Below are 57671 nucleotides of genomic sequence, written 5' to 3'. Positions count from 1 at the left end.
TCAGGAGTTACCGAAAGCTTGGCACCACTACCCAGTTCAGCCTTTGATTCCACAAGGTTCGAAGGAATCAACCTGTTAAGAATTGCAAATAGAGCCTCTTCACGAACAGGTTTCTGCATGCAGTCCGCAAAACCGGCCTTTTTGTAGAACTCCGGTTGCACAGAGTCGTCGGACATGAGCAAGACCACAGGGGTTTCCATATTCGGATTTCCCGTGAGAGACTTCATGATATCAAAAGCCTCTTCACCGTTCATGACCGGCATTTCCTTGTCCAGGAAAATAATGTGGTAATGCTTGCGCTTGATTTTTTCAAGGGCTTCCATTCCATTGGAAACCTCGTCCACGGTGATGCCGGTATCCTTCAAGAAGCCCTTCACCACACGCAAGTTCATGGGCAATTCATCTGCCACAAGAATATTCACGTTGGGAGCACGGAACTTATTCTTCACCACTTCAATGGACGAAACGTAGTTCTTTCTTCGGGTAAAGAAGTCTCCAATGGGTGATTCCTTTTTCACCATTTGGGGAATGGATATTTTGAACGTCGTACCCCTTCCGAAAGTACTATCCACTTCCAGGGAACCGCACTGCAGATCCACCAAACGCTTCGTCAGGTTCAAGGCAAGGTCAACGCTTTCCACATCGCGCTGCTGTTCGATTCGTTCAGAAATATCAAACAGGTGCTCCATGGCCACTTCAGGAATGCCGTCACCTGTATCCTTCACGACGATAATCAATTCAATGGAATCACGGGGACCGTCAGCAACTCGTTCAAAAGTGACTTCAAGAGATACGTTTCCTCTTTTCGTGTACTTGATGGAATAGAACAGCAAGTTGCTTATAATCTGGCGGATTCGTTTCTCGTCGCCATAAAGTTCCATGGGAAGATTGGAATCCACCTTGAAAACAAAGTCAAGATTCTTATCCTGGGCTCGGGCGGCGAACAAGTCGTAGTCTTCATTCAACATCAAAAACGAATCATAAGTGACGGGAGCAAACTCCATTTCCCCAGATTCAATCTTTGAAAAGTCCATCACGTCGTTAACAAGAGAAAGGAGGCTGCGACCAGTGTTCTGTATGTTGCTCGCATACCCCTTCAATTCCGGCTTATCGCATTCCTTGATCAGCATTGCGTTCAAGCCGAGAATTTCATTTATGAGAACGCGGAACTCGTTACTCATACTGGAGGAAAATCTGTAATTTGTAGACTCCTCAGCACGATCTTTAGTCAAGGGACTATCTTTTCTGCCAACACTAACTTTCATATTCAGACAAGCCCTTCTTTATCTTTTCAACGTTTTCTTCGTACAAGTTCACAAAGCCCGCGTGAAGATTTGCCACTTCGTCGTACTTAAGATCCTTGCAAGCAGACTCAATACTCTGGGCCATTCGGGACAAGTCATCAGCGCCAATGGCATAGGCGACATTTCTTGTGGAATGGATTAGAACCAGATAGTTTTCCCAGTCCTCCGCCGCATACAACTTCTTGAAATTTTCAGCCTTGTTATCACGAACAAATTCCTGAAGGACTTCGCAATAGCAACGTACATCATGGGAGAAATATTCCAATCCCATTTTCACGTTCAGAACATCGTCGAATACAAACAGTTTTTCTTCGGGAGTCAAAACAGAATGGAACTCCAGTTCCTCGGTTTCGTTTTCAAATCGCTCCTGGGATTTCTTTGTAGAAGATTTTCCCGAATTCTTTCTCTGCGGGAATTCCAGCAAGTCATCACCAGTCAGGATAAGGTTCTTGGGAAGGTACCAGGCAAGAATCCTCATCAAGTCCTGTTCCTGGTACGGTTTCACGATAAAGTCCGTCAAGCCCAGCTTCAAATAGGAGTCGCTGAACTCGATAGTTTTTGCCGTCGCAATAATAACCGGAGTATCCTTGTTGGGGGAATTCTCGATTTTCTTCATTCGCTCAAAGGTTTTGATACCATCCATGACCGGCAAGGAATAGTCCAGCAAAATCAGGTCGTAATGTCGAATGGCCACAAGTTCCAGGCACTGCGTTGCGCTCACCGCCATATCCACCTGGATCTTGGACGTTTTCAAAAGACCCGCCACCACTTTCAAGTTGATGTCCACGTCATCAACCACAAGGATTCTTGCGGACGGGGCAAACAAAGTGTCGAAGGTTTCCTTTTCAATGAGAGACACATTGTAACGGACAAAGAAGTCACCCATCGGTTCCACATTCAAAACCACCTGAGGCAAGGACACCATGAAGGTAGTACTTTCCCCATAGCGGCTCTTCACCACAAGGTCGCCACCGCATGCCGTCAAGAGCATTTTAGCGATGCAGAGTTCTGCGCTGGCATTGTCCCAGTTGTCATCGACAAGTTGATCAAAGTTCAAGGACTCGCCCGTATCTCTGATAGCGATTTTCAGCACGATGCTGCTGTCGGAAGCGCCCAGGACCTTCGGGGACTTGTCGAAACCTACGGAAATCAATATGCCACCCGATTCAGTTCTCTTGACCGCATCCGTCAAAAGATTGTAGAGGGTCTGGCGAAGTCGCTTAACGTCGCCCCACAAGCTTGAAGGAAGTTCCGGATCGCATTCCAGCGACACCTGCAAGTTCTTCAGCTTGGCCTTGAGCATGACATTGTTGTAGCAGTCGGAAATCAACGTGAAAAGTTCATAGCCTTCCGACACAGACTTCGAGTTGCCTCTTTCAATAAAGGAAAAGTCGTTGGCATCGCTAATCAAGGCATGCAGATCCTGCATTGCAGAACCGATACTTTCCGAAAACACTCGCGTACTTTCATCACGAATACTCTTCATCACCACGGAGTTCATTCCAAGAATGCCATTGATCGAAGCCAGCATCTCATGGTTCATCTTCTTCTGGATAACACGCTTTGCCTTGATGATCTTCGAGATTTTACGATGCCTAAGGAAGGTCAAACCACAAATAACAACAACGATCAGCAACAGGGAAACAACCACCATGACGTTGCGAACCATAAGCCAGCGCACGCTTTCTGTTGCAGAAGCCTTATCCAGGAACGACACCAACAGCCACTCGTTTTCAAGAGGCGCGACAAAAGCGTAAGATTCCTTGCCCTCATAAATCACATTGACCATGCCGCTTCTAGCTCGGGTTACCTTACGGGCAAGGTTTTCCTTTTCCGTACCCCAATAGGCGTCGGACAAATAATTCTGGCCCACTTCCAAATCAACATGGTGATCAATGATATTTCCGGCCAGGTCCATCAGCAGCCATTTCTTTTCGGCATTGCTCAAGGACTTTGAATAGCTTCTAATCCTCTTCAGCGGAATGCTTAGTGAAACCACATCCTGCTTATTATTGAACGCCTTGCAAATAGCGACCACACGCTGGCCATCGCTTGCATCGCCAAAGGCAATAATCTGGGGTTCGTCGGTTCTTGCTCGAACGGCACTCTTGAACCAGGGCGTATCCTGAGCCTTGAAATCCTTTGAAGGATTCTTATGGTCACCATCAATGTACGTTCCATTGACATAGCCGTAAATTCCAAAGTATTCAGATTCACGCTGGGTCTTGTAACGTTCAGATTCTGTAACAAACAATGCCTCCACTTCAGAAAGGGGCATGTCGTCCTTAAGGATTCTTTCAGTCAAACGCTGCACCAGCAGCAGGCTACTTTTGCCATCGTCCAAAATGTTGTTGACGATTTCCGCGTCCTTCTCTGCCGCAGCCATCCCGGATCGGGTGATTTCCTCGTTGGCGAGATTCAGGAAGGAATTAAAGAAGTAGACAGAAACGGCGACTATGCTGAAAAAGAAGAAAAGCACCAAGGCAACATACTGAAGCCAGACATTATCGCCTTTTATTTTTCGTTCTACACGCATAACCACAGTACCTATCGTTATTCCTAAACCTTTGAGGATAAATATAAGATATTACAAAAAAGATTTCTATTTTCAGAACATGAAATTCATGGCAGAAGAAATTCAACGTCTTTTAAGGCAGGCCGAAAACGAAGGTGTATTCAACAAGGCCGTGGCAGGCTTCATCCTTAGCGATGGCAGCCAGCAAATCGTCACCCTGAACACCGAGCAAAACACGGTCTTTGACATTGCATCGCTGACAAAGGTTTGTCCCACATCGACCCTCGCCCTCAGTTACATTCTCGAGGGAAAACTCTCTGTGGATGCGAAAGTTGTAGATTTCATTCCTGAGTTACAGACAAATTATCGCGAAGACATCCGCGTATTCCATCTGCTGACACACAGCCTGGATTACCGCGTTCCCATGAAGACCTTGAGGGAGCTTCCGCCCGAGGGAATTCTTGACGCGCTTTACAAGTACCAGTTTGCGGCAGCGCCTGGTGCCCAGTTCAATTACGGAAACCCTGCCAGCGTGCTGCTGGGCATGATCCTGTGTCGCCTTACGGGAAAGTCCCTGCAGGAACAGGGGGCGGAACGTTTCTTTAGGCCGCTGAAGATGACCCGCTCCGGATGGGACCCGCTGACGCGCCCCGAGAACCCCATCCCGAAGGACCAGATATCTCCTACGGAAATCTGCAGTTTCCGCGGCAGGGAGATCCAAGGTGAAATTCACGACGAAAGCGCCTGGGTACTGCGAAAGCTTTTCCCCGTAGGAAGCGCAGGCATGTTCAGCTGCGTTCCCGACCTGCTGAACTTCGTGCAGATGATGCTGAACGACGGCGTAGACGTACATGGCAACGTTCAAAACAGTGGCGCACCAAACGGAGTCGCCCGCATCGCTCCTGCCGGCATCCTCAAGCTAGCAAGCACCAACGCCTTTACCAATCCCGCCTACGGCAGCTGCCCCGCAGGCGCAGCAGGCGACTGTACCGCCCTGGGCTGGGAACTGAACGCACCCAAGTTCATGGGAACCAAGGTCTCCCCCCGGACTTTCGGCAAAACAGGATTCACTGGCGCAAGCATCGTGGCCGATCCCGACAAGGGCGCCGCCGTAGTGCTCCTCAGCAACTTCACCTACCCCCATCGCGAACCCAACGCCGACCGCATCCACGCCTTCCGCGCAAAGCTGGCCGACGCGTTCTTCGCCATGTAATTTGCGTTCTTCGCCATGTAATTTGCGGGCCACTCCCGCGCACCAAAAAAAAGACCCCGGATTCGATCCGAGGTCTTTTTCGCTGCACACTCCCGGCAGCTCACCCTAAATTCGGTTCTTGTTACTTCTTAGCGCGTGCCATCAGTTCGCGACGCTGTTCTTCTGCCAACAAACGGGCCATTTCCAAACGGCTATCTTCGCGTTCCTTACGCTTGGTTTCTTCCTTGCAGTTCACGCACTTGGTAGCGGTGGGCACTGCCATCAGGCGGGGCTTGGGAATAAGTTCGCCACAAACCTTGCAAATACCGAAGGTACCCTTCTTGATGCGCTTGAGAGCTTCTTCAAGATAGACAAGGTACTTGCCTTCGCGGGCAGCAAGTTCAAAGTTGGTTTCCAGGGCATTGTAGTCAGTAGCAAGGTCGGCGCTATTGGATTCGCCACCATCGCCAGCCTGCATCTGGCTCTTGAAAGTTTCAGCCTTGTCGGATTCCGTCTGGGCCGTCACCAGCTCACGACGTTTTTCAATAAGCATATCTTCAAAAAACTTGAGGTCAGCGTCGCTCATTTTTACAGGTTTCTTTTCAGCCATGGTAATGCTCCTTGGTTGTGAGTGGCTCTATCATCTACTAATAGAGTGAAACTAATCTTTTTTTTACAAAAGGGTAAATTATTTTCTAAAAAAATCAAAATCGATGTTGACTCGGATGCCCTGCTTCTTGACATCGGCCACCAAATTGCTGGCATCAAGGATTATTTTGTCCACTTCCTTGAGGAACTTGCTATCGTCGGCGAGGATCAATGCCGCCGTATTATCTTGTTTGGAAAGGTCATCGAACAAATTCTGGCTCTGGTTCTTCGCCACACCCAGGCGCTTCAGGAGAGCATCCGCACGGGTAATCAGGTTCTGGGCATCTTCAACCCTCAGCTTACCCTGGTCTACCGCTGCAGTCAAGATGGTCTTTGTCTTCTCCAGGGCGCCATCCAGCTGGTCGAACAACTGGGTAGCCTCCCCAATCCAGGACTTGATATCAGACTTGCCCACTCGAACCAGGCGGTCACCCTTCTTGATGATGCGCTTGATTTGCTGACCCGTGGAACCTTCGGTAACAGAGTCTACAAAAGCGTACAAAGTATCGAGAACTTCGTCCAAATCGTCCAAGGCGGCAAGGAGGCTCTTCACCACGCCGGAAGTACCTTCGTCGTAATGACCCTTCAAGGTATCACCGTCATTGACCATGATCGGACTATCGCCGGTCAGAACGCACATTTCACGTTCGCCCATCAAGCCGGAGTTGATCAGGCGGAATTCGGAGTTCACCGGAATCTTGGTATCGGCAAGGACTCGTGCAGTCACGTAAACCGCATCCTCTGTCAACTCCACCTTGGTGATTTCGCCCTTGGAAATACCGCGGACCTCCACACGGTTGCCCGGGGAAAGGGTACCGATGGCATCGTAGGCCACCACAAAGGAATATCTGCTGTGGTAGGGGCTAGCCGGATGAAGAGTGTACCAGGCCAAAATGCAGGACACCGCGATAATGGTAAACACTATCGAGGGAATCACGTTTTCTTTAACAAGCCTGACGAATCTATTCATAGTAGGACCAGTTCTGTGGATCGAAATCTAGTAAATCATCCACGAATTCGCCCTTGGCCTTGGCCTTAATCTTCTGCATTAGGGCTTCGTTGAAGTCCTCGGCCACGTTCTGGCCATTCATTTTCATCAAGGTATTCATGGCGATGACTTCGGAAATCACCGTCAGGTTCTTACCCGGGGCCACAGGAATCACCACCTTGGGAATCTTGATGCCCATGACGACTTCTTCCTGTTCGTTGAGACCCGTACGGTCGTAACCGCCATCCTGGCGCCACTGCTGCAGTTCCACGATGGTTTCAATCTTCTTCTGCTTGCGGATAGCATGGATACCAAACATGGAGCGGATATCCAGAATGCCAACGCCGCGGATTTCCATGTGATGCTTGATCAGCGGGTCCGGGCGTCCGATAATGGACTTGCCCACGTTGCTGATATGGACCACGTCGTCGGCGACCATACGGTGGCCACTTTCCACAAGGTCCAGCACACATTCGGACTTACCCACATTGCTGTCGCCTACGAACAGCATACCGATGCCGTACACGTCCACAAGGCTTCCGTGGATAATGGCATGGGGAGCGAAAAACTCTTCGAGAATTCGCTGGGCAAGCTTGACAAATTCATAAGTATGGAGCGTGGTGGAGAACAGGGGGATACCCTTCTTCTCGCACATGTCGCGAAGTTCCCTGTGAGGCTGCTGGGCGTGAGTCACCACCCACATGGGGGCCTTGAACACAGACAAGTTCTCGAAAACCTTGGCGCGGCCCTGGGAGCCGATGGATTCCAGGTAGTTCCATTCCGTATGGCCCACAACCTGAATCTGCTGGGAACTATAAACCGATGTGTATCCGGCCATGGCGAGGCCCGGGCGATGAATACCACTTTCGGCAATGGGAGTATCTAAACATTCTTCTGCAGAGTGGTTGGCCATCTGCAGGTCTTTTCCGTAACGACAAAAAAAGTCCCGCACAAGGAAGCGTTCCCTGTGCAGGATCTTAATATCTTTCAATCTTGATTCAGCCATATTCCAAAATTATACAATTTTTGGAGAGACCGAATTAAACAACATCAGATACGGGCTGTGCTCGATGGTCATTCTGCTTGTCGTTTGCCTTCTTGAGCTGGATTTTAACGCGATCAAGAGCAACATCAACAGCCTTGCCCATGTTTTCTTCATCGGCGGAAGCGACAACCTGGGAACCGGTAATGTTCACGGTGATTTCGCAGTGACGCTGATGTTCTACTTCATGGTCCAAAACGACGGAGGCGCTGGTAATGTTCGGATAGAACTTGGCGAGTTTGTCCATTTCTTCCTGGATACGATCCTGAAGACCAGCAGATGCATTAAAATGACGAGCAGAAAACTGAATATCCATTGTTAAACCTCCGTAGAAAAAAGTGAATATCGGCGAGACATTTCGTTGTCTCACGTTTAGAGTATATACATCTTTTTTCCAGGAAAAAACACCCTTGGCTGTTTTTTTGGTAAAAACCATATTCCAAGTTGGAACAAAAATTTTCAAAAAATTAAAAAACGTTTTTTATGCGGGAGGGGCCCCAGCTCAAAGTTGCGAAGGCCGCCCGGGCCCCTCCCTGCACCCTCCCCATCCCTGGCCACCCGCAAGCAGGTCAGAACATTACCACAGGTTAGTATTGCTTTTGCAAACTAGGGGCAGGGGCCCCTTGAGGAGCGGGTTTACTCGTCCCCTTTTGGGGACCAGCCACACTAAGGAACAAGTTCCTAAGTGTGTTGCAGCCCCTCAAACACGAGAAAAAGTCCGTGTTAGCGGACTTTTGTGAGTGGGGATTCCAAAGGTAAATGAACACTTAGGGCTTTAGCCCTTAGTGAGAATTATCCACTATGTGGACGTGTGATAACCCCTTTGCATCTCATAAACGCTGAGGTAAACAGAGCTTCGATTGCCACGCCCTACGGGCTCGCAATGACAGAAAGAAACTTTATTTAATTTGCTTGCGCTGGCTTGCGGTGAGGATGTGAAGGGAGTTCTCGCGGTACTTCGCAACGGTACGGCGGGCAACCTTCATCCCCATTTCTGCAAGTTTGTCTGAAATAGCCTGATCGGAAAGCGGCTTCTTCTTGTCCTCTTCGTCGATCATCTTCTTCATGGCGTCGAGAATTTGTGCGGAACCCACTTCCTCTGCATCGGGAGATGCGCCCTGCTTCACACCTGAGGTGAAGAAACGCTTGAGTTCGTAGACGCCGTAGGGAGTATCCACGTACTTACCGTTGGTCACGCGGTTCACAGTGCTAACGTCACGCTTTACGTCGTCTGCAATGTCCTGCAGAATCATGGGCTTGAGGAACGCCGGACCCTGGGTAAAGAATTCCTTCTGACGCTTGAGAATGGCGCGCATAACAAGCTCCATGGTGGAGTAGCGGTTGTCCAGGGACTTCATGAATTCCACCGCCTTGTTCAGGTGGGTCTTCACGAAATCGCGGGCATCCTTGGATGCGCTCTTGTCGTCGAGAATGGACTTGTAGGTCTGATTGATGCGGAGGCGCTTCTGGGTGGAGGAGCGGGTCACTTCCACATCGAACTTTCCACGCTTTTCCACAATCTTCATGTCGGCGGCAATGGTCTGCACGCGGGCGTTGGAAAGCTGGAAACCCGGATGGGGATTCAGCTTTGCAAAGCTGGCCACAGCCTTCTGTACGTCTTCGGTGGAGGCGCCAAGAGTCTTGCCGATTTTTGCGTAACGCAAGGCGAGCAAGTCCTCGTAGCAGTTTTCAAGAATCTTGATTCCCAGCTCAGGGAACTTGGGGATTGCGTAAGCCTGGATCAGGAAACATTCACGCTGATCGCGGGCACCGATACCGCGGGGGTTGAAGCCCTGCAGCACATGGACCGCTTCGCGCACAGGCACGCTGGTTTCCTCAAGAGGAATCTCGCGGCGGATCATCTTCTCGATTTCGTTGATGTACTCGTCGGAAGATTCGCTGACGGGAGCATGTTCCGCATCGCCGCCCAGCAGGAAACCTTCTTCGCTGACAGAGTCAATCAGGTACTCCACCAGGGCGCGGAAACGCTTTTCGGTACAGCCGCTTTCCTTAAGCTGTTCAAGCAATTCGCGGGTACCGGACCAGAGCATCAGCTGATCACGCAACTGTTCCTGCAGGCTCTTTCCGTTATCCTTGATGGGGCGGTCCCATTCCTCGTCGGCATCCTTCGAGGCGGCGTTCAAATCCTTGAAGGGCGCGTCTTCGTCGGAGGAACCGTCACCGAGGTAACGCTCGTAATTCAAGTCGCCTGCGTTAGGGTCGTCAAGCATGCCGCGGTCCATCAAGGCGCTATCGTCCAGGGAACCGTTGTCAAAGCTATTGTCTGGATCGTAGTCGGAGCCTGCGTCGTTCACAAGTTCTGCACCCGACTCCGGAAGTTCCTCGTCGCGTACTTCGCGTTCTTCTTCAGGAACGCTATCGTCCAGTTCCAGAAGAGGATTGCTTTCCACTTCTTCCTTGATGGCGGTTTCAATTTCCAAAGATGTCTTTTGAAGAATATTGATGGACTGCAGAAGCTGCGGCGACAGCGTCTGCTCCAATCGTTGGCCCTGGGCCAAATTCATTCCTAAATCTAAAGCCATCTAATACCTAATCCAATCTAAAGCTATCACCAAGATAAATTCTACGAGCCTCGGGGTCGTTCGCCAAGTATTCGGAGGAACCTTCGGTCAAGACCTGGCTCTTGTACATAATGTAGGCGCGGTCCGTAATGGACAAAGTCTCGCGCACGTTGTGGTCCGTAATCAGCACGCCCATGCCCTTGTCCTTGAGTCCGGAAATAATGGACTGAATATCTGCCACAGCAATGGGGTCGATACCAGCGAAGGGTTCGTCCAGAAGCAGGAACGACGGGTCACTAGCCAAGGCACGGGCGATTTCCAGGCGGCGGCGTTCACCACCGGAACAGCTCATGGACTTGGTCTTACGAATATGGGTAATCTTGAATTCTTCCAGGAGTTCTTCCAGGCGCTTCTTGCGCTGGGCGCGCTTCATGTCCTGGGTTTCAAGAATGGCCATGATGTTGTCTTCAACGCTAAGCTTGCGGAAGATGGAAGCTTCCTGCGGGAGGTAGCCAACACCCAGGCGGGCGCGCTTGTACATGGGCTTGTCCGTCATCTCGATATCATCCAAGAAGATGTGGCCGGATTCCGGACGGACCATTCCCACGATCATGTAGAAAGACGTTGTCTTGCCGGCACCGTTGGGGCCCAGCAATCCGACGATTTCACCCTGGGAAACGCGGATGGAAACATCGCTCACCACTTGGCGACCGCCGTACACCTTACGGAGCTTTTCTGTACGAATAGTGCTGACTAGGTTTTTCAATGTTTTTCCTCCACAGGGGATTCGTTCTTGTATTCGCGACGACGACCTCTTTTAATAACCGGGACATCGTCCTTCTTAATATCGCTTTTTTCTTTCAATTGTGCCAAAGAATCTTTCTTTGCGGCAGCCTTATTGCGGCTTTCCTTTTCCATGTCCACGTATCGGCCGCTGGCCATGGCGGAGCTTCCCAGCAGTCGAAGAGACTTCACCGCATTCTTCTGGGCATCGAAGGTGATATGGATGGTATCGCCGGTGGCCTCGTTCTTGCCCGAAATGGATCTGTCGTTCTTCACGTAGAAATAAGTACTCTGAGCCTTGCCCGAAACAACAGCATGGTCCATCTTGCCTTTCTTGAAGAACATATCCAGGCGGTCCCCGTCCATCAAGTTGCGGTAATCCTTCAGGTCGGTTTCGTAGAAGGTTCCGTGGGCATTCTGGTTCACATACAAATGTTCAATCTTGTTGTTCTTGAACTGGGCAAACAAGGTATCGCCGGTAGCTTCCGTGACACGGCCGGGGGTACGTCCCTTAGGTTCTTCCTGCTGCACGCCGTGGGCGTTTCGGATCACCAAGGCGGACTTCAGGGAATTGCCCGTGGAATCCAGCACCAGGAAAATGGAATCGCCCGTCAGGTGATATCCCTTCAAGTCGCAGGTCGGATGTCCCTTCATGGAAACCCAGTTGTTCTTACGGTCAAAGTAACCCGTATCGCAGGTCACCACCATGTCCTTCTGAGTCATCTTCACGTGGTTGAAGGCTTCGGCAAAGTCGTCCTTCTTGTTGTAGTTCATCTTGTCCGCAAAGATGGTCACATCCTTCTGGGTCAGGGTCACGTGGTCATAAGCCTCGGCAATATCGCTTTGCCTGGTATACTTCATGTGGTCGGCAGAAATGGTCACATCCTGCTGCATGATGACCACCTTTTCATGAGCCTGGGCAACACCATCCTTCTTATTGTACACGATGTGCTCTGCCACCACGGAAAGGGTGTCCTCAGTTCCGTCCTTCTTCTTCTCGAACTGCCACAGGTGCGGATCCTTGGGCATGTCCAGAATTTCATCCTTACGGTTGTACACGAGGTGTTCGCCTTTCAGCAAATAGGTGTGGGCGGAGTCGCCGGCATTCACCTTGCCTGTAGCAATGGCGATGTTGTCCTTCTTCTGGTAGATACCCTTGTCAGCGTTCACATAACCATTGGGATGAGTAAACTTGAAACCGCCGTCGCACTGGACCACTTCGTTGTCCTTGTTCCATACGGCGCGCTGGGTGCGGAACTGAACGCTATCGTGAACAAAGTGTACGCGACCATGCAGAATCAAGGTACCGCGTTTGCGGGCCACGGCGAGGCTATCCGCATGTTTCATGATCAGCGGAGACGTCTGGGAAAATGCGATTACCGGAAGCAACAGCACCAGCAGGAAAATCAGGGAACGGCGCATTAGCGGTTCCTCCTTGCAGGCGTATTGGGGCGCGGCGCAGGTTTCTGCGGAGCCGGTTTCTGCGGAGCGGACTGGCCAGGCGCAGGCTTCATGGGAGCGGGCTTTGCCGGAACGCCCGGCGATCCCTTGATCGGCGCGTTGGAGGGGCGGGCATGGGGATGGGCGGCATCGTTTGCATCTCTGCTTTCGATGGCGTCGGCTTCCTTCTTGTCCTCTTCCTTCAGGCGCTTTGCAGCATCCTGGAAAATACCGGTGACGTTGGCAAGAATTCTCCAGTTGTCCATGTGGGCGTCGCTGACAAATCCCTTGCCTTGCAGCACGTCGCCATCTTCACTGACTACACGCACATAGCTTTCGGTACGGACAAGGTTATCCTTCTTGTTCCAGAGCAAGGAGTCGGAGCGCACCGAGGCACCCTTGGGCGTAAGGGCATACACGTGACCGTAGGCATACACATAGGAGAAACTCATGTCCAGTCGGCCAGAGTCGGCACGAAGAAACGCAGTTCGCTCCCCCACGGAATCATAAATATCCACAAGCACCGGGCGGACAAAAACAACGTCCTTGTTTCCCCAGCGTTCCAAATAGGCAGTCTTCAACTTCCAGGCAAGCACACCCCTGTCGTAGCTGTCCATGAGGGTGGTGTCAGTAAAGAGCATGTCCGGGCGTTCCACCTGGATCCAGGGTTTTTCTTCCTCAATTTCCTCACAGGCGGTAAAGGCGCAGGCACAAGCAAGGGCGAACGCAACAAACACCAACGTCGAGCAAACGTTGCGGATCATTGTCAAAGCCTCTGTTTTTCTATGCAAAAAGCGTGCCACAATCATAATTTACAAATAAAAAAGCCCCCTAAAGGGGGCGTTTTACACCGAAAAGTGGCTAAAAAGCGCTATTACGGTTCGAGTTTGCGGATCTGGCCAGCCTGCTTGTCGCAGACATTCTTGAGGTTGTTGATTTCAGCTTCCTTCTTGGCAACTTCGCCCTTGAGCTCTTCGCACTGAGAGGCGTAGGTCTGTTCGGACTCGATGCGGGAATTCAGTTCCTTGCGGAGGCTGTCCACGGAACTGCGGAGGTTTTCCACTGCTTCTTCAGCTTCCTTGACTGCAGGATTGGTTTCGCCATCGGCTGCATCACCGCAGGAACAAACCTTGAATTTTTTAACAGCGACAATGGCTGCGGCGGCACCAAGGGCCACACCAGCGATAAAATTCAATGCCTTCATAAGCACTCCTTGTTTTTACCCCAAATAATATCGCAAAAATAATAGGGAAAGTCAAGAAAAATATAGTTTCAGGAGATAATTTTCAAAAAACCGCCTTTTTTACGGGAATAAAAGGCAAAATCAGGGCGTTTTTCCCGTAAAATGTTACGTTGTCCGTAGCAATTCGCCATGATTTGTATAAAAAAATGGGTAGAAATAGGGTTCGGAGGCACAAAATCGTCCAAAACCAGGGAATTTTTCCGCAAATTTGCGATCTTCCCGTTAGGTTATGTGCAAAATTACGGGAAAAAGGGCGCTTTTGGAAGCATTTTTCCCGTAAATTGAGACATTTCAGCATATTTATCGGTCTACAGTACCGCATCTGTTTTTTTTGGGGGCTCGAAGAGCAAAAAACCCCAGATCTTTCGATCTGGGGCTTTTCAGCGGGAAGAGCGAGATTCGAACTCGCGATAGGATTTAGTCCTATACGTCCTTAGCAGGGACGCGCCTTCGGCCAGCTCGGCCATCTTCCCATCTTGGGGACACAGATTTTAGAAAAAAAGCAGTGGTTTTTCAAGGGGAGCGCCCCATAATTCATTAAAAACACCCCAAAACCCCCAATTTTTTTACATGCCAAAACCCCAAAAAACAAAAATTCTACATTTAAAATGGTATGAAGCGTCTACTTTCCAAACTTTTCAAGATTGTGGCAGCATTCGCCCTCGTCGGCATTATTTGCTGCATCCCGGTATACATTTTGGTGTTCAAGGTCCTTCCCGAAAAGGATCCCGACAACCAGTTCAACCGCAAGACCATTCTCCAGGTTCTCTCTGGCGAAACACGCGTCTACTATAATGATGGCGAAGAACTGCTTGGCGCATTCTTCGATGCAAACCACCGCGTGTACGTGCCCTATGGCGACATCCCGAAGAACATCGTGAACGCCTTGATCGCCGCCGAAGACGCCGGCTACTGGCACCACAACGGTTTCAGCGTGTATGGCTTCACCCGCGCCATGGTTTCCAACATCAAGGCGGGCCACATGCGTCAGGGCGGTTCCACTCTGACCCAGCAGACCGTAAAGAACATCTTCGGACGTGAAGAACGCTCCATCAAGGAAAAGGGCAAGGAACTCATCAACTCCCTGCGCATGGAAAAGCACTTCAGCAAGGAAGACATTCTTGAATTCTATCTGAACCAGTTCCACGTCTCCGGTACCGGCAAGGGCGTGGCCATTGCAGCACAGTATTTCTTCAACAAGGAACTGAAGGACCTGACCCTCGCCGAATGCGCATTCATCGCAGGCTCCGTGAAGGGCCCCTTCAACTACGACCCCTTCATCCAGCGCAGCACCGAACGCCGCGAACGCGCCATCGCCCGCGGCCAGGAACGCTTGAGATACGTGCTGGGCCGAATGGTGGAGGAAGAATACATCTCCAAGGACGAAATGGACGAAGCTCTTTCCGAACCGTTGGCATTCAACCACGGAAACTTCCGCTTCACCATGAGCACCATCCTGGAACGCATCGAAGAAAAGTTAGATAACGACTACTTCACCGCAGAATTTGAAAAGGAAGGAATCGAAGACTGGCGCAAGGCTCAGCTCACCATTACCACCACCCTGGATGCTAAATCCCAGAACGCAGCAAAGCGCGCTTTGCAGACAAACATCAGTAATCTGCAGATGCAGCTGGGCGGTTTCGTTTTGCCCAAGTCCCAGTTTGCAAGCAAGGCCCAGAGCGCTCGCAAGGGCGATTACCTCTACGGCGCAGTAGACAGCGTTTATGTTGATTCCCTGGGCCGCCTCAAGGCACTTACCTTAAGCTTCGGACAGCTGAAGGGCATGGTCTCCGAAGAAGCCGTGAAGGACTTCGCCAAGAAGGCAAGTTCCGACCCCAAGAAGCCTATCGATGTAAGCAAGCTTCTGGGTAGCCAGCTGAAGAAAGGCGCCATCCTTTTGGTGAGCGTCGCCAGCGAAGAACTGGTGAACGGTTTCGCTCCCTGCCAGATTGAAACGGAACCTGTTTTGCAGGGCGGCTTGTTCGCCATCCAGAACGGAAATGTTCTTGCAACCCAGGGCGGTTTCCACAACACAGGTTTCGACCGTAGTTTCAAGGCACTACGTCAGCTGGGTTCCAGTTGGAAGCCGCTGCTTTACGCTCTCGCACTTCAGCATCATTGGAACTACCTTGACCCGCTGGAAAACAACTTCAACGTATTCCAGTTCGTGAACCAGTTCTACTTCCCGCGCCCGGACCACAAGAACAAGGGCGACGTGGTGAGCATCGCCTGGGCAACCACCCGTTCCGAAAACATCGCAAGTATCTGGCTCCTTGAACATTTGCTGGACAAGCTGAACAGCGACGAGTTCGCCGAAGTGGCCGCACAGAACGGCTACGCCCGTGAAGCAGAAGAAGAATACAAGGCCTACTTCGCAAGACTCCGCGACAAGTTCGGCCTGACCTTGAAGGATGAAACCAAGAAGGAAATCGAATTCACCAAGGCCAAGGAAGCATTGGTTGAAATCTTGAAGAACGAAGGCCGCGAAGGCGCCGCCCGCGCCTTGCTGAACATGCGCTACGGCACCTACAACGACATCGCCGTAAAGCAGGCCAAGAAGGATGCGCAGACAATCCAGTTCATCAAGCACAACTACAAGAACTACTCCGACATTTTGCGCCTTCGCGAGGCAAGCGAACTTGATCCGGACTTGGCCGCAACATTGCCGCCCACCGAAAGCTTCAAGCTTTTCGAAGACTTCACCTTGGCAGACCTGAAGCGTTTGAGCCACATGATCGAACCGGTGGACGCCTCTACCGACTACCTGGACGCAGACCACATCCGCTACTGGCCCGACTTCAAGCGTTCCCTCTCCATGGCGGAATACGCACGCTTCGCCAAGGAAATCGGTATCCACCAGAAGTTGCAGAAAGTGTTCAGTATGCCTCTCGGCGTAAACGAAATTACCTTGGCTGAAATCTCCACCGCCTACCAGACTCTTCTTACCGGTAAGGTATTCAAGTGCAAAGATGGCGACTGGACCGATCCCTGCTTCATCAAGGAAATCAGAAACCGCGACGGCAAGGTGATCTTCAAGAACAAGGTCGAAGAAAAGGTTGTATTGGACGACACCGTTACCACCCAGATGGCCGTGATGCTCCACTCCGTATTCACCAACGGTACCGCTCGCAGCCAGTTCAGCAACATGACCGTTTCCTCCCCGGATAAAGGAACCAAGCTCCGCTACCCCACCTTGGGTAAGACCGGTACCACCAACGATTACCGCAACGTGGCATTCCTCGGTGCATTGCCGACTTACGTAAGTGAAAAGAACGGACTTGCATTGGATTCCGTGGTGGCCATCGGTAGCTACGTGGGCTTCGACGACAACAAGCCTTTGAAATCCGGACGCACCCGTATCGCAGGCGCCAGCGGTGGCCTTCCCCAGTGGGCTGCCTTTGCCAAGGAAGAAATTGAAATCCTCGGCACTCCCAACAAGCTGGACTTCCTGGACATTTCCATGATTGCGGCCGGCGAAGTTCCCCTGAATTTCCGTAACGAACGCGGCCAGCTTATCGTTGACCCCATGACGGGTCTTGCACTCGCCGGCGCAGACGCTTCTCAAGGACGCCCGCTGCCCTGGCTGGATGTGCCCGGCTTTACTCCGCCCCAAGTTCAGGAACGCGCTGCAGAATCTGCTGCAGAAAGCGGTATCATGATCAGCTTGCCCATGCCTAGCGCAGAACAGCCCGCAGCTCAGCCTGCAACCGCTGAAGGTACTGCACAGCCCGCAACTTCTGAAGGTTCCGCACCGGCAGCAACCGCAGAAGCCGCAGCACAGGCACAGCCCACTGACGCAGCACAGTCTGCAACTCCGGCTGCCGCACAACCTGTTGTTCAGCCAGCCGCAGCACCCTCTGCAGAAACCGCAGCACCGGCAACAGTTCCTGCCGCAACTGCAGCACCTGCAAGCAACACTCCGAAGGCAATGCCTAAGGACGACGACTGGGATCTGCCTTCTGAATTCAACAGCCAGAACGCATTCGTTCCTATCGAAGCTGATATGGAATAAACTCGGCCACGCGCAAGCACGAAAAGGATTTTAAGAAATGAACAAGAAGTTTGTTAAGATTTTGACTGCCGCTTCCGCAGCATCCATGTTGGGCGCTTGCGCCGTTCAGCAACCTTGCCCCGTTGTGGAAACCGCACCTGCCGTCCCCGCAACAACTGAAGCCCAGGCACAAGCAACAGCGCCCGCAACAAACGCTAGCAACACTGCAAGTGGTCCGGTAGCACAGACCGAAGCCATCGTGGCACAAGCTACCGTTGCACAGTCATCTTCTTCTCAAGCATCTGTTCAGAGCAGTTCTTCTGAAATCATTGCAAGCTCTTCCGACAATGCAAGCGCAAAAACAACTATTTCGGCAGCAAGTTCCTCCAGCGCAGCACAGCCGGCAGTTCAGCAAACCGTTCCACAACAGAAAAGCCAGCAGCCTGAGGAACAGCCCAGCCTGATCGCAGACCCTGTAGATCCCTACACAGCCATTCCAAGTATCGTAGACGAGGTGTTTGATTTCGCAAATACCTTGTTCCAAGCCAACGCCGTAGATGAAGCCGTAGCCTACTTGCAGAAGTTCCGCATCATGAAGCCTTTGTGGAACGAATGGCAGAATCGCGCCGATTCCTTGTTGAACGTTTTCGGACAGACCAATGCGGAACGCGCCAAGCAGTACGAGCCCATGGTCCTTGAAATCAGGAACATGAACCGCGTAAACGCTGCCTACAGCCTTGTGGCCGCCGCTGCCGACAGCCTCATCGCTCTGGCCCCGGGTGACTCCCTCACCAACTTCGCAAACGAACAAAAGCGGATTGCCTACAAGAACACCCTTGCAAAGGGCCTCAAGGAAAAGACCCAGATTCTTGAACTGGCCGAGGCAAAGGCCCGCTTCGAAGAAGCCATGAAGCAGGCAACCGAATTCCAGATGCGCTACCGCGACTTCGAAAACGAACTTCAGATCGAAAAGATGATCGCCTACATCCAGAGACTTCAGAATTCCATCAATTCCGAAGACCAGAAGTACTGGGAAAAGAACGACCCGGAAAAGGCTCTCGCCGAAGTGGACGGTCTCATAGAAAAGAAGTCCTACGAAAAGGCCAAGGTTCTTGTAGAACGTCTGAAGGCAAGCAAACTCCGTCAGCAGGCCGCAGAAAAGTACCAGAAGTTGGCCGACGCAGTTTGCACTGACAAGCGCAAGACCGCATCTCAGCTGTACTCCCAGGCCACCAAGCAGAAGAAGCCCGAAAAGAAGAAGGAACTTCTGTTGAAGGCGATTGGCGCCCTGAACAACTGCAGCGACGAATATCCGGAATACGAAAAAATCAAGACCGTTACCGACAACATCATCTTCTTGAAGAAGGAACTGGACCGCTAATGCCGCGACGCGACCTCACGATGCGACGCGACCTTTCACTCGCGGAGGTTCTCTAGTGGATGCCGCCACACTTGGAAGCTGGTGGGAATACGGTCAGTACCCCGCATTCTTTCTGCTAGGCGCCATCGTCAGCCTCATCAACAGCATCGCTGGAGGCGGCAGCACCCTGAGTCTCCCCATCATGATCTTTTTGGGGATGCCGCCCACCGTCGCCAACGGCACCAACCGAATCGGCCTGATTATCGGAAACCTCAGTAGCGTCCATAACCTGGCGAAGCACGGCTACCTGAACGTCAAACTCTTCAAGCAACTGTTCTGGCCCTCCATCGTGGGCACATTCATCGGACTTGGATTTTTGATGAACGCCAACGACAAAGTTTTCCAGGCAATCATTGCAGTCGCCATCTGCCTTGTGGTCATCATGGGGCGCCTCCGCAAGGACATTTTGGGAAAGCCGCCCGCCAACCCGCCTGAAAAACTGACCCTGGGCGGCGCCATCGGATTCGCCCTCGTTTCTGTCTACGGGTGCATTGTGCAGGTAGGCGTGGGCTTTGTGCAGATCTTCAGCCTTACACGCTACACAGGCCTGGATCCCATTCACGTAAACGCACTCAAGAACTGCCTTACCACTGTGTTCCTGGTGATCAGTACCATCGCTCTCGGAATTGCAGGAAAGATTGTCTGGCCCATCGCCATCGTGATGTCCGCCGGCGCCTGGTGCGGCGGCTACTTCGGCAGCGCCCTCCAGCGCAAAAAAGGCAACAAGTTCATCGAGAACTTTATCAGCGTGTGCAGTATCGCCATGGCGATTTATCTGATCGTGGACCTGATTGCCCACTAATCCTTAGCGTCACCCTGGAGCGAAGCGATAGGGTCCACTTTTTTCTTGCGAGGCTTTTTCAAGGTTTTGTCCAAACCGGCCAGCAATTTTTCCAGAAGTTCGGCGGCGGCACCCTGCGCAACACCATCCGCGGCACCACCCAATCCACTAGCTAATAGTTCCTTCTGCGGGCGGCTCAATTTCTTTATACGAGCCTCCAAACGCAAGGCCTGCCCCTTAGTCTCCAGTTCGAATTGGCGGAGCACACATTCCGGCGGAAAGGCCTTGGTAAATCGCGCCCCCTTGCCCGACACATGCTGCTTAAAACGGGCCTCCACATCCACGGCGTAGCCCGTGTAGATGCGGTTTCCGGCGCAACGTAACATGTAGACAAAATGAGGCACGAGGTTCGAGGCTCCAGGCGCGAGGTACAAAAAAAGCGGGCCGAGGCCCGCGTTTCTTTTTAGTGGTGAGCTTCCTCAGGTTCATCCTTCGAAGGCTTGGAAACCAAGCTCATGTAGATGGTACCGAGGATTGCGGCGCTAAAGCTTCCCAGCAAAATACCGAGCTTTGCGGAGTCCTGACGGTCACCCACGTCGAAGGCCAGGCTAGCCACGAACAGAGCCATGGTAAAGCCGATACCGGCCAGCATGCCACCGCCCCAGAGGATCTTCCAGCTGTAGCTGGGCTTCTTGGAAATGCCGAGCTTCACGGAGAGCAAGCTGAAGAGGAAAATACCGATAGGCTTACCGAAGACAAGAGCGAGAGCCACAGCACCCATCACCGGAACTTCCACACCGCCAAGCTTGATTTCCACACCTGCGTTGGAAAGGGCGAACAGCGGCATAATGAAGAAGTTGATCCAGGGGGTCAGAGGCTTGAAGAGGCGTTCCTGCATGGAAATACTTTCGCTGGAAGCCTTGGTCAGCATGGAGAATACGCGGTACTTTTCGTGTTCGTCCTTGGATTCGCCAGAAAGAACATGGTCTGCGCCAGCCACAAAGTTACGGATCTTGCCGCTGGTAACCACAGGCTTTGCAGGAACAGAAAGGCCAAGAAGCACGCCGGCAATAGTCGGGTGTACACCAGACTTCACAAAGAAGGCCCAGACAGCCACACCGATAATTCCGTGGAGGAACAAGTTACGGACGCCGATATGGAACAGCACGTTGATCAGCACCAGAAGGCCGATACCTGCGCCCAGGGCTGCAAAGTTCAAGCCGTCGCCACTGGGATAGCCGATAGCAATCACGAGAATTGCGCCAATATCGTCGGCAATGGCGAGAGTAAGGATCATAACGCGGAGAGCGTGGGGCACCTTCTTGCCCAGGATAGCCATACAGCCCACAACGAAGGCAATATCAGTAGCAGTGGGGATACCCCAACCGCGGGCGGCGTCGGTACCGGTAAGGCCGTTCACAGCCAAGTAGATCAAAGCCGGGAAAAGCATACCGCCAGCAGCGGCAATAATGGGGAGGCTGGCTGCCTTCGGGTCGCGAAGCTCGCCGTAGGTCATTTCGCCCTTCACTTCAAGACCGATGTTGAAGAAGAAGATGGTCATGAGGGCATCGTTAATGAGCCAGTGCAAATCGCCTGCGCCAACCCAGCCCGCAATGGACAACGAGAAGGGCAAGTGCCAAACATGGTGATAGGATTCCGGGGAGAGGTTTGCCCAGAGCAGGGCTGCAATCGTCATGATGATGAGAACGATACCACCGGTGGTTTCCACCTGCATGAGACGTTCGATAGGGGTAAGGATCTTGCGGACCGGGGTTTCCGGGAACAAATCTTCAACGCGATCGCTGCTAGTTACCTTTGCGGACATATTTACCTATAGTTGGAGGTTCTTCAGCCTTTCATATTACAAAATAATCTATTTATGAAAAAAAGTAATCCAAATCACGAAAAGATTAGGTAAAAACATGGACCTTACCAAAATCAAGCAGCTTCCCACAAAAGTTTCCGGTGTTTTCAAGCGTTTTCCCGTGGCCATGGCCCTCATCAGCCTGGCAACCCTGTACTACATCGGCCTGGCGCGCATCGGTTTCGTGCATTATGAAAGCTGGATCAGCCACCACGCCACATTCTCCCTGTGGATGGGCTTTTACCCGATCCTGGGCGCAATCCTCTCCGTAGGCGTCAAGCTCCGCGACGAAACCCGCGACTCTCTTGGCGGCACCCGGACCCGCGTCAAATCCATCCTCCTGAATGTCATCCCGCAAATCATTCTGGCGGCTGTGACGGCATACGTCTTCAAGGATTTCGGCAGATCCTACTCCGAAGAAGAAATCCTTATCGGCCGCACGGTGGTCCTGGTGGTCACCACCATCGCCCTCATGTTCCTCATTCCCAGCTTCAGGCAAAAGAACGATATCCCCCTGTGGAGCCACCTGGGCAGCGCCATCAAATCCTTCTTTGCATCCGCACTCATCGCAATTTTGTTCTACGGAATCCTCAGCGCCCTCATGCTGAGCCTAGGCCTGCTTTTCGGTTCCAACATCTACAAAAACGAAATCTACATCGACGCAGCCATCTTCTGCGCCTCCTTCATCTTCCCAACCCTCTTCTTGGCAAGTCTCCCCCGGATGACCTCCACCGACGAGCAGCCCACCCAGAGCAAGTTCGTCTACGGCACCATCCACTACCTGTTCATCCCCGCAGTCATTTTCTTTGTCTTTGTCATCTACGCCCTTTCCATCAAGTACTCCATCATGGCAGGCCAAATTATAGCAGCCCTTTCCGCTTCGGCCCTCTGCTCCATTGCCTCCATCATCATCATCTGCACCCTGATCTACCCCTCCCGTTTCCAGGAAAACAAGCTGGACAGCATCGTGATGAAATACCTGCCCTGGACGGCACTCCCCCTCCTCCTGGTTTCCTGCACCCGCATCGCGATCCTCTTCGGCAGACACATCCAGTTTTTCGACACCGAACTCCTCGCCCTCTACATTCTCCATTTCTGGATGCTGGGAGCCCTCATTATCTTGATCGTAAAAAAGATCCAGAAGAAAATCTGGTGGACCATGGTCAGCCTCTGCGCCACAGCCATTGTAGCCACCATGTTCGGCATCAACATCTTCAACCTTAAAACCTTCGTGAACCCCAGGTACAACGATGAATGCGAAATGTGCGAATACAAGGAGTACCTGGAAGAACAGGCCCTGGCCGGCGACGTCAGCGATTGCGACATCAATGACTGCACCGAGGCATCCGTAGATTCCGTAGTTGCCATCCCCGACACCATCACAGAAATCGAAATCCGCTGGGACCACGAAACCAGGAACATCCCCACGGAATTCCCGGCAGGCAAGAACAAGATTGTCTTTGTGGATTACCGCTACATTCAGGATTCCCTATTCATCCTGAAGAACGACACCATTCATATAACCCTGGATCTGACTGAAGAGGACAACGGTTGTGCAAGCTGCGGCAACGCCGAAGAAAACTGCGCCGACAGCACCCAGGCCCGCGAGCAAAAAGACGTCCGCGAAGAATTTGCGATTCCCTTAGCAAGCCTCGTGGACTCCGCAAACAGTGATAACGCAGGCACCTCCAGAACCGCCGTGGTGAACCACCCCGTGGTCTACGACAACGGCAATGCAACCCTCGTCATCAAGAAGGGAACATTCAACCATTCCACCGCCAGTGAATACGGAAGCGCCACCATCTCCGGCGCATTGTTCCTGAAGTAAGACTGTCCTTGAAACAAAATCAGTTATTTCTGCGATTAACGCCGGTTCTTACGATTCGGGTTTCCTTGTGGCCGTCGGTAAAGCGGAAGCGGATTTTCCAGATGTACACACCGGAGCCAACAAGTACGCCGTCATCCGTGCGAAGGTCCCAGGGAATCCTGTCGTCCATGGCGGAACTTTTATACTTGAAGAACGTTACCACATTGCCGATGTTATCGAAGATGGTCACGTTCGCCGTGTAGCCGAGCCTTGCCTTGGTCCTGACAGCGGAACCTGTTTGCAACGTAGCGACGGCGGGGTCTGCAGCAATTTCGTACAGGTAGGCATCACCATCGTCGCCACTGATTTTCACGCCTCCAATCATCGGGTTCAATCTCAGGCAGCCGCCCACCTTTACAATCCTTTCACGAGAAAGCACCAGCTTCCATTCCCTTCCAGACTTGTCCACACTGGGCTTGCCATCAAGGCGCAGTACTTCCGAATTCTTGTCGGAACACTTTTCAGACAAGGCGAAAAGATTCTTCCAATCCAAGGAATCCAGCGGCAACTTCAATGGTTCCGACAAGGACACATACAACGTATCCTGAGGTTTCTTGATGCCACCCTCCATGTAGGATTCCGCATCCATAACGCCCGGGTGCTTTATCGCAGCCACAGGAACGGCACCTACGGAATCGCGCAGCGGAACCTTCTGCTTTGTAGAAGAAGACAGTCTCGAAATGCGCACATAGGCCTGCGAGTTCTTCGATCCCGACATGGCCTCTGTCATGCCATAATCAAACGGTTCATCCAAAGCGGCTTCGATCCAACGGTCACCTACAGCGTTTTCGCTGCCATGGCGCACGACACGCCAACTGTCCCTGGATCCGTTCCAGAAAACAGAATCAATGAAAATGTTTTCGCGGCTGATGGACTTCGCAAAATGTACGCGGACAAAGTCGGCGCGGCCATCCTGATCCTTGTCATAAATCTCTGCAAAGTCCGCCGGTATATAGCTGACGGAAACAACCAGCGAATCCCTTTCATCCATAGCCAAGCTATCGTTACCGAACTGGGCACGAATCACAACGCGGTTACGATCCTGGTCAAGATCCATGACGCAGTCCAGGGCATCGTCACGGGCGCTGGAAGAATCCACCACAAAGTTAAAGGAACCCTGAGCCACGAATTCAGAAGTATAGGCACCGGTTTCCACAGCATCCACCCACAGGGAATCCCCGCGATCCGTAAACAACAGAACCTTTACCGTATCGACTTCGTAAAGGGACGGGCTCACCGCCGTAAAGGAAAGAGTAAAATCGGCATCGTAACCATCCAGAGAATCTGCCGCCGATTCATTCGTGAACGCATAAGATGTTTCAACTTCATCCTTGAAACCGCGGGACCACACCACAGACTTTTCGTAGAGCGGGTCCACGTACTCCACCACGATTTCGTCTTCGGCCGCACAGGATAGAACACCATCACCAGAGACAGGCTTATGTTCATCCTTCACCAAAGTCTCCGTTTTCGTCAAGAGCAGCTGTTCCGCATCCCCCGAATTAAGGCAACGAACGGAAACTACCTTGTCACCGGCTTCTGCGTATTCACTTGCAGTCAGGTCCAACTGCAATTTTTCCGTGGTGCGCAAAATGGGCTTGTCCTTTCCATCGGCATTGATGACCGTAAGCACCGCAGGTTCATACCTGGATTCTACAGTAAATCCACCCAAGGGATATCCCGTCATGCCAAGCGAATGCAATTCCAGATTCACTCGCCACTGACCACCATCAGCCCCCTTGCCCAGCAAGCCTTCCAAGTGGTCGGAACGCATTTTCGCAGAATCGTTCACCACGACAAATTCACCTGTCAGTTTGAATTCCGAAGTATAGGCCCCAGTTTCGATAGCCTTCATCCAAAGGGAATCCCCCTGGTCCGTATAGGCAAGCACCATCAACGTATCCACTTCGTACAGAGATTCGCTATAACCGTGTATCAGAATTTCAAACTTTGTGCCGTCGCTGTAAGTGAGAATCGAAGCACCATTAGGCAGGCCGCCATCATGTTCAACGATAACAGGGTCAACATAGGCATCTTTATCTGCAAAGTATACGGTATCGCTGGCAACAGTCTCGTAAATCGGATCCTTGAAATCTGCAACAATGGAATCCTCGCTGAAACATTCCAGAATTCCATTGTCCATTTTGGCAAAGCCTTCGCGTTTGGGGAAACCCACAACCTGGTACAATCCGTCTTGCACATGGGACACCGTAGCCGTTTCATGATCGCGAGAATTTAGGCAAGTCAACAAAACCGGTATTTCCACAATAGGCCTAATGGAATCATCGGAAAAATTCTGGGTATTGACCTGGATCAGCAGGGAATCCGTAGCACGAGTAATATCGCCAACTTCCCGAGCATCATAAAGCTTTACGGTATCTTTTGCATCAGGCTCACGCCAAAGAGGCTCTGTCCAATCCATCAAATGAAAATATCCGGTAACCGGATCTTTCATATAATCACCTTCTTGACGAACATTTATCCTGTAATTACCTCCGTTCATTACGCCATCATCAGCAACCATACAAGCCTTTTCCGTTAATCTTTTGAAAAAACGGGCCCTGTCGAAGGCCTCTGTAGCCAGCGAAAAAAATCTCCCATACAATGATCCGCTATTAAAACTTTCAATATCAAATAATGTATACGTTCCATCCGTATCATCAGCCAAGGATTTCAACGCATCGGCACTTCCCAATTTTTTAGCCACAACACTTATAGAAACATCCATGGCCTTCGCCCTACTTACAACGTCATTTCTAGACGAAAATTTCAAGTCAGCATTTCCAGACGTAAACACAATCATGGATTTGCGTCCAGGAACATCCATCAATTGTTTCAGACCTAAGTCAACACCCATGCCCAAGTCACTGGACGTTCCAACAGTCATCAATCTATAGGTCATATTATAAAGAGCCATCTTGTCGGAGGTCAAGGACTGATGCAACACGGCCGAGCCATCGCCCCTATAACCAACTATGGCAACCTTATCCCCATCAAGCATGCCATTGATAAAGGTATTGATCAAGTTGATGGATCGAAAACCGACCCATCCATCATCGCCCTCATCAACAACAAGGACCGTGCTCACAGCATCTTCCGGATTATTTTCCACATAAAAATACGGCAGCAAATCGGAGGACTCCCTAGAATAAACATCAAGTTTAAAAGCCTCGTAAACCGCCCATGGCATGTATCCCCCTTGATTATAACTCAAATCAAATTTCACACAAACAGTATCTTCACTTGCAGGTTCAACAACCACATTTGTTATTGCATATCGATCTTTATTACTAGAAAAACCAAACTTACCACTCAATCCACAAGAACCTTGAAAATATATTACAGGAGAAAAAATAAAATATATACTTGGTGGAGAAATACTGCAGGCGTCGCCCTGCGAAAGCGACCATTCAGGATAATTATAATAAGGCGACGTAAAGGATTCTATTGGCAAAGGAACACCTTTGGGAACATCCAAGACTGGATACGTCTTCCATTGAAGCGTATCCCCATTAAATAAAAGTACTAAACCTGGGTTGTAATAACTAAAGCTATCTCTTATTGTTATCGTAGTCGTTTCCGTTTGCACCAATCGGATTGTCACGTATTGATAAACATTGGCCTTCACGCCGGATACAGACCAGTAATGCAGACCATCTCCCTGGAAGCAGCGTTTCCTAAGATTTTCCGGCAGATGATATTCCACAAAGGATTTGCTGTTGTTCACATCCAGATATTGATCGTCCGCACCAAAATCCGATAGATACAAGGAGTTGACGGAAGACATGCCGAACTCAAGGCAGTACCACCCTTCGCTAGGCGTATTGGTGGAAAAACGGATTACATTTGAACCGTCTGCGGACTCATCAGCAAGCGCAATCAGGGATTGATCAGGACGGAGATTGTATTCAACGGCATTTTCGGCAGAAACCGGGGTAACGTAAGGAATCAACGAGAAATTCGCCGTTACAGTACAATTGCCATTGACAATCACTGTTGTGGAGGCAGAATAATCGTTTGAGATTTTGCAGTTGCCAGGATTTTTGGAAACCGTCCAGCTATCAAAATTATAGCCGAAACCCGCCTCAGCCGTAACATTCGCCGCATCGCCTGCAGACACCACCTTCGATGTTTCTTCTACAGTTCCGCCCGACGAAGCTTCAATCGTCAACGTTGCGGCATGCGCACTTACGCACAATATCAAAACAGCGATAACCGCCGCAATCCAATCCCTTTTCATCTCGTCTCCTCAAGACCTTTCCGGAAAGCAATATAGAAATTTGATTAGGTTAGCATTTATTCCTTTGTTCAAAGATTTCCTTTTGCATTTTATTTAGAGACGGATTTACAGGCAGTTTTTCTGACAACGGTAAGTAAAAAAGACCCACCGTGGTCCGCTCTTATCGCAGTCTTTTATTCGTTTTTTTCACGAGTTTGTCAAAGTCAGATTCAATCTTTTGCGTCTTGTTGAAAACATCATATTCAGCAAAGGCCTTGTGTTCCGCCTGCTCGTGAGAAATTTTTCCCTCACCTTCGAGAACCTGGTACTTGCGGAACTCCAGGAATTCATTAACGGCACCGGCAAACTGTTGCATGGTAAACGGGATTTCTCTTTCAATCAGGTCTTCCACATAGTCAAAGAAGCCGCTCACAAGACGCTCCAGCCTTCTGATTTCCTTTTCGGTCAGATAGTTCTTGGCTATAGCGACATCGCTTTTCAACACGCGACCATCAGGTGAGTTTTTCCATGTCAAGAGCCCCATGAGTTCCTTGGATGCATCGGCGTTAGCAGCTCGGAATCCTTATTGTAGTCAAAGCTGCATTCAGCAAAAATATCAGTAATCTGCTGCCAAATCCTACGTTCGCTTGCTCGGATCGAACGCACTCGTTCCAGCAATTCACGGAAATAGTCTGCGCCAAAAGCGTTTTCACCCTGCTTCAGGCGTTCATCATCCAGCACAAAGCCCTTGCGGATGTATTCCTTGAGAACACCCGTCGCCCAAATACGGAACTGCGTTGCCCGGGCGGAACTGATGCGATAACCTACAGAAATGATGGCATCGAGATTGTAGAATTTGGTATTATAGTTTTTCCCATCCGCGGCAGTTGTTTCCAAAATGGAAATAACTGAATTTTCCTGAAGTTCACCTTCGTCAAAGATGTTTTTCAAATGCTTTGAAATTGCCGGAACATTAACATTGAACAGTTCCCCCATGGCCTTTTGCGTAAGCCAAATAGTTTCATCCTTCACCAAGGCGTTCACCTTGACATCTTCGTCAGGGGTGCTGTACATAAGGAACTGCAACTGTTTTTGAATACTATTAGCCATCATTTCTCCTTTCCGTAGACAAGCGTATAACCACGGATGTTTACTGCACAAATATACACCAATAATTATAAGATGTCAAGAAGCTGCGCAAATAAAAAAGACCCACCGTGGTCCGCTCTTATTGCCAAGATCGCGTGGTGGGTACGATTGCCGGGAATCTACTCTCCATCAAAAAACTAAGGTCTTAATGCGTTAAATGTTTAACTTCTTTGAAAGACTTGATTTCGTCAGCCAGAACTTTCTGCAGTTCTTCCTTGGGCAACAGTAATTGATAATCAGCAACTCCAATAGGCTTGCCAACACCATCAAGCGAAAGTTCAACTTCAACATTATCTTTTGTTGCACAAAGAATAATACCGACCGAACGATTTTCGCCCTCCCCGCGCTCCAAACGGTCAAGCAACGAAAGATAATAGTTCATCTTGCCTACATATTCCGGCTTAAATTCACCCACTTTCAAATCAATTGCCACCAAACATCTCAGTTGCCTATGGAAGAAAAGCATATCTACCCTGCTTGCTTTCCCGTTGAATTCCAGCTCATGCTGATTTCCAATAAAGGCAAAGCCCTTTCCAAGTTCCAAAAGGAACTGTCTAACCTTTTCAACAAGTTTTCGTTCCAGTTCCAACTCCATTACCGGCTCTGTAATTCCAAGGAAACCCAAGTTATAAGTGCTGCGAAATGCTTCGTTCGCAAATTCCGCCTGACCTTCGGGCAACGTGTCCTTGAAGTTGTTTTGAGGGCGGTTAAGAGCAGCACGTTCATACATTTGCATTTTCACGGCGTTTATCAGCAAATCACGCGTCCATCCCTTGGCAACGCACTCATTTGCATAGAAAAGGATTTGATTGTCGTCAAAATTTTGGCTTAAAAGAAAAAGATTTTGCCCCCATGTCAAAAGTGCTACGCTCCGTAGCACTTTTTCAGCGGAGTTACAATATCGTACATAATATTTTTTCATGTTCCAGAGTTGTCTTGGAGACACCCCCATATCCGGAAAATGTACCTTTAAATCTACAGAAAGGCGGCGAACAACGGAATTTCCATGCTTACTATCGAGCTTGCGCTCATGTAGCATTTTCCCAATTTCCCAGTAAGCAGCATTTTCACCAACATTTAGTTGACGTGCAACATTTACACGAGCCTGTTTAATTACTGCAACAGCCTGTTGCAGAATTTCACCATATTCAGATTCTACCTGCAAAACAATCTTTTTTGTCATAATATTCTCCGTACGTTTAAACCACCATTTCCCCACGCCGGGAAAATGGTCGATAGCATTCTTTTTGATTATAAAGATGTTCCCTACATTGCGTAGAGATTGGAGGTTCTAGCCACATTGTTGGCGAGGGTCTTCCTCGGCGTTACCTGGCGCGATGCACATTTCGGCGATCTCACGCTCTTGAGCAGGCTGCGTCTCCTGCCAGCTATCCAACAACATCAACCAGATGGTTAATGAACCTTGCCGCGAATGCACGTACGGACTTTTGCAAGTCTATGTCGACTGTCGCAAGGAGTGATGAATCATGGAATAAATATAATTAAAGATTTTGACAGTAAAGTGTCAAAAACTTTCTTCGGGCGGCCCGGCGCAGAAAGCGCCGTCACGCTCTATTTTATGGGGTTATTACATAGCCCTCATAAAACGGAGCCTCCCCGCCTACCGCATACCAGTAATGCAAAAAGGGCGGATGAGTCTCCGCCCCAAGGGGTCACGATCGTTGGCCGTTGGCTTTGTCGACTGCAGATCTTTTGCCCTCTGGAGTCTGCACCAAACGATAATAATACTGCGAGGCGATATTTCGTTTCAAAGTGCGGTAATCCCACTGCTCGGCGGCAGCCTCCTGCATATACCACAGGCGGGCCTTTTCATCGGCGACACGGATCAGGCATTCGTAATGACTCCAGGACAATTGGATAGGCAAAGCCTGCCCAATTTCATTGTTTTTCAAAAGGGCAGGCAATGCCTGCCCTTTTTCAGACAGCGAATTAACGAACGAAACTGGCAGAGCATGGGACATTCGAGCATTCTTAAAAATCAAATAGAATTTTCGGAAACCTTTCAACGAGGGAACAGAAAACCCCTTCCCGAATTTTTCGGTCAGCGACTCCGACGCCAACTGAATTACATGCTTGCCATAACCCGCACGGGCTTTTCCATGCTGTTCCTGTTCCACGATACGCCAGCCGACAAGCCAGTTGCACGCCACCTGCATAAGGTTCGCCGCACGGAAACTCATGTCGCGAGCGGTGGAAACGATGGTTCCTAAATCATTGACGAACAACTTGTCGTCAGACTTTTTCAAAGCCGAGTTCTCTCTGGGCATAGTATCTCCTTTGGATAAAAAAAAAACACCTGTTTTTCACAGATGTCATAGAGATACTTTTCGTACGTCAGGCAGAATGTTAGCTATTTATAAAACGCTGGCAAGGGTCATTTTGTAATTTATACGTAAAATATCAAGACCCGCCGCAATCATCAATGCCCACCCCTTGCACAGGTAAAAAGTTTTGTGTATCTTTTATGGCGAATGAGTAATCCCCATGCGTGGGGCAAGTAAAACTCTCTGCTTGACGTTCGCGGCACAGAATCAATCTGCACAAGGCCGCAGGGTACCTGGGTAAGCGCTATCTGGACGATCAACGTAGGGCACCAAAGGCACAAAGTCAGGGAGAAATTATGGCAACCTCTAGCATTACGCACAATTTCGTGTTTGACGCCGAAAGCACTCAGCGATTCGCTGACCAGCTCGAAGCCGCCGAACGCGACGCCCAGAAGCAAGAACATGTTTCTTATAAAACGATTAGCACCCGTGAAGAATTCCTTGCCTTTATGAAAAAGGCTGGGGAGAATGGGCGATAATTTCACATCCATAAACATAAACAACTTCATAACCGAACCTAACCCAAATTATGGTGTCAATAAACTACAGGACATCATAAGCAGTTTTTCATGCACCCCAAATGAGGATGTTGAAAAATTTCTTCATAAGAATGCCATTGAATTCACCAAAAAGAAACAATCGGTCACTTACTGTGTTTTGAATGATGTGCACGAAATCGTTGGTTATTACGCACTCACAATAAAGCCTGTAACTTTTAAAAGTTCTTTTTTAAGCAATAACGCAAGAAAAGTTATTGAACGCGTAAGCAAATATGATTCTCAATTAAAGGAGTACTGCGCAAGCGCATACTTAGTTGCTCAACTAGGGAAAAACTTTAACCTGCCAATGGAAAAAAGAATATCTGGCAGTAAACTTCTGGAACATGCAATCGCCTCTATAAGACAAGCCCAAAACCTTGTGGGCGGAACCATCGTATTTCTGGAATGTGAAAACCACCCGAAACTGATGAATTTTTACGAGCAAAATCTTTTTCGACAATTTTCCTCAAGAATCACAGACAACCCAAACACCGAAGGCCTGGTGCTAAACCAGATGTTCAGACTTATTTAAAGGAGGCAATATGTCCGGCGGATATTTTGAGTTTGTCCCATTTGAAGAAACTGCCCTGCATAAAAATACATGCCAAAAATCCACTCCCGGAGAAATGATTGTTGCAGCAAGAGGCCTATGCAATTGGACACAAGCCCAGCTTGCCGAAAAACTGAATGTCGCCGTGCAAAACGTTTCTGAAATGGAACGCGGAAAACGTCCGGTATCCAGGAAAATGGCCGTAAAATTGGGAGAAATATTCGGATGCGCCCCTAGCACATTCTTCGCCTTCCCAGAGAATCTGTAATTCGTTCAAAAAAAATCCCCACCGTGGTCCGCTCTTGTTGCCAAGATCGCGTGGTGGGTACGATTGCCGGGAAGTTTCAGTGAATCCCTCAACTCATATTCCAGGACAAATCGTGTAGGGTCAATAATCCTAATGTCATCCGACTTGTACTTTAGCAACCGATAATCAGTGGTTATAAAATAATCACTTTTTGCAAAAATCGCACACGCTTACAGTCAAGGTCCACAATCAGGGACCACTCATTTTGCAAACAACTGTTGACAAGCCCTTCAAAATGTCAGAATATGGCACGCGAAATTAGGTAGATTATGGGGAATACAAAAAAGGCAAGGACCTGTACGGAATCCCCGGACGTGTATCCTACTTCATCGTACCCATCGGGACCCGCGAAAAGGCAAGCTTCACCGAGTACGACGACAAGAAAGTCTGCGAAAGGGACGCTACACAAATGGAAAAACAGGGAAACGCACACAAGAAAAAGGCAATGCCGAAAGATGACGAAAGCGTCGACGCAAGCGGCTTCGTAGAAACCCTGGTCGGTCTAATGAACGAAATGAAAACAGAACAGGGCTGGCGCCAAAGCGACGGAACCATGCTCTGGGAAAAGCTCAGCGAAGGCGGCTACTACTGCTACGACAAAAACGGCATGAATGCCGTTAAGCGAGTCAAGGAAGCGAAATGGTGTAAGTAAAGACTTGCGCCATAAACACGAAATTAATATATTAAGTATATCGTTAAAAAACATTCGTGTTTTTGTAAGGGCGGCACCTTAAGTGGTCTCGCCCTATTTTTTTACACGGCAATATCAGCAAGGGATTGCACCTGGTTTTTACGGACCAGGGAGCTTTTCATAGGCTTCGTCCTCGTTTTACACAACCGTTTTACTTTATATCATTCACCACTTTCGGTGAATATTCATGGGTAATGTCATTACCCGGATATGCATTTATGGCGTCTTGGTAATAGGATTTATTTCTTCCGGCAACAGTTCTTACATCTTCAATTTCAATCACATAATAAGACTGCGCAGAAAAATCACTCTTTTCTATGCCGCATCCAGCAAGCTTTTCAGCAAGAGCACTTGCATTGCAAATTTGCAACTTCCCAACAATGTTGCCAACAATAACGCCTTCCCCATCTGTGTAGCCAGCAAAAGCTTTGCAATTGATCAAATGCGGATGTACCGGATACACAAATCCGTTTCTTGTATGGTAGAAATAGAATATCATTTTAGAACAGCCGCGATGCAAAAATTCCACATAATCAGGTTTCAAATAACCGACCATGGTTAATTGCTGCGCAGAATAATCCACCCTAACTTCAGCAACCTGCAACAAACTAGGAATTATAGCGTCATAGCTATAGTCCGGAGACTTCTGAATTTCAGCCACACAAAGTTCTAATTCAGCCTTACGATTTTTTCCACCTACGTAGGCTTTCCACAACTCATCCGGATTTACATAAGCCAAGTGAACGGACGGCAAACGATTCAACCCCCATTCCATAAGGGGTTTCATATCCACCGTTCCAAAAGCCTTGATAAAATCAGTTGTTTTCTTTGATGATGGTGCCGGGAATAAAAATGCGTTAAACACATTTTGAATTCCATTCTTAATCAAATACTCAAGAAACGCCTTGTGATAAACAAACTGCTTTACAACATCCTGTACACCGGGATTATTTGAAAGAGCACTCTTTGTCCATTTAGGCAAATAGTATTTTCCATCAAGAATACAAAATGTATTATCTGAAGCCTTGCAAACAATATCGGGAATCAATGTTTCCTTGGAAATTGGATCTTCATTATCTTCAAATTTCCATTCAGGGCAATCGATATACTTTTTAAAGGACTCGTATTCGTTCTTAAACACTTCCCCACAAGCATGTTCCCAGACGAGGTTCAGGGAATTCGTTCCCCAGAGACTGAAGGAATCTTCCTGCTCGTCCGTTTTCTTTTCGGCCACATAGGTGTAGAGGGTCTTGAGAAGCATTTGCTTGCGGGTCACAAACTGCGAAGCAATTTCTCGTTCCAGACGATACTTGATGTAGTCGGGGTCTCCAAAATCATCAAGGTTCGTTTCAGTCAACTGAACAAACGGAACATCATCAAACAATTCCGTCAAGCCAAGATCTTCAAGATACTTGGAACATTCCGTAACAATGCATTCATGGAGTCGCTTGAAGTAGTCAAAGTCATCTGTTTGATTCGCAATCGTCTTCAGCTCTAGATAATACGGACGATTATCCTTGAGGTACGCAAAAGTTTCGTTGATGGTCCTATCCCAATCAATCTCGCCTTCACCATTAGTCTCTATAACTTCCTGATAGTTGGTGTAGATTCCATTCTCGTAATAGTCATGGAGAATATGGAGAACCAAGCCAAGCATATTGAAGGTGCTACGTTCCTCGCCATTATACAAATGGATGGACTGAACCTTGTCATTATGTTTCTGGATTGCCTTAAGGACAGACCTTAATTCTTTTACTAACCCAGATTCATCCTTCGGATCGTCGGGAAAATTATCAATATACTTGGGGTAGCATTTCAGAACACAATTTTCTGTATAGACCACACCCACATAATTCATTACATAGGCGATATCAGAATTTTCAGCAATATCTTCGGAAATGACTTCGCTTTCTTCAGTAAGTCGATCCAGATCAAAGGTTTTTCTATTAACGGCCTTAGCAACACCGGAACGTTTAAGAGCCGAAACCACCTCCTTGGCGGAATCCATGTTCAAGCCAAGAACACTCCTAAACGCCTCCAAGGAGTAAGGGTACATTTCTCTAAAGTAGGCTGATTTCGGAGTCTCTGGCATTTTTAGTTTCTAACCTTCGCTTACAATTTCCCAATGACCATTCTTATCGGCACCGACACGTTTAATCAAGCCCAATTTTTCAAGAGTACGCAAATTGACTCGAATCGTTTCTCTCTTCTTTCCCATCTTACCCGCAAAATCATCATAGGTTGAAGATGGATATTCAACAACCAAAGCAAACAATTCGTTCTGCGTTTTATTTAGAGAAGGATTTACAGGCAGATTTACAGGCAGATTTACAGGCAGATTTTCTGGCGACAGCTCCGGACTTTTGCCATCCAATTTCCATTTCGAGGCAACGGCGTTGTACTTGTCACTGGCGAAACATTCCACCGTCACCCCACCAGAAGCCTTAACTTTCGGCAGCTTGGAATTTGTCTCAGTACAAGCCTGTTCAATGTTGTAATAGCCACGACCCCAGCGCTCCACATAGCCACTCATAAAGAAAATGTTTGCTATTCCAGGATTTCGCGGTTTAGACACATGTTTCTTGAACAAATCTCTTACACGGACTTCCTGCGGCATGGAGCCGGGATTCCACATCCAAATGCTATCGGCGTAAATTTTGATTTGGATTGGAGTCGGGTCCATGTAATCCTTATGGACAACGGCATTCAGCAGGAGTTCCCTAAAGGCGTCCGGCGGGAAAAAGAAAAACTCCTGACGATGGATTCCCTCATAAGTAATGAGCGCTTTCATGTACTTGGAGAAAATTAAATCCATAGCCTTTTCAACTTGAGTCAACAAGGGCCCATGAATTTCATCCTGAAAAAGTATGTCCGCTTCCGTGGCAAAATATGCAATCTTGATATAAGACCCTGGCACCCACTTTTCAGGATCAGGATGGAAGCACATCATTGCCGTTCGGGTCAAATAATCGCCCTCGACACAACGAAGATTCTGCATCAGATTCTGTATGGAAATCTTTGCGGCTTTTTCATCGAGTCGGCGAGATTCTACAGCCCTTTTCTTGAAAAGTTTGATTGCGTCGGAGTCTAAACTTTTCGTTGAAATTCCAGGAACCGGGATCGAATCCCATGTACGCCCCTGCGAGAACAAAATCAGCTTGTTAACTTCTACACCACTTAATTCCTGCGTAGTTGAACCGGAACGCTTATAGTATTTGCCCTTGTAACTGATTGGCATCGGGTATTTTTCCACCTTGATTTCAAGATAATCCAAATTACCTTCAGTCAATAGATTAACATCGCAAACAATGCCCATGGTATTGCGGATCTTGTTAGGGATATCCTCACTTTTCTTGTGAATGTCCTTGACACCACAAACATTGCCCTTATCATCAACACCAATGAATAGAGAGCCACCTTCGGTATTCGCGAAGGCACAAATCCATTTAAGGTATTCGTCTTGCCAGGATTCCTTGAACTCTACGTTCTGGCTTTCTTCTTTGTTAAGATTAATACCGCTTTTTAAAAGCAGTTTTCGACTGGGCATAGTATCTCCTTGAAAAAGAAAAACATCTGTTTTTCACAGATGCCTTAGAGATACTTTTTCGTACGTCAGGCTGAATAATAGCTAATGACTAAATATTGGCAAGGGTCATATTGTAATTTATACGTAAAAAAGACCCACCGTGGTCCGCTCTTATCGCTAAGATCGCGTGGTGGGTACTATCGTTATTAATATACGTTTACAGAAATTATTTGTCAAGGCGTTGTTTACACGGCAAGAAATAGCAATCTACAGCGTCATATTCACCTTTGTGCGAGTATTCAGGAATCACGCCACCATTGAGCAAAACTTCGTGTTTAACAGTTTGGCCATCTTGCGATTTCACGACAAGTTTCTTTGGCAGAGTCGTATTGTTCAAGACTCTTTCCTCAAAGATTTCCTTCTTCAAATAGAAGCCGTTATCTCGATCGCTCCATCGGCCATCATCAGCTTCGCGAACTTCAAGACAATTCACATCAGAGCCGTCAATAAATTTTTCCACCGCGACCCACATTAAATCTGCAACTTTTTTGACGTCTGCCAGAATCTCTGGATTTTTGTCAGCGCCCTTTTCAAGAGCCAATATAATAAAGTTATCCGATTCATCCCTACGGAACATCTTACCTTGAAGTTTCCGGAAATTATTCGTCACAAAATTATCTAGAGATTCTTTTCGGGGATACAAAGCCCAGAAAACATACTTCTCATCCAGCAGCTTCAGGAAGTTCTTTCGGAATTTTTCGCGGGCGGTGTGCTTGAATTCGGTGCGGAGGCTGGAGCTCTTGGCGGAAAAGGCCTTGAGAACGTAGAGGAAGTTGACGTTGTAAACCTGGAGCAAAAGGGTGTCGCGATCGAAGAGTCGGTTTTCAAAGTGACGGTTTCGCTCATTCCACAAATCGGCATCATCTTTTCTGATAGCACCGACAGCAGCGGGCATCTCGAAAATTTTATCCGCAGGCACCTCACCACGAATAAAGAAGTTGGGCGTTACGGAATAGCCTTCCGTTAGGGAATCGCGATATCGGAGGCCCTGATAATCCTTACTATCGCCCTTATAGTTCAGCAAGTCGGAAATATTGTACTGAATGATATTGCGCGCATAAGTAAATTGCTTATAAACGGATTCTCCAACAATATCGTTCTTGTCACTATAATACTTACTGTCACCAATGAACCAAATCTTCTGGGATTCATCAGCAAAAACCAATTGCTGATCCCTGTAAAGATGGTCAACTTCCTTGCCGTCCTTCTGGTTCTTGAGATAAGCCATTTGAGATGGCAAGTCATCGCCAACCAGCTTGTCGATCATGTGTTCGAATACATTGTTGTACTTGCTGGTGAGCAGGTATTCGCTGCCGAAGCCGCATGCGCTAAAGTTGCCGCCCCATTCGAAGAAGGCCTTCATGATATTGTAGAGGCGGAGGAACTTGTCGGCAAAGTACTTGTGCTTGATACGGCGAAGCTCCATGATGCCGCGGTGGCCCAGCAGGCGGCGGAACTCGTTCACCCGCATGGGGGCGTAGAATTCCGACTTGGGCATCTTGAAACCAAAGGTTTCCTCGATGTAATTCATTGCGGAGAAGAACAGCACAATCAGACGGTCATCCAGATCGAAAACCTTCTTCTTGTTCACCAGTTCCATATAAATCGGTGTCGTCGCAGAACCAACCCCCCGCAAGAACGGAGCCTTCCGCATGGTCCTGCGCCAATCTATGCGGTTGTTGCCACTATGCACATTCTTGCTCACGAATACAAAGAGACTCTTGTTCTCCTCGTAAAAACGCTCCATGGCGTTCTTCACATCGATCAGCGTGGGGCAAGCCTTGTCTGTACTGAAGCCACGGGCGGTTGGAGCCTCCATGCTCTTGTCGCCAGGAAAGGCCTCGCGATATTTTCCAATGGAAGAACATACCCACAAAGAAAGGTTGGCCAAGAAATCCTTGTGATCTCCGTTCAGCTCAAAATTTTTATCATGAGGAACATCCTGCCCAAAAGCAGAAACTTTAGCCGCATCATTCTGAGCCGAAGAATCCAAAAACACCTTAGGCAGAACAAATACAATCCTGTCACCCGCCTTGTCATCCCGGCCTCCGAGTCGGGATCCATTGAACAAATACCCTACACCATCCAGCTTACCATCGCGAGTCACGAAGCCGTTAGGCAAATCCTTAAAACGGCCCTCCTTATCTAAAGGCAGGACAGATTTCAGATACTCTATGGAGTAAGGGAACTGTTCAAAAAGGAAAATCACTAGATGGCTTCAACTTTCAGGTTTTCCATGACCTTCTTAAGAATCTCGATTGTATCGGCCTTGTTCTTAAACAGGTTCTGGAACGTGACCGCAGACTTTTTGCCATTTGCAAAAGTCCAGTCGAAATGGAATACATTTTTTCTATCGACCTCGTCCTTATACACGGAATCCCACAAGTAGAACATCACCTTGGAAAGGAACATGTCTTGGTCAATCTCATGGTCCTTGGGCTTCACGAAGAACTCACCCATCTGCTTGTCTTCACTCTGGGAGACATCGTAAATATCGTCGTTCACTTTTTCTAGGAAGTCGAGCCAGCTGTAACAGGTTTCATCGTCAAGCTTTATCACAAACTTGTCGGCATCCCAACAATCGCCACAGTCGGCATCCTTGGCGTACTTGATAGGCACATATTCCCAGTCAAAGCGGCGCTTGAAGGCACTGTCCATAGGGAACAAAGACTGGTCGCTAGTATTCATGGTTGCGAGAATGTTGAAGTTGGGCGGGAGCTTAATTTTTACGCATCCATTTTCGTCATATTCGTGGTTAGGGACCTTAGCTTCATCAACAAGCCATTGTCCAAAATCGGCATCCACATTAATAGGATATTCTGATTCACCGTTCTTACGATCAAGCAACTGGAACAAGTCGCCAAAAATCTGCGCGCAGTTACCACGATTGATTTCTTCAATTACGAGACAAACTGGCTGATTCAAATTTTTCCATGCAGCCGCATAAGCCTTTGCAAAAACCTGTGGAACGAAGGAATAGGTAATAGAAGAGCCATCTTTCTTAGGCTTATAGGATCCAACAAACTGAGCATAATCATAGTCAGGATGGAATGTGGTGCGGAATGTTATCGTATTATCTTTCGGTGTAATCAGGTTTACCTTATGAGACTTTCCTGTTCCGGGAGCACCGAAGAAAATTTTTTGAGACACCGAAAAATCAACATTCACACAACTACTCTTTTCCTGATTTATAACTTCGTCTTCGTTTATTTCACCTTTTTTCACCTCGTGAAATTCAAATAATTCATCATTCTTTAGAACTTTATAATAAGAATCCTCATTCTTGTTGTAATAGCACAGTTTCAAAAAAAAGTTTAGATCATCCAACGTTAATTGATATTCACCTTCAGAATTCCACTGACTGCTCAAAAAGACCTGTTCGCCTTTAAATGAAAAAGGTTTTTCAAACCAACGAGGCGCTCTACGCCTATTTCGTTCTTGTACAGAATAAAGAGAACTTTTTAGAAAAAGCCCTGTAAGTCGATGGCCACTGTTTACAGCATTGAGCTGTATTATAGTCTCACCCGGCATACCTGTTTTTGGAATAGATTCTTTTGAATATGTTTCAAACGATTTAAATTCATCTTTTTCGTACAAAAAAGAAAAAATATCCAGCACTAGTGACGAAAAAGTCTTGTTTTGGGGCAAAAGTCGCTTCATAAATCATCCTCTAAAGACACATTTTCTATGATACTCTAAATATTCAATTCTCTTTTCATCTATGGGGAGCATCTGAATGTACATATCATTTTTTAAACCAATTCGTTGAACGTTTTTAGGGGTCAACCATTGCGACACCCAAAGTTTTTTATCATCTGTAAATGTGATAAAGCCTTGATCAAAAAGACGATCGTACAATGGAGAAAGCATAAATCCATTCTTTGGGTCAATACGTTCTTTCTCATCACAAACGGCCCACGGTTTGATATGACTAGCAATTAGCAAACGTTCATCATTAATCATCGTTATTGGACAGAACGGACATTCTTCAAGCAAAGCATTACGATACTTTTCCTGACCAATTCTTCCCTTGTTAGAATCCTTTTCTGTAGCGTCATACTTAGCCGTCTTTTCATGCACCGAATCAACCTTTTTACCGTAATTCAGAACCAAAGGACCATTTTTCTTCATTTCTATGGCATCAAAATCAACAAAAAGCTTCAAATAAAAACGGGAAGTTCCATCAAGAGCTTCCACACGCATTGCCGAGATATAACTAACTAAGGGTAAAGACAATTCCCTTATCAAATAATAACCCTCATCGCCAGAATTTACGTAACCACGTGAGCCACCTATTTGATTTTGATCCTGGATCGAAAAACTTATTACATCTGGAAGTGAATCCACTTTCTTCCGACGTTCTTGCCATAATGAAGCAAAAGAATCTTTTCCGCTATAGTCATAAGAAGGATTAAGATATTCAGCCTTAATCGTATCCATATAGGCAATGAGGTCACTCTTGAGCAGGAAACAGCTTGCAGAAAACCCTTCCTCACCAAAAAAATTTCTCATCGAAATTTTAGAACCGAAATACAATTTCGCTTCACCATTTCCAGAACCAATTTTATTCTTTCGCAAAACAAAACAGTCTGGAATGGTAATGACACTGTCATAGACATCTGCAAAAGTATACTTTCCAGCAATAAGCATTTTATACTCCGTATTTAGTGATGTCCATCTGCTTAAGGATCGCGATTAAAACATCAACAACAATGCTATTTCCCGCTTGTTGATATGCAGCCGTATCGGAGACAACGATTTTAAAAGAATCCTTAAATCCCATTAGGCGCAGGCATTCTCTAGGCGTCAGCTTACGAATACGCCCCTTATGGGTTACATAGTTATCGACTCCAGCACGATGCATCTTATGCATAGAATGCAAAAGCGGTCGTGCAACTTCCAAATCGGTCTTTGTAGATGTTTTAAAGTTCTTTGTACCACCCGCTAAAACATACTTGGCCACTTTTTCTGACAGATAATACTTTTCTTCGACATCCTTAACATCAAAGATGAATTCATCGAAAGCCTCATTGCTGGGAGTATCCTTCGAATCAGGATGATACACAAAATCACCATGCCAATTGAACTGTTGATTTCTTTTTTGGCAAAGTGCTACGTCACCATTAATTTGAGTATAGCATTTTTCTCTATTCTTATGGCTAGTGACGAATTTAATTCCCTTTTCCTTCAAGAAATACTTGGAATCAATGTAATCCTCCAAAAAATCATACATCGTATATTCAAGCGGAATAGGTGCGGGAAATTCAAAATCCACCTCTTTCTTAAAGCCCAAACAATATACGCGTTCACGATGTTGAGGAATACCATAATCCTTACTATTCAAAACACGGAAGTAAACAGTATAACCGAGCTCCTCAAAAATATCATGCATCACATGCCATGTACGGCCATTGTCATGATTTAACAAACCCTTAACATTCTCAAACAAAAATACCTTAGGAGACGTTTCTTTAACGACTCTTGCAAACTCATAGAACAGTGTTCCGCGAGCATCTTCAAAGCCGAGCCTCTTTCCAACCATTGAGAAAGCTTGGCAAGGTGCACCACCGATGATAAAATCAACTTTACCAGCGTACGGTTTGGCATCAAAATTACGGATATCTGTAAACCAATCTTTTTCCGCTATATCGTAATTTGCGAAATAACTTGTTTTACATTTCGGTTCAATATCACCAGCAAACGCAATCTTATGCTTCAATCCCAATCTTTGAAACGCATGTTCTATAGCGCCAATGCCACTAAACATGGTTCCAATACGAACCGTCTTTTGAGGCTTGGAAAATTCCGCTGAGCGCCAGGTTTCTTCTGTACTAAGCGGAGTCTGGGGAATATCACGTTCCTCCAAGTTCTCTACACGTTTTTTGATAATTTTTCTAACGTGAGAAATCTTCTTATTCGTTTCTTGAATGTCTTTTTTTACATTTGCCATAACAAAAATCTATTTATTATTCCGAGACAAATCCTGTCAAATTCAGAATTTTTATTGCTCATGAGCTTTCATTTCATCTATAATTTCCATAACATTCAAATCAGGCTGTCCCTGTCTTGCATAGTATGAAGAAAATCTAGATAATATATTTTTCATAAATACCGGAGATATGCGAACACCAGCAATTGTAAATTTTTCAAAAAAATCTGAATAAGGCGCAGAAGACACCATGGTAAAGTTTATAACGCCTCCTTCATAATCAATGGTTCTGGGCATCCAATGACTTAAGTTCTTTTTATTCTCTATATATGGTTCTATTTTTTCTTTTTTCGAATTAGACAACACAGACTGGTCTCCGTCAAATTTATATTCAACGCCATAGTCTTTTACGCTCTCAATCTTACATAAAGTTATTGTGTTAACATTTATCCGGCCCGAGCTTCTAACAACAAGATCGCATGACGGGGATAGAACAACATAGTTTGTTTTTGTAGAATCTTTGGCCTTTACAATGGAACCCGTATACAAGCATTCCTGTTTCGAGGGAATGTAAAATTCCTCAGCATAAGATTTTTCATTCGGATCATGGATATCAGACTCAAATCGATTCAACAAGCTTCGCAGAAGTGATCTCTTGACCCGTTCTTTATCCAAAGCGGCTCTGTTCATCCATAATTCTGAATTTTTTACAAAAGAATCTTTGTAAAATAATTGTATTTGCGTTTCTATTTCTCCCCGCAGTCCAATAATTTCGGTAATACCTGTTTCAAAAATGCGCAGTAAGTAATTTAAAATTTCCGCATAATCCACTTCAGATCTTTTATATACTTTTAACGCATTCAAATTGGGATTAACATCATCGGGGGTTCCAGTATGTATAACAGTCGGAATTTTCAGACCCAGTTTCTGCATAGAAGAAATAAATTCATTACCATCAGAATTCTCATCTAGTCTAAGATCAACAATGGCAACATCAAAATCTTCCTTCAGCAAAGATATTGCATCCTTTGCTGTTTTAGCAGAAATTATGCTAATATCTTCACAAACGTCTTGCGCAACCTCAATGAACGTTGCTACACAATCATCATCATCTTCAACCAAAAGAACTTTCATCCTGCACCTCCTTATCCTTTCTATCTAATCTAAAATAGGCCCCTTCCATCGATGAAAGAGCTTTTAACTCAAAACCACATCGCCTTGCAGCTTCACCGGCAACACTCAAGCCTAAACCAGTACCTTTTGGCTTTGTTGAAAAATCAGGTTCAAAAATAACTTCCGATTCAATTAAAGAGTCCTCTATTCCTGGACCAGAATCTCTGTAATCAATATGTTCCACCTGATTATCTTCAACAAATATCTCAACAACGATCTTCTTTATTTCCGATCGCTTTTCATTCATCCAAAAAATACTGTTTTCAATCAGATTCGTAAATATGCTATACACATCCTGTTCGTAACAAAGCAACCGAACATCAGATTCTACATTACAATAGACATTCCACTCAACATCATTTAGCTCGGACGAAAAAACCGAAAAGACAGATTTTAAACACGATTCTAACGAAATCGATGATTTCGAGAATCGCTTGCCAACAGCCAAAGGATCTATTTTTTTAAACAACTGCACTAAAACATCCGTATTCGTTGCAAATGAATTCATCTTTTCATACACCTTAGGCAATTTCGAATAATCTCCGCCAAGGTATTGATCATAGCAGTTCTTAAATAATGGGACTTGATTTTTAAAGAATGCAAGAGGTTTACGACCTTCATGCAAAACAATATTGACTATTTTACCTAAAGTCGCTTGCCCCTGATAAATCGCAATTGTTTCACGCAGAGAATCCGCAATTTTGTTCTTTTCTATTTCAGATTCGTCAATAACCTGCATAATGTTTTGAGAAACATTCCCTGCAACATTTCCCGTATCCAAAACATTTTGCATTTTCTTTTTTAAGGAAGAAAAAGAGAACAGTTTCTCAAATTCAGATTCAACCTTCAAGGTTTTTCTGCTTAATCCAGCCTTACTTCTATAGATAAATCGCCTAGTTTCCAACTCATTAATAACGCTCTGAGTTAACCTTACCAGGGACTTGTACGCAGCATTCTCTTTTAACCCATCACGTGCACTTTTTTCAACAAGACAAGATTTCTCTTCACTTTCTATTTTAACAAAACCAATTACCTGATCCGAACCAATTTTTTGGGACGGATTTTGCACCCTACTTTTATTCAACTCAAGCCAATCAAAATCAGGATCACCCAAAGGTCGAATTCTAAATCCATTTCTATAAACACCAATGCCATTATTTTCATTCAACAGGCGTCTTGCTTCGAGTTTGCCTACATAAGCTCCACCACCGTCTTTCAAGCCTCTTTTTATTAAGTCTTCTATTGCTTCTTTTTCTCTATCGAAAGCCCTTATATCAAACACGACGTCGCCACAATTCGTCGGGCCACCAAAATTAAAGCTTATTTTCTCCGGCACAGAATTGCGTAACTTTTGCATTTCATATACAAGGATTCCCGAACCATCCGCATTCACACACCCAGCAATTTTATAATCAAATAAGCCAAATAATGGAAAAGCTTCTATTTTTTCATTGACCACATCGTTTTCACCAAACCCAGCGATGTTTAAAATGATTTCAAACTCCACGTCAGAAGACTGCTTCGTGTCATCTATAGGCGTCATCAATTTTTTTAGTTCTTTTTTCAACCGTTTGAACTGATCTAAAGTCCATTCCTCCAAAGAGATACTATTACCTTTAATCGTCAGAACAGTTCCACTATCGCCATCATTTTTCTCTGTTTCAATCAGGATATCCACATCAGAAAGATAATCTGCATGCAAGAAATCCTCCCAATTAACAAGAAGACTCGTCTTTTCATGACACTCTTGCGAAATCGTTTCTAAGAAAAGTTCCTCTCCCAATATTGCAGACGCATAACGACCTATGCCTTTTCTCCCCTGCAAAATACGACCCTTAGGACTGAGTTTTCTTTGTTCTTTATCATTAGTAGATGGGACCATCCATTTGGACGTAACAACATCCCTTGTCATTCCATGGCCATTATCTTCTATAACAATTTCAAGCTTGTCCGTTTTTTTAAAGGACAAAACAACATGTGTTGCATCTGCATCATACGCATTTTTCACCAATTCAACAACAGCCGCATACGGATCCTGAATCAAATCACGTCCAATTGTAAATATATGTCGTCCTGCCGGACGAATTTTGAATGCACCACTAGTTATCATTTCTTCACTCATCCCAAACCTCTCTTAATTTTGCAGCAATTTTTTGAGCCAACAGGACAGGCACTGCATTTCCAATCTGTTTAAAAGCATCGGTGCGACTTGGCTTTCCAGAAGCACTTTCAAAGAAATAATCATCCGGGAAAGTCTGCAATCGGGCAGCTTCTCTCGGCGTAATAGAACGGTTCTGTTCTATATCTGGATGGATATAATAATGACCATCTTTGCAAATATGCGCAACAATTGTTTGCGAAGCTGATTCTGTTTCAGCGACAACCTTAAATCTGTCTAAGAATGTTTTCTGATTTGCGTGAGTCTTCAACTCTTCAGGCAATTGACTATAATCGAGCCTTTTTCTTTCATGATTCCACAAATCAACAACGCGTCTGTATATTTCAAGGTCTCTATCGCAATTAGGACGAGCATAGTGAAAGGTTACGGGATATGTGGACAATACTCCAAATTCTTCCAACCATTGGCTATGACGTCCCACAGTTAAAGGATGCCCGTATACATCACCTTCTCCAGCATGCAGCGAAGCCAAACCTGAAAATACCGCTTTAACAGTATACTGATGTTCAACCGGATCCGGTTCTGGATACTGAAAATCTTCATCTGTTTTCTTCCCAATCAAAATTATGCGTTTGCGTTTTTGCAAAACACCATAATTGTCAGCGGAAAGCACTCTGTAATCTACACGATAACCAATTTCCTGAAACTTCCGCTGCATTAGATCAAAATAGAGAGTACCGTTTTCATCTTTAGCACTCAACAATCCAAGTACGTTTTCAAAAACAAAATACTTAGGCTGATACCTTTCAAGGAACTTAGCATAATATTGAAAAAGGTAATTTCTGTGATCGTCACGCATCCCATTCGGATCACGAGCACGTCCAACTAAAGAGTAAGCCTGGCATGGAGGTCCACCAACGACCAAATCAATATCTTCATCTCCCTTCAACGCATCTATTTTTTCAAAAATGGACGCAATTGTATCCTCCCCAATTTCCTTATTTATCACAGAATCGAGGACATTTTGAGGAACATGGGAATAGAGATCATCTCGAGTAATTTCGCCCCTTAAATATTGTGCGTAAATCTCTCTTTGACCAAAATCTTCTAAATAATGAAAAGCAGCCCTTGTTTTTAGTGTATAACTTGCAGCATCCCACAACTCAACGTGAGCAACAGGCTCAAAACCTTCCCGAACAAAGCCTTCGGAAAGACCACCTGCGCCAGCGAAAAGATCAAGAAATTTCATCGTATCTTTACGCCTAAAGATACTAACTTTTCCTTAACCGAGTAACAGTCATTCATCATAGACTGTACATTCACCGGTACAGTATTCGTTTTGGGTAAAATTCCCTTCTGAATAAAAGATACAGCCTTAAGTAAACTTGTTTTTTCTGCATTCGTACCAACTTTATGGACTTCAGCCAACTGAAGAATCGCGTTCCAATATTTTGGAGTGAGTTTCATAAAGTCTACCAATGATTGAAGATTATTTGTATTTCTTTGATTCCTTTGGGCAGTTTTCTGCTGTTCATCCACCATTTCCTGAGGAATCAGTTCATCTAGGAACCATTGACCCAAAGTATAAGGTTTTTCCTTAAATTTTTCCCAAGTCAAAGGCTTCTTGCAGTATTCAGAAACAATCACACCATTGCTATCGTTAATGAAGTCATTAGCAAATTTTGTTGCTCGGGCAATTTCCTTCATAAAGCCAGGGCCGATCTTTTGCATCTTCCAAATTTTTTCCCAGTCGATACTCAACTCACTGGGAATACAGCTGAGGATTTTCGCAATAGCATAAGGAACGATATCCATCTTAAAACCACCAGCAGTGTACCAAAAGTCCGATGGATTCTTGGCACAGTTCTTGTGTTCTTCCAGATAGTTATCCACCGACCTAAAAATAATGGCAGATGCAATGCTCTTATGGTAGAAGAATTCATTGAACAAATCCTTATTCTTGCCAAAGACTTCGCGGATGTTCTGGTTGAATTCCTTGATTACATAATTTTTACCCTTAGCCACAATATGGGGTTTCTGTGCCATAGTGGTCAAGTAAACTGCAAGCTGCTCTTTGGTAATGATCTGTTCCTTTGGGAACTTTGCCAAGAATCGATTTAAACTATCACCCTTAAGTTTGAGCTGTTCCTGCTTGTATTTTTTTCGTGCACGTTCATAGTACCAAGCCGTAGGAATAGAGTACTTCACTGCCGGTGCAAGATAGCTCTTGGACATTTTTTCCATTTTAATATGGAAAGGATCATTAGAGAACAGGTCTGCAGCCGTTACCTTATTTTGACTATTCGCATACTTCGCTATATCCTGAACCATTTTATCGTAATAGCGAATGCCATCAATCTCAGTTTCTCGATCTTCAATGACAGTAAGCTTCATAGGCACAAATATGCCCTCAAGATCCACATTTGTCTTTTTAAGAACGGACTCTGCTAAAGACGCCGTAGTCTGGCCTCCATTGATAATCTGCAGGTCTTCAATTTCGGTAATATATAACTGGTTTTCAGACTTTACAAATTCAATGTTAGAAGCCGTAGCGGCAATACCATTATTATACGTAAAGAAGTTTTGCGGTTCATTGTTAATGGTCTTGCGTATGCCACTATTCACGCTCTTAGAGCCCGAAGTTCCAAGGAATGCACGGACATTACCTTCCAAAATTTTACTGCCGTGATCTATATAAATATCTGCAAGAAGCTTACCTGGAATAATTGCAATATAGGCTTGGTAGCCCAAGTCATCACCAATATTCCCCTTGATGCAAGGAATACCCTCTACCTTGTAGTCTTCCTCAAAATTGATTGTTACAACCTCGGAAAGATTTTGTTCTTCTTGTTCATAAAATCGTTCAAGATGCCAAAGATTTATTTCAAGAGGTTTCCCATCGAAATCTTCTTTCTTAATCTTTTTGGTGGTCTTTGCAGGCTTACGGCTTTTAGTCTTCCGTTTTGAGGTTTCAAGTAAATTCTGTTTTAGGAGTTTTGTGTCGAGTTCCTTATTCGTCAGAATAACAAACTTTATTTTAAGGATGTTTGTTGCGTCATTTATATCATCCACTTTCAAACGTTCGCGAACCAACGAAGCAACCTGTAACATTTCATCGGAATCATCAAAATACTCCGACATTTTACCATGACAAGTTTCATCAAGAAAGTTATAGAGTCGCCAGTAAAGTTCATCAACCCTACTCATGGTCAAATTTGAAACATCAAAGGAATCTTCAAAATCGCTAATGAATAAGATCAAACTGTGATCCGTTTCATCGATGCAATAACCATCCAAGTGAATCTTTCTGCCTTTCGAAACAATCTTATCGCCACTACGAATTCGCTGGGGAGCTTGAATTTCATCATATTCGCAAAGAATATCTAACGCCTTGTTGATGAAGGCATCTTCTGTATCGGTTCCGTCGATGGCAGACTCATTGCGAAGGTTTTGAAGAAAGTTCTTGCGATATTCTTGGTAGGTCATAAGCAACTTTATCCGTTAAATTTCATGATCAGCTATAGACAGTAGCGACAACTCGTATTTTGCAGAAATAATTCCCGCTGGAACAGAGGCCGGCGTCATCTTTGGGAATGTAGCATTCACTGCAAAATTGCGAATACTCTTTTTTGCAAACACATACTCGTCATATGCAGCATTGTACGAATAACCGCTTTTTTCAGCCTTTTGCAAAAAGATATCCTGATGCTCCGCAGAACTAATTTGACTGCAAACATTCCATACAAGATCGTTAAGCGTAAGCCCAGCATAAGACTGGCTCATTTTTTCAAGAAGGACCACTCCCAAAACGCCATCATTTTGAGATTCAAGTTGTTCTAAAGAAGAAATTATGACAGACGTCTTATTGTAGTGAATAGCCTTTGTTTCGTACCACTCATTACCGTAAGAAAAATCCTTCTTAGTTTTATCCTGACCACTCCAGCCCTCGACAGCTGCACAGCAGCCATACTTTGTAAAGAGCACATCTCGCAAATACAGGATTTCGCCCATCAAGCCCATAATCGCTTCTTCGGAAAGAAGATCATCTCGAGACTGAACGAACATCCGTTTCCATAAGGTAAATCTTTCAACTATTGCATTATAACCAAGAGCAGCATCCTGCAAATTACGAGTTTTTTCAACAATGTCATCGCAAAATTTGAAAAAAAGATCTTCAAGAGCTTTTTCTACCAAGGAAAAACGCAAAGTATTGTAGTTGTTATTTTTATACTGGCCAACTTCAATGGATTTTGTTCCCTTGATTTTTCGTGCAGTAAAAGGATATCGAAACTCAATACTCTTTTGACCAAGTTCATTGATGCCGATATGCAAATTCAGAATATGGTTAGCATCAACTCGAGAAAAATAGCAGGGATTAGAGAACTGTGCAAAACGAGTTTTGAAGTCCATTATTCTTCCTCCTCATTTTCATTTACATCGCGATCAAAATAGTTGTAAGCGGTATTCACCTTGTACTTATTGACACTCATGGATGCTTGAACTTCATTCCTAGGGAATCCAATCATAAAACCAAGGAAAGCGATTTTATCGGCATCAACGTGATCTTTAAGATTCTTGTAAGTAGGATTTATTTCCTGATTGCCCATTCCCAACTCAAGAGGGTAAATCAAAAGCAGCGGATTACGGTCTTCCACATACTTGAACCAAGTATCAACCGGATAATGTTCGCTTTTTGTCGGATTTTGCGATTTGAATTCAGATTTTGCCTGATCCGCAATATCTAAGCTATCAATACCAATTTTACCATCGCTAGTACCAGCAAGTTTCCCCTTTTGGCCAATACTCAGCTTTTCTTTAACCGGATCAATAGAAGAATTACCGCGATAAACCTTATTCAGAGACATGTTGCCAATAGAAACCGCACCCTTTTCGCCTTCCATGAATGCGATATCAAACTTATCAATGGAATTGTCTGTACAGGAATTGAGGAAATCGACAAGTTGAGCAGTATCAAACTTGACACTATACTTCGAAATAGAAAGTTTACTCAAGAAACGAGTAACATCACTCTTATCAACATCCTTAACTAAATAACGTTCCTTGTAGTTTTCATTACCCTGCTTGACAAAGTTCTTGCCTTTATTTTGTAAGTCATTTACCAAATTAGTTACTGCATCAAAATTCTGTTTAATTGCAGCATAATTAGTGGGCAAATACGGAGTTTCAACACAGCCGCCAAAATAGCTTTCGGTTTCATATTCCGTAGAAGTATTACGCATCTTGTTGTAAGATGTAATATTCAACTCACTGGAATTGTTGCGAACGCGAATACCAAAGTCCTTCGGTTTCAACTTAAGATCACGCATGAGTTCCATGTCTATCTTCAATGCCTCAGTGGCTTCGGAAATTTCGGCATACCATTCTGCTGAACTTTCGGCAATCCAAATACGGAACAAATCCTCGTAATTGCGACGATAACCAAACCAGCGTCCCATTTGCATCAAAACATCGTAGGTAGATGTGTTGCGATAGAAATAGCTGATAATGAGGCCTTCCAAAGTAAGACCGCGAGATAGGGCGAGACCGCCAATAGCAATAACTCGTTGCGGATCATCTTTTTTATATACCAGCTTTTCCGAATTTTTGGAGCTGTTCACAATACAGATCTTTATTTTTTCGATTGCCTTGAACATATTCTTAGCCACATCTCGCCAAGTTACTCCGGCATTCGTAAATTGATCTTCAAAAACCTCATGAATCCGTTTAAGAATTGGATCCTTTAAGTCGCTTGCAGCTCCAGTTAAATTGTGTTTAACGGCTCTATAAGCCTTTGTGTAAATTTCATCAACGCAATCCTTGATATACTTTTGCACTGCAACAAAACGACTGATATTGATCAGCATAGAGCGATGCTTATCCTCATCACCTCGTAAATCTCGAATTGTATTTGCAATGAAGAAAGCGTAAATGGAATCTGTCAAACTCTCAGGGAGATCGCCACGCCATTCTTTTTTATGTTTATAATAGAAGGGCATTCCATCATCTTCTACGCACCCCGCATCAGTGATAGGAACAAGCTGATTATAATGCTTGCCATCTTTGTCAAAGATATTTTTGGGACCAACATAATTAGAAGGCGTAGGTAAAGTGACAATGAAGTTCTCAGGGAACAAATCCTGAGTGGTCATTTCTTCCGTTGTAATCGGATCGATGAACACATTGGCAAAAGGCGTCGCGGTAAAGCCAACGTAATTAGACTTAGTAAATACGCTTGCCAATTCACGAATCATCCTATTAATCACAGTCGGGTTCTCAGAATCACCACTGGTATTGATAGAAGCGTTATCGGCTTCATCATCAATCAGAACCATGGGCTGATCAATCTTCTTTGTTACAGGATCCGCATTCAAAGAAACAAGCCAATTCTTAAGTTTCTTAAGAGACGTTGTATTTTTCTTAATTACGAAAACAATTGCATTGTTGTTGCCTGCAAGAGTATCCGCGATCTTGTCGATGTTTCCAGTAAAATCCTGGATACGAGAAGTCATAGCCTTTGCGAATAGGGGCTTATTATCAAGACCAACACCTACACGCTTGCCGCCAGAAGTATCGGCAGTCATATCAATGCCAATAAATCCTTCTTCGACACGTTCCTGAGTCTGTCTACGCAAAGACTCAATGGTACCAGTCAAAAGAATGAATACCTTATATCCGGCATCAGCAGCCTTGCACATCAAGCCAATATAGGTAGAGGTCTTACCAGACTGAACATCACCAATAATCAAACCGCGACGTAGGAAAGGTTTCGATGAATTCGGATCACCCAAACAATTCATGAGCTTTTTATCAATGGTATCATCACCAAGGATATTCACTACATTCGGACTAAAATTCTGTGAATCAATTAAATAATCACGATAGCGATTCCAAAACTTCGGTTCAATGTCACCCTTAACATCGTCATACCAAAGTTCTTGATCATAATCATCCAAAATGCTCTGACCCGGAGCGCTATAGACCTGGTACTGATACTGCAAATCACGTTTTGCAGCCTCAGTCTCTTCAGCGCTAAGCTCGGTACCTGTAAAAAACGCAGCCTTTTGTATGACATCTGCAATTTTTTCTTCATTCAGCTCTTTTTCGATGCCACTAGTCTCAATAAGACTCTTTGCAGCACGCAAAATGTTATTGACCTTCTTAAAATCTACAGCCATTGTATCCCTTACACCTTTTCTTTAATTTCAGGATGCTTGCAGAAAGGTTCTTTCTTAAAAACGTTTTCGACAGCTTCTTCCCTCGTAAGAGAGGAATTAAGTTCCATAACCATCTGGACCATCATCTTTGCGTTTTCTGTAATTTCCGCAATTCTTTCATCACTAACTATTTCATCGATCTTATCTTGAGATTTGTCAACATAAATCTGCTGAAATGGAACATTTTGTTCAATTTCCTTAAGAACCATCTCTACATAAGGCATAGCATCTTCATTGACCTTAGATTCTAGCAGTTTAAAAAGACTGGATTCACGATTGATGGAATAGACAAAATTGCCTCGGTTATCAATGCGATTCCACACATATTCAAAATCGTCGTTAACTTTCGCAATACGTCCTCTATAAGTCTGCTTTTTAACCGCAGCATCCATTACATCGTCAACAGCCCTGTTCAATCGCTGACGAATACTTGCAGGAATCTTTGCGCTCTGCTTTTTAATGTCAATACCCCAAATGTCATCCAAAGTGTTGGGTATATCTACCTTAACTCGAGCATATTTGGAAAGTTCATCACGATGACGATTAAACCAGGTTCCCCAAACAATCAAGCGCTCATTACGATAGATATAATAGCCTTGCTTAGTTCTGTAATTTTCAATGCCACCAGACAGTTTTTTATCCTCTTCGCTCAAGTCCTTTTGGAACGGCAAGACATAGGGGATAGCGGTAATCTTTCTTTCGACGCCATTTGCATCTTCAATTGGCAAAGTGATTTCTTTTCTCACCGTCGTCTTTTTATGACTTTCCAAAAATGGATCAAAAGGAATTAATGAGAAATTGTTAACCTTAATGGAGAGTCGATCCTTCTTATCCTTACTAAGAAAACGATGAAAAATCAGAGACAAATAATCACTCACTGCATTTTGCTGATCAACAATGCCTGCGTATTCATCACCAGTTTCTTTCCGAATGAAATCAAAATTTTCCCAAACGACCACTGTACCAGACTTTTTATTACTCAAATAGTCATAATGGCGAACATCGCAAACTTGATTTTCAGAAAGATTTATCATGATCCAATCTTTCTTTTCATCAACGAGGTCAAGATCCCATACATAACCTGAGATCATATCACTTTTTTTGCTAATTACAGTCAAGCGCCTGCATTGGGAATGAGAAGCCGATTTTAAACCCATTCCAAAACGACCCAAATCTGACTCACTACGATTATCGCCCTTTAGAACACTCCCATATTTCATTGCATCAAAAAGTTCAGCCTTATTCATGCCAGAACCGTTATCGCAAATGGCGATGTAAACCTCATTTGGATCTACAGGAAATTTTACTTGAATATCATGAGCACCAGCACTAATGCTATTGTCAATGACATCAGCAATTGCCGATTCTAAAGAATAACCCATAGAACGGATGGATTTAGATAGAACATCTGCCGCGGGTTCATTTCTCTCAAGTTTTAAACTTTCTTTCATATAATTTAAAAATAAGCTAAAAAAATGACACTTTAGTGTCATGTCGTGAAAAGAGAGCCATTTTGTCAAACTTTTTTGAGAAAAATTCAATCAACCATACACTAAATTTTGCATAATCACCTTTTCTAGCCTATATTCCTAAAAAAGGCTCTCACTATGGCTACAGAACTAGAAATTTTGACTCGTGCAGAGATGTATCTGCGTAAGATGTCACTTGGAATAAATCCTCTAAATGACCAAGATGTCACAGACAGTGACATTTGTAAGCAGGAGCGAATCTGCAAATGTCTAACTTATGTAGCCGACTTGCTGCAGAAGCAAGTCAAACGGCTGGATTACCGGCAAAAGAAATATTCAGCAAAACCATTAGACGCGTCTCTTATAGATTTAAATTCGTTACCTGTAGTTGAGGGGAACATCACCCTAAAAGCGGTTGCATCCAACATCAATCGAATAATTCCTGATGGTCACACAACCTTGAAGTGGAGAGATATAAACAGCCTGCTGCACATCACGGGCGTTCTGTCTAGGCAATTAGACGAACGAGACCACAAGATAGATGTACTTACTGATTACGGAAAATCTATTGGTTTTGAACAGAACTATTTAACATGGAAGAATAAAACAAACCTTTTCACCCTCTGCCCTATTAACGCGCAAAAGTTTATTTTTGAGCATCTTGGTGAACTCGCGGACATTGCGAACAGAAGGCAAAACCGCGTAAAAAGCATTCGTGAGAAATACGTGAAGAACAAGTTAATTTAGAGAGAAAAACTCCATTTAAACGCCCTCGCAATCAGCTATTCAATCAAGTTGAATTTATTTTTTATCTTTCGGTACAGAAAAAGGTATACAACGATGAATGAAAATCTGTCATACGATAAAAAATCCCTAAAGACCGTATTAGGAAAGACTGCAGATTTCAATGAATTGGCAAAAGACTGCGTCGCTTTCGCAAACGCTCAAGGCGGAGACATTGACATAGGCATTGAAAATACGGACTCACTGCCACCTGCTGGGCAAACCATTCCCGAAGACTTAGAAAGTTCCATTATAACTAGACTTTCTGGGCTAGCGCACAATTTGATACTTTCATCAGAAATATTAACCTCCACCAATGGAGGATCCTACATAAAATTACACATAGCACGGTCCCATGGTTCCGTTTGTGCAACTTCTTCCGGCAAGATTTACATTCGTATTGGAGATCAAAGCCAACCTGTTGGCCCCGAAGATATTCCTCGTCTCGCCGCAGAAAAAGGCTGTTTTAATTGGGAAGATGCCGAATCTAAATACAAAGTCGAAGAATGCGATCAAGAGAAGCTTAACCATCTTCTCAAGAAAATAAGGACATCAGATCGCGTTTCTTCTTTCTTGAAAGAAAAAGACAACAAAGAGTTACTAAGCTACTACAACCTCGTTTCCGAGGATGGAAGTATGCTAACAAATTTGGGGGTCCTATTCATCGGCAAACAAGTCCAACGATCTAGACTTCCTGCAGCCCCAATTGTTCAATGCATAAAATATGACCAGCAAGGAAAAAAAGTAAACAAATGGGTTTGGGACGACTATCGTTTCAGCCCAGAAGAACTCATTAACGATATTTGGGAAATTGTTCCAGAATGGACTGAAAGTACAGAAATCACGGACGGGCTATTTCGTCGCAATATTCCTGCATATCCAGAGTCCGTTATTCGAGAGCTCCTTTGCAATGCGTTAGTTCATCGACCTTATACCATTCGAGGCGATATTTACATCAATATTTATCCGAACCATATTGAAATTGTAAACCCAGGATCACTTCCCCTAGGAGTCACCACAAAAAATATTTTGCACGTGACAAAGAAACGTAACGATCACTTCGCAAGTTTGTTTTATGTTCTACATTTGATGGAACGGGAAGGTTCCGGTTACGACATGATGTACGAAACGCTACTTGCTTACGGCAAGGATGTTCCCGAAGTCGTAGAAGAAAACGATTGTGTCAGAGTAATAATTAAACGCCAAGTAATAAACCAAGAGGCAATTCAATTCGCAGATGCAGCAGATAGCGTGTATCACTTAACACAAAAACAAAAAATTTGCCTCGGGCTTATTGCGCTGCACGAGAGTGTAACAGCCTCTTTTCTTATATCAAAGTTGAATTTAAAAGATGCCAACGAATTAAGATCCTGGATTCAAAAACTACTAGAATTAGGCATTGTGATTTCTACAGACACAAGGTCTAAGGCAAAAGAATACAGGATTGCCGCAGATATTTTAAGAAAAGGGCAATATAAAGGAAGGACATCCTTAAAGCGTATTGAACCGTACAGATTACGAGAGCTAATTCTTACTGATCTTAGCATCCATAAAAAATCTAAAATAGCAGACATCAACAAGCGTATCGGAGAAGAGATCTCACAGAGAAAGATATGGCTACAGCTAAAAAAACTTGTTGATGAAGGACTGGTAAGAATCATAGGACAATCCCGCTGGACCGAATACGAAATGGTAGAATCTTCTATTTGACTTTTTGTGAGTTGAAAAAAGTTTCATTGAACTTGTTAGATGCGCAAAACAGTAAAAACCGCCTTTTTCTCTCATTTAAGGCCATTTCTATTTGATTTTTCGTGAGTCGAAACGAAGAAATGTAATGTAAAAAGTCAAATAGACGTTTCCCCTTGACGATCTAAAGAACGATCTCTACATTGCAGCGCATGTTAGAACATGCGTTGCTTTACTTTATACCTGTAAAAGGAGATCCTCCCCCTACGGGGACCAGCCACACTAAGGAACAAGTTCCTAAGTGTGTTGCAG

41 protein-coding genes, 1 tRNA gene and 1 pseudogene (2 of these 43 cut by a window edge) are annotated in these 57671 nt (G+C 45.8%); 12 read left to right on the top strand and 31 right to left on the bottom strand.

All coding sequences use genetic code 11. The features are described 5' to 3' along the window. Together MJZ25_02440 and MJZ25_02435 are read right to left on the bottom strand one after the other, a co-directional pair. A protein-coding gene (locus MJZ25_02440) for a response regulator (GenBank protein MCQ2123022.1) crosses the window boundary here: on the bottom strand, positions 1 to 1265 show its 5' portion. It extends 436 nt beyond the left edge of the window; the window shows 1265 of its 1701 coding nt (coding positions 1-1265); it begins with the start codon at positions 1263 to 1265; its stop codon lies off the left edge, out of view. Then, a complete protein-coding gene (locus tag MJZ25_02435) occupies positions 1255 to 3840 on the bottom strand; it encodes a response regulator (protein MCQ2123021.1) in 2586 nt (861 codons plus the stop codon). Before MJZ25_02435 ends, MJZ25_02440 begins: the two co-directional genes overlap by 11 nt. Before the next feature lie 79 nt (positions 3841 to 3919). Here MJZ25_02435 and MJZ25_02430 point away from each other — a divergent pair, with 79 nt between their 5' ends. Then, the gene (locus MJZ25_02430; GenBank protein ID MCQ2123020.1) at positions 3920 to 5032 is read left to right on the top strand and encodes a beta-lactamase family protein; all 1113 of its coding nucleotides are present in this window, start codon (positions 3920 to 3922) and stop codon (positions 5030 to 5032) included. A 121-nt stretch (positions 5033 to 5153) separates the two neighbouring features. On the opposite strand, the gene MJZ25_02425 is transcribed toward MJZ25_02430, so the two are convergent. The 10 genes from MJZ25_02425 to MJZ25_02380 form a co-directional block, all read right to left on the bottom strand. Continuing rightward, positions 5154 to 5621: a TraR/DksA C4-type zinc finger protein gene (locus tag MJZ25_02425; GenBank protein ID MCQ2123019.1), complete on the bottom strand. Its 468-nt coding sequence runs from the start codon at positions 5619 to 5621 to the stop codon at positions 5154 to 5156. Positions 5622 to 5699: 78 nt separating this feature from the next. Continuing rightward, positions 5700 to 6629 carry an MlaD family protein gene (locus MJZ25_02420; protein ID MCQ2123018.1) on the bottom strand — a complete coding sequence of 310 codons (930 nt, stop codon included), beginning with the start codon at positions 6627 to 6629 and terminating at the stop codon, positions 5700 to 5702. Further along, positions 6622 to 7653, bottom strand: a complete 1032-nt coding sequence (gene hprK, locus MJZ25_02415) for an HPr(Ser) kinase/phosphatase (protein ID MCQ2123017.1) — start codon at positions 7651 to 7653, stop codon at positions 6622 to 6624. The genes MJZ25_02420 and hprK overlap by 8 nt, the downstream gene beginning before the upstream one ends. 34 nt (positions 7654 to 7687) lie before the next feature. Next, complete coding sequence (gene raiA, locus MJZ25_02410; protein ID MCQ2123016.1) at positions 7688 to 8005, bottom strand: ribosome-associated translation inhibitor RaiA; 318 nt, start codon at positions 8003 to 8005, stop codon at positions 7688 to 7690. A 583-nt stretch (positions 8006 to 8588) separates the two neighbouring features. Further along, positions 8589 to 10232 carry an RNA polymerase factor sigma-54 gene (gene rpoN / locus MJZ25_02405; protein ID MCQ2123015.1) on the bottom strand — a complete coding sequence of 548 codons (1644 nt, stop codon included), beginning with the start codon at positions 10230 to 10232 and terminating at the stop codon, positions 8589 to 8591. Positions 10233 to 10239: 7 nt separating this feature from the next. Then, positions 10240 to 10977, bottom strand: coding sequence for an LPS export ABC transporter ATP-binding protein (gene lptB, locus MJZ25_02400; GenBank protein ID MCQ2123014.1), 738 nt, complete (start codon positions 10975 to 10977; stop codon positions 10240 to 10242). Beyond that, on the bottom strand, positions 10974 to 12416 hold the full coding sequence (gene lptC, locus MJZ25_02395) for an LPS export ABC transporter periplasmic protein LptC (GenBank protein MCQ2123013.1): 1443 nt from the start codon (positions 12414 to 12416) through the stop codon (positions 10974 to 10976). Before lptC (MJZ25_02395) ends, lptB begins: the two co-directional genes overlap by 4 nt. Further along, positions 12416 to 13198 (bottom strand): LPS export ABC transporter periplasmic protein LptC, encoded by a 783-nt coding sequence (gene lptC, locus MJZ25_02390; protein MCQ2123012.1) that lies wholly within the window; start codon positions 13196 to 13198, stop codon positions 12416 to 12418. Before lptC (MJZ25_02390) ends, lptC (MJZ25_02395) begins: the two co-directional genes overlap by 1 nt. A 110-nt stretch (positions 13199 to 13308) precedes the next feature. After that, entirely contained in the window at positions 13309 to 13638 is a 330-nt protein-coding gene (locus MJZ25_02385; GenBank protein ID MCQ2123011.1) for a hypothetical protein, read from the bottom strand. Positions 13639 to 14061: 423 nt separating this feature from the next. Then, positions 14062 to 14150, bottom strand: a tRNA-Ser gene (locus MJZ25_02380). A 140-nt stretch (positions 14151 to 14290) separates the two neighbouring features. Here MJZ25_02380 and MJZ25_02375 point away from each other — a divergent pair. Genes MJZ25_02375 through MJZ25_02365 form a run of 3 tightly spaced genes read left to right on the top strand, consistent with a single transcriptional unit; the run spans position 14291 to position 19890 of the window. Beyond that, positions 14291 to 17689: a transglycosylase domain-containing protein gene (locus tag MJZ25_02375; protein ID MCQ2123010.1), complete on the top strand. Its 3399-nt coding sequence runs from the start codon at positions 14291 to 14293 to the stop codon at positions 17687 to 17689. Between the two features lie 37 nt (positions 17690 to 17726). Continuing rightward, positions 17727 to 19049 carry a hypothetical protein gene (locus MJZ25_02370; protein MCQ2123009.1) on the top strand — a complete coding sequence of 441 codons (1323 nt, stop codon included), beginning with the start codon at positions 17727 to 17729 and terminating at the stop codon, positions 19047 to 19049. 55 nt (positions 19050 to 19104) lie between these two features. Next, positions 19105 to 19890: a sulfite exporter TauE/SafE family protein gene (locus MJZ25_02365; protein MCQ2123008.1), complete on the top strand. Its 786-nt coding sequence runs from the start codon at positions 19105 to 19107 to the stop codon at positions 19888 to 19890. On the opposite strand, the gene MJZ25_02360 is transcribed toward MJZ25_02365, so the two are convergent. Both MJZ25_02360 and nhaA read right to left on the bottom strand, forming a co-directional pair. Continuing rightward, positions 19887 to 20255, bottom strand: a complete 369-nt coding sequence (locus tag MJZ25_02360) for a GIY-YIG nuclease family protein (GenBank protein ID MCQ2123007.1) — start codon at positions 20253 to 20255, stop codon at positions 19887 to 19889. The genes MJZ25_02365 and MJZ25_02360 overlap by 4 nt on opposite strands. Before the next feature lie 77 nt (positions 20256 to 20332). Then, the gene (nhaA, locus tag MJZ25_02355) at positions 20333 to 21694 is read right to left on the bottom strand and encodes a Na+/H+ antiporter NhaA (GenBank protein MCQ2123006.1); all 1362 of its coding nucleotides are present in this window, start codon (positions 21692 to 21694) and stop codon (positions 20333 to 20335) included. Between the two features lie 97 nt (positions 21695 to 21791). Between nhaA and MJZ25_02350 the strand changes: the two genes are divergently transcribed. After that, positions 21792 to 23561 carry a DUF4153 domain-containing protein gene (locus MJZ25_02350; protein MCQ2123005.1) on the top strand — a complete coding sequence of 590 codons (1770 nt, stop codon included), beginning with the start codon at positions 21792 to 21794 and terminating at the stop codon, positions 23559 to 23561. A 19-nt stretch (positions 23562 to 23580) separates the two neighbouring features. Here the strand turns inward: MJZ25_02350 and MJZ25_02345 are convergent, their stop codons facing one another. The 4 genes and pseudogenes from MJZ25_02345 to MJZ25_02330 form a co-directional block, all read right to left on the bottom strand. Continuing rightward, on the bottom strand, positions 23581 to 27840 hold the full coding sequence (locus MJZ25_02345; GenBank protein MCQ2123004.1) for a hypothetical protein: 4260 nt from the start codon (positions 27838 to 27840) through the stop codon (positions 23581 to 23583). 160 nt (positions 27841 to 28000) lie between these two features. Then, positions 28001 to 28815, bottom strand: a pseudogene (locus MJZ25_02340) (virulence RhuM family protein). A 298-nt stretch (positions 28816 to 29113) separates the two neighbouring features. Beyond that, entirely contained in the window at positions 29114 to 30151 is a 1038-nt protein-coding gene (locus MJZ25_02335) for a PDDEXK nuclease domain-containing protein (protein ID MCQ2123003.1), read from the bottom strand. 490 nt (positions 30152 to 30641) lie between these two features. Continuing rightward, positions 30642 to 31256, bottom strand: coding sequence for a DUF1016 N-terminal domain-containing protein (locus MJZ25_02330; protein ID MCQ2123002.1), 615 nt, complete (start codon positions 31254 to 31256; stop codon positions 30642 to 30644). 353 nt (positions 31257 to 31609) lie between these two features. On the opposite strand from MJZ25_02330, the gene MJZ25_02325 reads away from it, so the two are divergent. From MJZ25_02325 to MJZ25_02310, 4 genes are all read left to right on the top strand, one after another. Continuing rightward, on the top strand, positions 31610 to 31792 hold the full coding sequence (locus MJZ25_02325; GenBank protein ID MCQ2123001.1) for a hypothetical protein: 183 nt from the start codon (positions 31610 to 31612) through the stop codon (positions 31790 to 31792). Beyond that, positions 31782 to 32384: a GNAT family acetyltransferase gene (locus MJZ25_02320; GenBank protein ID MCQ2123000.1), complete on the top strand. Its 603-nt coding sequence runs from the start codon at positions 31782 to 31784 to the stop codon at positions 32382 to 32384. The genes MJZ25_02325 and MJZ25_02320 overlap by 11 nt, the downstream gene beginning before the upstream one ends. A gap of 10 nt (positions 32385 to 32394) precedes the next feature. Next, positions 32395 to 32670 carry a helix-turn-helix domain-containing protein gene (locus MJZ25_02315; GenBank protein ID MCQ2122999.1) on the top strand — a complete coding sequence of 92 codons (276 nt, stop codon included), beginning with the start codon at positions 32395 to 32397 and terminating at the stop codon, positions 32668 to 32670. Positions 32671 to 33118: 448 nt separating this feature from the next. Beyond that, positions 33119 to 33361 carry a hypothetical protein gene (locus MJZ25_02310; GenBank protein ID MCQ2122998.1) on the top strand — a complete coding sequence of 81 codons (243 nt, stop codon included), beginning with the start codon at positions 33119 to 33121 and terminating at the stop codon, positions 33359 to 33361. 190 nt (positions 33362 to 33551) lie between these two features. Here the strand turns inward: MJZ25_02310 and MJZ25_02305 are convergent, their stop codons facing one another. From MJZ25_02305 to MJZ25_02245, 13 genes are all read right to left on the bottom strand, one after another. Beyond that, complete coding sequence (locus MJZ25_02305) at positions 33552 to 35456, bottom strand: LlaJI family restriction endonuclease (GenBank protein MCQ2122997.1); 1905 nt, start codon at positions 35454 to 35456, stop codon at positions 33552 to 33554. A gap of 45 nt (positions 35457 to 35501) precedes the next feature. Continuing rightward, the gene (locus tag MJZ25_02300; GenBank protein MCQ2122996.1) at positions 35502 to 36947 is read right to left on the bottom strand and encodes a putative DNA binding domain-containing protein; all 1446 of its coding nucleotides are present in this window, start codon (positions 36945 to 36947) and stop codon (positions 35502 to 35504) included. Between the two features lie 205 nt (positions 36948 to 37152). Next, positions 37153 to 39195, bottom strand: a complete 2043-nt coding sequence (locus MJZ25_02295) for an LlaJI family restriction endonuclease (GenBank protein MCQ2122995.1) — start codon at positions 39193 to 39195, stop codon at positions 37153 to 37155. Further along, positions 39195 to 40211, bottom strand: coding sequence for an AAA family ATPase (locus tag MJZ25_02290; GenBank protein ID MCQ2122994.1), 1017 nt, complete (start codon positions 40209 to 40211; stop codon positions 39195 to 39197). The genes MJZ25_02295 and MJZ25_02290 overlap by 1 nt, the downstream gene beginning before the upstream one ends. 438 nt (positions 40212 to 40649) lie before the next feature. Further along, on the bottom strand, positions 40650 to 41636 hold the full coding sequence (locus MJZ25_02285; protein ID MCQ2122993.1) for an HNH endonuclease: 987 nt from the start codon (positions 41634 to 41636) through the stop codon (positions 40650 to 40652). A gap of 1 nt (position 41637) precedes the next feature. After that, complete coding sequence (dcm, locus tag MJZ25_02280; GenBank protein ID MCQ2122992.1) at positions 41638 to 42936, bottom strand: DNA (cytosine-5-)-methyltransferase; 1299 nt, start codon at positions 42934 to 42936, stop codon at positions 41638 to 41640. Between the two features lie 51 nt (positions 42937 to 42987). Continuing rightward, positions 42988 to 44049, bottom strand: coding sequence for a response regulator (locus tag MJZ25_02275; GenBank protein MCQ2122991.1), 1062 nt, complete (start codon positions 44047 to 44049; stop codon positions 42988 to 42990). After that, complete coding sequence (locus MJZ25_02270) at positions 44030 to 46210, bottom strand: ATP-binding protein (GenBank protein MCQ2122990.1); 2181 nt, start codon at positions 46208 to 46210, stop codon at positions 44030 to 44032. Before MJZ25_02270 ends, MJZ25_02275 begins: the two co-directional genes overlap by 20 nt. Then, positions 46203 to 47456, bottom strand: coding sequence for a DNA cytosine methyltransferase (locus MJZ25_02265; GenBank protein MCQ2122989.1), 1254 nt, complete (start codon positions 47454 to 47456; stop codon positions 46203 to 46205). Before MJZ25_02265 ends, MJZ25_02270 begins: the two co-directional genes overlap by 8 nt. Continuing rightward, on the bottom strand, positions 47453 to 49693 hold the full coding sequence (locus MJZ25_02260; GenBank protein MCQ2122988.1) for an AIPR family protein: 2241 nt from the start codon (positions 49691 to 49693) through the stop codon (positions 47453 to 47455). Before MJZ25_02260 ends, MJZ25_02265 begins: the two co-directional genes overlap by 4 nt. Positions 49694 to 49708: 15 nt before the next feature. Continuing rightward, complete coding sequence (locus MJZ25_02255) at positions 49709 to 50617, bottom strand: PD-(D/E)XK motif protein (protein ID MCQ2122987.1); 909 nt, start codon at positions 50615 to 50617, stop codon at positions 49709 to 49711. Then, complete coding sequence (locus MJZ25_02250) at positions 50617 to 53382, bottom strand: Z1 domain-containing protein (protein MCQ2122986.1); 2766 nt, start codon at positions 53380 to 53382, stop codon at positions 50617 to 50619. Before MJZ25_02250 ends, MJZ25_02255 begins: the two co-directional genes overlap by 1 nt. 8 nt (positions 53383 to 53390) lie before the next feature. After that, positions 53391 to 54872: an ATP-binding protein gene (locus tag MJZ25_02245; protein ID MCQ2122985.1), complete on the bottom strand. Its 1482-nt coding sequence runs from the start codon at positions 54870 to 54872 to the stop codon at positions 53391 to 53393. Positions 54873 to 55028: 156 nt separating this feature from the next. On the opposite strand from MJZ25_02245, the gene MJZ25_02240 reads away from it, so the two are divergent. From MJZ25_02240 to MJZ25_02230, 3 genes are all read left to right on the top strand, one after another. Further along, positions 55029 to 55637, top strand: coding sequence for a hypothetical protein (locus MJZ25_02240; protein MCQ2122984.1), 609 nt, complete (start codon positions 55029 to 55031; stop codon positions 55635 to 55637). A 93-nt stretch (positions 55638 to 55730) separates the two neighbouring features. Further along, positions 55731 to 57383, top strand: coding sequence for a putative DNA binding domain-containing protein (locus MJZ25_02235; GenBank protein MCQ2122983.1), 1653 nt, complete (start codon positions 55731 to 55733; stop codon positions 57381 to 57383). A gap of 188 nt (positions 57384 to 57571) precedes the next feature. Continuing rightward, positions 57572 to 57671, top strand: the start of a protein-coding gene (locus MJZ25_02230; GenBank protein ID MCQ2122982.1) for a hypothetical protein. The gene runs 296 nt beyond the window's last position; 100 of the gene's 396 nt are visible here — the first part of the coding sequence; its start codon is at positions 57572 to 57574; its stop codon lies off the right edge, out of view.

Source organism: Fibrobacter sp. (assembly GCA_024399065.1).
Lineage (GTDB): Bacteria > Fibrobacterota > Fibrobacteria > Fibrobacterales > Fibrobacteraceae > Fibrobacter.
Note: the sequence above shows the minus strand (reverse complement) of the source record. Positions and strands in the feature narration are given on the sequence as shown.

Coding starts and splice junctions, on each gene's coding strand:
- dcm (MCQ2122992.1), bottom strand. CDS start 42,936: ATGGCAAATGTAAAAAAAGACATTCAAGAAACGAATAAGAAGATTTCT.
- lptC (MCQ2123012.1), bottom strand. CDS start 13,198: ATGATCCGCAACGTTTGCTCGACGTTGGTGTTTGTTGCGTTCGCCCTT.
- MJZ25_02265 (MCQ2122989.1), bottom strand. CDS start 47,456: ATGAAATTTCTTGATCTTTTCGCTGGCGCAGGTGGTCTTTCCGAAGGC.
- MJZ25_02315 (MCQ2122999.1), top strand. CDS start 32,395: ATGTCCGGCGGATATTTTGAGTTTGTCCCATTTGAAGAAACTGCCCTG.
- MJZ25_02375 (MCQ2123010.1), top strand. CDS start 14,291: ATGAAGCGTCTACTTTCCAAACTTTTCAAGATTGTGGCAGCATTCGCC.
- nhaA (MCQ2123006.1), bottom strand. CDS start 21,694: ATGTCCGCAAAGGTAACTAGCAGCGATCGCGTTGAAGATTTGTTCCCG.
- MJZ25_02430 (MCQ2123020.1), top strand. CDS start 3,920: ATGAAATTCATGGCAGAAGAAATTCAACGTCTTTTAAGGCAGGCCGAA.
- MJZ25_02385 (MCQ2123011.1), bottom strand. CDS start 13,638: ATGAAGGCATTGAATTTTATCGCTGGTGTGGCCCTTGGTGCCGCCGCA.
- MJZ25_02275 (MCQ2122991.1), bottom strand. CDS start 44,049: ATGAAAGTTCTTTTGGTTGAAGATGATGATGATTGTGTAGCAACGTTC.
- MJZ25_02370 (MCQ2123009.1), top strand. CDS start 17,727: ATGAACAAGAAGTTTGTTAAGATTTTGACTGCCGCTTCCGCAGCATCC.
- MJZ25_02310 (MCQ2122998.1), top strand. CDS start 33,119: ATGGAAAAACAGGGAAACGCACACAAGAAAAAGGCAATGCCGAAAGAT.
- MJZ25_02250 (MCQ2122986.1), bottom strand. CDS start 53,382: ATGGCTGTAGATTTTAAGAAGGTCAATAACATTTTGCGTGCTGCAAAG.
- MJZ25_02350 (MCQ2123005.1), top strand. CDS start 21,792: ATGGACCTTACCAAAATCAAGCAGCTTCCCACAAAAGTTTCCGGTGTT.
- MJZ25_02420 (MCQ2123018.1), bottom strand. CDS start 6,629: ATGAATAGATTCGTCAGGCTTGTTAAAGAAAACGTGATTCCCTCGATA.
- MJZ25_02240 (MCQ2122984.1), top strand. CDS start 55,029: ATGGCTACAGAACTAGAAATTTTGACTCGTGCAGAGATGTATCTGCGT.
- MJZ25_02245 (MCQ2122985.1), bottom strand. CDS start 54,872: ATGAAAGAAAGTTTAAAACTTGAGAGAAATGAACCCGCGGCAGATGTT.
- rpoN (MCQ2123015.1), bottom strand. CDS start 10,232: ATGGCTTTAGATTTAGGAATGAATTTGGCCCAGGGCCAACGATTGGAG.
- MJZ25_02360 (MCQ2123007.1), bottom strand. CDS start 20,255: ATGTTACGTTGCGCCGGAAACCGCATCTACACGGGCTACGCCGTGGAT.
- MJZ25_02300 (MCQ2122996.1), bottom strand. CDS start 36,947: ATGCCCAGTCGAAAACTGCTTTTAAAAAGCGGTATTAATCTTAACAAA.
- MJZ25_02235 (MCQ2122983.1), top strand. CDS start 55,731: ATGAATGAAAATCTGTCATACGATAAAAAATCCCTAAAGACCGTATTA.
- MJZ25_02330 (MCQ2123002.1), bottom strand. CDS start 31,256: ATGCCCAGAGAGAACTCGGCTTTGAAAAAGTCTGACGACAAGTTGTTC.
- hprK (MCQ2123017.1), bottom strand. CDS start 7,653: ATGGCTGAATCAAGATTGAAAGATATTAAGATCCTGCACAGGGAACGC.
- MJZ25_02270 (MCQ2122990.1), bottom strand. CDS start 46,210: ATGAGTGAAGAAATGATAACTAGTGGTGCATTCAAAATTCGTCCGGCA.
- MJZ25_02285 (MCQ2122993.1), bottom strand. CDS start 41,636: ATGCTTATTGCTGGAAAGTATACTTTTGCAGATGTCTATGACAGTGTC.
- MJZ25_02345 (MCQ2123004.1), bottom strand. CDS start 27,840: ATGAAAAGGGATTGGATTGCGGCGGTTATCGCTGTTTTGATATTGTGC.
- MJZ25_02260 (MCQ2122988.1), bottom strand. CDS start 49,693: ATGACCTACCAAGAATATCGCAAGAACTTTCTTCAAAACCTTCGCAAT.
- MJZ25_02325 (MCQ2123001.1), top strand. CDS start 31,610: ATGGCAACCTCTAGCATTACGCACAATTTCGTGTTTGACGCCGAAAGC.
- MJZ25_02335 (MCQ2123003.1), bottom strand. CDS start 30,151: ATGACAAAAAAGATTGTTTTGCAGGTAGAATCTGAATATGGTGAAATT.
- raiA (MCQ2123016.1), bottom strand. CDS start 8,005: ATGGATATTCAGTTTTCTGCTCGTCATTTTAATGCATCTGCTGGTCTT.
- lptC (MCQ2123013.1), bottom strand. CDS start 12,416: ATGCGCCGTTCCCTGATTTTCCTGCTGGTGCTGTTGCTTCCGGTAATC.
- MJZ25_02425 (MCQ2123019.1), bottom strand. CDS start 5,621: ATGGCTGAAAAGAAACCTGTAAAAATGAGCGACGCTGACCTCAAGTTT.
- MJZ25_02305 (MCQ2122997.1), bottom strand. CDS start 35,456: ATGTACCCTTACTCCTTGGAGGCGTTTAGGAGTGTTCTTGGCTTGAAC.
- MJZ25_02255 (MCQ2122987.1), bottom strand. CDS start 50,617: ATGGACTTCAAAACTCGTTTTGCACAGTTCTCTAATCCCTGCTATTTT.
- MJZ25_02435 (MCQ2123021.1), bottom strand. CDS start 3,840: ATGCGTGTAGAACGAAAAATAAAAGGCGATAATGTCTGGCTTCAGTAT.
- MJZ25_02320 (MCQ2123000.1), top strand. CDS start 31,782: ATGGGCGATAATTTCACATCCATAAACATAAACAACTTCATAACCGAA.